Below are 56,676 nucleotides of genomic sequence, written 5' to 3'. Positions count from 1 at the left end.
ACTCGCCCGCCGCTGCGTCCCAGCGGAAATCCGCCCAGTACGCCTCGTTCATGCGGGCGTCGAGCGCCGCGAGCACCCGCGTTGCCGATGGCTCGTGCAAACGCGCGAACTCCGCGCACGCGAGCAAGGTACCGACGGGCACGACCGGCACGCTCAATCCGAACGCCAGTCCTTGCGCAACGCCGGTCGCCGTGCGCAAACCGGTAAACGATCCCGGCCCCGCGCCGAACGCGATTCCCGAGCAATCGGCGAGTTTCAACCCGACCAGATCGAACAATTCGCGAATGGCGGGCAGCAGACGCGTGCTGGATACCGGCCCCGTCAATTCATGGCTGAACCAGACATTAACTTCGCCGGCGGAGTAATGAGGAGCGCTTCCATGAGCCGTGGCGGGCGCGGGATCGGCGATCAGCAGCGCGACTGAACAGAATTCGGTCGAGGTATCGAGGGCGAGCAGAACGGTGCGTGTCATGGCCGCTATTGTAATGCGTGACGTAATGCATGAGCCGTGCGGCGGCGAGCTCGACCGCAAGCCACGTCACGTACGCCGTACGGGAAGTCTGGAAGAAACCCTCGAAAATCACGCACAGCTGGCTTGCTATGATCGCCCGTCCCTAACCAGCATGTCCGGAGAACCGAATGAGTGGAATCAACGAACTCGACGCGCAATTCGCGCAAGCACAGGCGGACGTCAAGGAATTGCCTGAACGTCCGGGCAACCTTACGCTGCTGCGCCTCTACGCGCTCTACAAGCAAGCGAGCCTCGGCGATGTGCAGGGCGACAAGCCAGGTTTCACCGATATCGCCGGCAAATACAAGTACGACGCATGGACCGCGCTCGCCGGCACGCCGCAGGACACCGCAAAGCAGCAATACGTCGAGCTGGTGGAATCGTTGAAAAGCGGCGCATCGGCGTGAAATCCGGGCCGACCAGTCCCGTGGCGCTTTACGACCAGTCCCGTGGCGCTTTATTGAGACGCGCGCTTGAGACATATGCGGCAACCGCGCGCCCCTGCAAACCGCCAATCGAATCAAACTGTCTCAAAATCTGGCGCAGCGCAACAATTGCCGCTATACTGTTGCCTGCGCTTCACTGTGACCGGGTGAATTGACGTTTGAAAGTCGGTTCATCGCACGCAGCGCGGCGCCTCGTAGCGTTTTGCTCCAATCCAGTTTAGAAACTGTCCCCTCCCTGCTAGGCCTTTCTCGGCCGATCATGCATCAGGCTGACGACAAAGCCGCCTCGGCCTGTCGAATCCGATACAGCTTCTAACGAAAAGCTCGCCTTTATTGTTGCGAGCTGCCCCCGTTTTTCGATTTGCTCGCTGCTTCTTTGCTCGCTGAATCTGACGACTTGGGTATGCCGATTGGCGCCACACGCCTTATTCCCCGTTTCAAGGATCGACATGACTTCGAGCAACACCCACAGCCCGCTGGACTCCATCGCTGCTCTGGCACTTGGCGCTGACGCACCCGCCGCGCCGGCAGCATCTGCTTCGCCGGCTGTACCCACCCCTATTTCTTCAGTCGCGCCGGTAGCTGCCGCGATCGCCGTCCAGACCGGCCCGAGCTTCGAGTCGCTCGGCCTGTCGCCGGAAATCGTTGTTGCGCTGACGGCCTCCGGCTATCAAGTGCCGACGCCGGTTCAGCAGCGCGCGATTCCCGCAGCGCTCGCCGGCCGCGACTTGCTGGTTTCCAGCCCGACCGGTTCGGGCAAGACGGCAGCGTTCATGTTGCCGGCTATCGAACGTTTCTCGCAGCTTGAAAAGGCCAAGGCCGCAGCACCGCGTGAGCCGCATGACCCGAATGCCCGCCCGGCACGCCGTCAGCAACCGGTCGCTCGTCCGACCATGCTGGTTTTGACGCCGACCCGCGAACTCGCCATGCAGGTGACCGCAGCTGCTACGACCTACGGCAAGCATCTGCGCCGGTTGCGCACGGTCAGCATTCTTGGCGGTGTCGCGTATGGTCAGCAATTGATGCTGCTCGCGAAGAACCCGGAAATCCTGGTCGCTACGCCGGGCCGTTTGCTCGACCACCTGGAACGCGGCCGTATTGACCTGTCGCAACTGCAAATCCTCGTGCTCGACGAAGCCGACCGCATGCTGGACATGGGTTTTATCGACGACATCGAAACCATTGTTGCCGCTACGCCCGCTTCGCGTCAGACGCTGCTGTTCTCGGCAACCATCGACGGCAAGATCAGCTCGCTGACCGGTCGCCTGTTGAAGAACCCGGAACGCATCGAGATCATTCAAAAGCTCGAAGCACAGAACAACATCGCGCAAACCGTGCATTACGTCGATGACCGCGATCACAAGGATCGTCTGCTCGACCATCTGTTGCGCGACGCCGGCCTGGATCAGGCTATCGTTTTCACGGCGACCAAGAACGACGCTGACCAACTGGCTATCCGCTTGTCGGACGCTGGTTTTGAATCGGCTGCGCTGCACGGCGATTTGCCGCAAGGCGCACGCAACCGCACGATCCGTGCGCTGCGTGAGCGCAAAGTGCGCGTGCTGGTGGCAACCGATGTCGCGGCTCGCGGTATCGATATTCCCGGCATCACGCACGTGTTCAACTACGATCTGCCGAAGTTCGCGGAAGACTACGTTCACCGTATCGGCCGTACGGGCCGTGCTGGTCGTACGGGTACGGCAATCAGCCTCGTGCATCACGCTGAGCAAGGCGCGCTGAAGCGCATCGAGCGTTTCGTGCGTGTGCCGCTCGCAGTGAGCGTTATCGCTGGTTTCGAACCGCGTCGTTCGGCTCCGGCCGGCGGTGGCGGCGGTCGTCCGGGCTTTGGCGGCCGTGGCCGTCCGGGCGGTGGCGCTGGTGCAGGTGGCGCCGGTCGTCGTTTTGGTAGCGGTGGTGGCGCCGGCAACGGCGGCTCGGCCAAGCCGGGCGGCTGGGGCAACAAACCGGCAAGCGCCGGCGGTGCTCGCGACTCGCGCGACGGTGGCTCGCGTGACGGCTATCGCAGCGGTGGTGGATCGCGTGATGGCGGTTCGGGCTTCGGCGGCGGTTCGCGCGACGGTTATGCAGCACGTCGCAACGACGGCCCGCGCGCTCCGCGTCGTGGCAGCTAAGCTTCATTGATGAAACGGCGCCGCGTCTCGCGCGCGCCGCAAAAAGAAAACCGATGCTTCGCGCATCGGTTTTTTTTCGCTCTCTTTTTATTTTTCACAATGTGGAATGATTTTCTGTGCGGCGAAATTGTTGTTGCGCGGCACAAATCGGGACGTCCCAGCATGGAAAAGAGCATTTCTTAATGTGAAATATTATTATCAAGTAATTGATTTTTAAAGATTATTTTTATGTTCGAAACAGCACAAAAGCGCTTTCTCCAAAGCCTCCGCATCCCTAGACTCTTATATAAGAGTTGAGCAACCGGAGACGTCATCGACGCTTCAGCTACTCGACCGGACGATCATCCATTAGTCATTAGTCTGGTAATCAAAGGAGAAACGCCATGTCGCGCCAACAACAAGCTCAGGAACTTCAAAAGCAATGGGATACGGATCCGCGCTGGAAGGGCATCAAGCGCAGCTATTCCGCCGACGACGTCGTGCGGCTGCGCGGTTCGGTGCCGGTCGAGCACACGCTGGCCAAACGCGGCGCGGAGAAGCTGTGGGCGTCGATTCATGATGAGCCGTTCGTCAATGCGCTCGGCGCGCTGACCGGCAATCAGGCGATGCAGCAGGTCAAGGCCGGTTTGAAGGCCATCTATTTGTCGGGTTGGCAGGTGGCCGGCGACGCCAACGTCGCGGGCGAGATGTATCCCGATCAATCGCTGTATCCGGCGAATTCGGTGCCGCTGGTGGTCAAGCGCATCAACAACACGCTGACGCGCGCCGATCAGATCCAGTGGTCCGAGGGCAAGAATCCGGGCGATGAAGGTTATCTCGACTTCTTCCAGCCGATCGTGGCCGACGCCGAAGCGGGTTTCGGCGGCGTGCTGAATGCGTTCGAACTGATGAAAGCGATGATCGAAGCAGGCGCGGCAGGCGTGCACTTCGAGGATCAACTGGCATCGGTGAAAAAATGCGGGCACATGGGCGGCAAGGTGCTGGTGCCGACGCGCGAAAACATCGCGAAGCTCACCGCGGCACGTCTCGCGGCTGACGTGTCCGGTACGCGGACCATCCTGCTCGCCCGCACGGATGCGGAAGCGGCTGATCTGGTGACATCGGATGTCGATGAAAACGACAGGCCGTTCCTGACCGGCGAGCGTACCGTGGAAGGTTTCTTTCGCACGAAGCCGGGCCTGGAACAAGCGGTGTCGCGTGGTCTCGCTTATGCGCCGTACGCCGACATGATCTGGTGCGAAACCGGCAAGCCGGATCTGGAATACGCGAAGAAGTTCGCCGAGGCAATTCATCGCGAATTCCCGGGCAAATTGCTGTCGTATAACTGCTCGCCGTCGTTTAACTGGAAGAAGAACCTGGACGACGCGACTATCGCCAAGTTCCAGAAAGAACTCGGTGCAATGGGCTACAAGTTCCAGTTCATTACGCTGGCCGGTTTCCATGCGCTGAATTACTCGATGTTCAATCTGGCGCACGGTTATGCGCGCAACCAGATGAGCGCGTTCGTCGAGATGCAGGAAGCGGAATTCGCTGCAGCCGAGAAGGGTTTCACCGCGGTGAAGCATCAGCGGGAAGTCGGAACCGGTTACTTCGATGCGGTGACGCAGGCAGTTGAAAAAGACGCATCGACGACGGCATTGCACGGCTCTACCGAAGATGAACAGTTCTTCGAGAAGAAAGTCGCTTAATAAATCGCGACTGCTTTGAGTGGATCGAGGGCGCACGAACGCTGGTTGTGTGCCCTCTTTGCGTTTATACGCAACCCCAAAACCCTAGCGATAAACAATCACCGGAATCTTGGTGTGAGTGAGCACCCGCTGGGTCTCACTGCCGATCAGCAAACTTCCCAACCCTCTCCTGCCGTGCGAGGCCATGAAAATCACATCGCAGCCTTCGCGCTCGGCAATATCGATAATCCCGATATAAGGCGCGGACTCGACGCTAGTCACGGAAGCACACGACACCCCAACGGCGGCGGCAGCTTTTTCAACCGCCCCAAGATGCTCCCGGGCTTCCCTCTCCGCGCGTTCATGAAAATCCCCGGGCGGCTCGACGGCGACATCGGCGAAAGGCGAATACGGATACAGCGGCAGACAAGCGTAAGCCGTAATCCGCGCGCCGACCGACTGGGCAAGATCGATCGCGCCATCAATCGCTTTCTGCGAAAGAACCGATCCATCCGTCGGAACCAGAATGTGCTTGAACATGGTCGACTCCCCTGGCAGTGGCCATCGTGCACTTTCATTGTAGTAACTGAATCAGGGCAAGCGGCCGGCAATTCAACCCCAATATCCTGGAGCGCCGAAGGTATGTTTGAGCAGGTCGAGAAACAAGCGCACTCTCAACGGCAGGTGCCGGCGTTGCGGAAACACCGCATGAATCCCGATGGGCGGCGCCGCGAACGCATCGAGCACGCTCATCAGGCGGCCCTTGGCGATGTCATCGCCGACTTCCCACCACGAGCGCCACGCGAGGCCATATCCGGCGAGACACCACTCGTGCAGCACGGCGCCGTCCGAGCACTCCATCGTGCCCGATACGCGCAGTTGCACGACCTTGCCGTCCTTCTGAAACACCCAGCCGCGCTGCTGATTCGAGCTCGCCCCGAGCGGCAGGCAGTTGTGCTGCGCGAGTTCCTCGAGATCGGCGGGTGCGCCACGGCTGCGCAAATACTCCGGCGATGCCACGCAAACCCGCCGGTTCTCGCCAAGCTTCAGCGACACCAGCGACGAATCCGGCAACTCGCCGAGCCGCACGGCGCAATCGAAACCTTCGTTGACAAGATCGACCATGCGGTCCGTGAGATCGAGTGTGATCGATACATCCGGGTGCATCGAGGTGAAAACGGGGACGAGCGCGGCGACGTGGCGTCGTCCGAAACCCGCTGGCGCCGATACCCGCAGATGCCCGCTCGCCTTCACGCCACCCGCCGAAACGCTCGCCTCGGCGCTTTGCATGTCATGGATGACACGCTGACAATCCTCCAGAAACGCCGAACCTTCGAACGTGAGCGTCAGACGGCGCGTGGTGCGCACGAGCAGCTTCACGCCGAGCCGCTCTTCCAGCGCGTCGAGCCGCCGCCCGATCACCGCGGGCGCGACGCCCTCGACCTGCGCCGCTGCGGACAGGCTCCCCTTCGCGACCACCGCCACAAAAGTTTCGATTTGCTTGAAGCGGTCCATAAGCGTGCGTTTGTCCGAATGACAGGACGCTCAGATTAGGCGTGAAAAAGTCAAAGATCAAGTGATCCAGAAGCATCTTCCGATCGTTCTGACGCACTAATAGAATGATCAACGGTCTACTTATGGAGCACCGGCCATGTCGTCAGTATCGATTTCGTCGCCCCGCGCAGTCATCTTCGATGCCTACGGCACGCTGTTTGACGTCCATTCCGTTGTGGCGGCCGCGGAGCAGTTATTCCCCGGCCAAGGCGATGCGCTTTCGCAGTTGTGGCGCCAGAAGCAGATCGAATACACGCAGTTGCGTACGCTCTCCGACCCTGCCGGTGCCCGATACGAACCGTTCTGGGCGATCACACTCGACGCGCTGCGCTTCGCGGCCGTGCGCTTGAAGCTCGAGCAGGCGCTGACCCCGGCTGCGGAAAAGCGCCTGATGGACGAATACGCGTGCCTCGCGGCGTTCCCGGACACCGTCGCTGCATTGAAGCGGCTACGCAAACGGGAGGATCTGAAACTCGCGATCCTGTCGAATGGCAATCCGCGGATGCTGGACATCGCGGTGAAAAGCGCGGGCATGACGGGGCTCTTCGATCACGTCCTCTCAGCGGACACCGTGCGCGCGTACAAACCGGCCCACGCCGCCTATGCGCTCGGGACGCAGGCGATCGGCGCCGCGGCCCACGAGATGGTGTTCGTATCGTCGAATGGCTGGGACGTGACGGGCGCCACGTGGTTCGGCTACACCACCTTCTGGCTCAATCGCATGGCAATGCCCGCCGAACAACTCGGCGTTCTGCCGCGCGGCACCGGCCGCGATATGACCGACCTGCTCGCTTTCATCGATGCCGGCTGCCCGCAACATCAGCACGCCACGCCATTCGATCTTTCCAACCGCATGCGCCGCAACCCGGGCAGCTAACCAGACTCACCCGATTCACTCGATTCACCAAGCAAAACCGTCTGACCGACCAAGGAGATGTAGAACATGGCGAACACGCTGCCCCACATGCCACAGGGCATGACCATCACGGCCGAGATTAAACCCGGCTACGAGACCATTCTGACGCCCGAGGCGCTTGAGCTTGTGGCAACCCTGCATCGCGCGTTCGAGCCGCGTCGTCAGGCGTTGCTCAAGGCGCGCGCTGAACGCACGAAGCGCCTGGATGCAGGCGAACGCCCGGATTTCCTGAGCCAAACGCAATCCATCCGCGCTGCCGACTGGACTATCGCGCCGTTGCCGAAGGCGCTCGAATGCCGCCGTGTGGAGATCACCGGGCCGGTTGAACGCAAGATGATCATCAACGCGCTGAATTCGGGCGCGGATTCCTACATGACGGACTTCGAGGATTCGAATACGCCAAATTGGGACAACCTGCTGACCGGTCATATCAACCTGAAGGAAGCCGTACGCGGCACGATTTCGCTGGAACAGAACGGCAAGTCGTACAAGCTCAACGACAAAACCGCGACGCTGATCGTGCGTCCGCGCGGCTGGCATCTCGATGAAAAACACGTGACCGTGGACGGTCAGCGCGTGTCGGGCGGCATCTTCGATTTCGCGCTGTTCCTGTTCCACAACGCAAAGGAGCAACTGGCTCGCGGCGCGGGTCCGTACTTCTATCTGCCGAAACTGGAAAGCCATCTCGAAGCACGCCTGTGGAACGAGATTTTCGTGATGGCGCAGGAGATTGCCGGTGTGCCGCGCGGCTCGATTCGCGCGACGGTGCTGATCGAAACCATTCTCGCCGCGTTCGAAATGGACGAGATCCTGTATGAGTTGCGCGAGCATTCGTCGGGCCTGAACGCCGGCCGCTGGGACTACATCTTTTCCGCGATCAAGAAGTTCAAGAACGACGTCAATTTCTGCCTCGCCGATCGCGCGAAGATCACGATGACCGTGCCGTTCATGCGCGCGTATGCGCTGCAATTGCTGAAGACGTGTCACCGGCGCCAAGCCCCGGCTATCGGCGGCATGAGCGCCTTGATTCCGATCAAGAACGACCCCGAAGCCAACGATAAAGCAATGGGCGGCGTGCGCTCGGACAAAGCGCGCGATGCCGGCGACGGTTATGACGGCGGCTGGGTCGCGCATCCGGGCCTCGTGCCAATCGCGATGGAAGAGTTCGTCAAAGTGCTCGGCGACAAACCGAACCAGATCGCGAAGCAACGCGCGGACGTTCAGGTCACGGCGACCGACTTGCTCGATTTCCGTCCCGAAGATCCGATCACCGAAGCCGGCGTGCGCGGCAATATCAACGTGGGCATTCACTATCTCGGGTCGTGGCTCGCGGGCAATGGCTGCGTGCCGATCCACAACCTGATGGAAGACGCGGCGACGGCGGAGATCTCGCGCTCGCAAGTGTGGCAGTGGATTCGCTCGCCGAAGGGCAAGCTCGACGACGGCCGCAAGGTCAGCGCCGAAATGGTCCGCGCCTTCACGCAGGAAGAATTGGTGAAGGTGAAGGAGGTCGTTGCCGGCGACACCGCACCGTACGATCGGGCGGCGACGATCTTCGAAGCGATGTCGACATCGGATACGTTCGCGGAGTTTCTGACGTTGCCGCTGTACGAAGAGATCTGAGACGTTCTGCAGGTCTTCGATGAAATGAAAGCCGCGCTGGAATCAGGGCGGTTTTTTTATCTTATCGCCGTTGAACCAACAGTTGCCTTGCGCGCCGGTAACCAACCCAATCGCCGCCATCGATACGCGGCAAACCTTCTACCGCATCGTCGCTCACCGGGTAGACCAGACAATCGATCGCGTGCGTGCGTCCATCTATCTGGATTGACACCGGCAATCGAACGCTGCGAAACAGGCCGTCGACGCCCGGCACGATCTCTTCGATTTCATCGAGTACGGGCACGAGCCTTTCGTCGATCCGGTAGATATCGCCCTGAACCGGCCCCGCGGCAGGATCGAGCACCAGTCCGGGATAAGCGTCGAAGTCGTACAGCCGGCCATTAACCTGACCCGAGCCAATCAGCACCGGCGCGGCAATGCCGTGGCGCTCTGCCGCGTGGCGAATGTCGTTGCTCTCGCCCACTCGCAGCGTGCCGTAGACGAATACGTGTTGCATGCGTATCAACCTGTCCGTGAAGATTCAGCGCGCATTATGCCAAGTGCAAAAACAACCGTTACATCACGACGTGGCCGTTAGCAAAATCGTCCGCAGCGCGACTTCGAAGCCGAGCCCGCACGATGCCTTTAAGATCACGGTGGAGGAGCGCCAAAATCCATGTTCTCGCCAACCGATCACCTGCTGCAACCGGAAGAAGTCGAGCATCTCGACATCCCGGCCGAGTCGTCGCCCACGCCCGCGCATCCCATTCGCGTGCGCTCGCGGCCGGTGCCAGCAGGTACCCGGATTGCCCGGCATACGCACGCCTGGGCGCAGGTCGCCTGCACGACACGAGGCGTATTGCGAATTGCTGCGGAAGGGTCGACCTGGATGGTGCCGCCATCGCGCGCAATCTGGGTTCCGCCGAACGTGACGCATGAAGTGGTGATCGTTGAAGACGCGTTTCTGCGGACACTGTATATAGACGAGAGCGTGGTGCCGCCGGGACTGGATGCGTGTCGCGTGGTGGAAGTGTCGCCGCTGCTGCGCGAGGTGGCCGTTGCGCTGGACGATCTCACGATTTCACGCGAGCGTGAACGGCTGCTCGGCACGCTCGCACTCGATGAAATCACGCGCTCACGGCCGCTGCCCCTCTCCATCCCGATGCCCACCGATAAACGCCTGCTGGCATTATGCGAAGCCGTACTCGCCGACCCGGCTTCCGCCGATTCGCTCGAGCATTGGGCAGCGCTTGCCGGCGCAAGCACGCGCACGATCGCGCGCTTATTCCGGCGTGAGCTTGGCGTAAGTTTTTCGCAATGGCGTCAGCAAGCCGTGCTGGCGCGTGCGATTCCATTGTTAAGCCAGGGCAGACCACTCGCGCAAGTCGCGTTGCTGCTCGGCTATCAAAGCCAGAGCGCGTTTTCCGCGATGTTCAGACGTGCGTTCGGCGAAAGTCCGCGAGCATTTTTTGTCCGCGATGGCGAGCCACGGGACGATGGCCAAAACCGCACTCCGGGCGAGCGCCAGGAAATTAAAACGCCAAGACGCTAAACGCAGCGAACCATATGCCGGATCGCGCCGAATTGCGCGAGGCGCGATCCCGCGGTTCTATAACCCATACGGATATAAAGCCGGGCAGCGGGGTTATCGACGAATACACGCAATTGCGTCTCCGTCAGCCCGCGGGCACGCGCCCAACGGTGAGCGGTATCGAGGAGAAATGTTCCTGCACCTGTCCGGCGCCATCCTTCCACCACTTGTACGTCGCGGATGTGAAGCGACTGGTCCTCTTCCGTCACGCGCATCACGCCAATTGCCTGGCCGTCGCACTCGAGCACGAAGTTCTCCGATTCGCGCCAGCTACCCAGAAAAAGATCGCTGCGCCACACGAGATTGTGGCGACGGTAGTAGCCGTTCATGTTGTTGCGCGTGAGCGCCTCGGCGAACGAAAAATCGTCCATCGACGCCAGGCGCAACTGAAACGGCGAGAGAGCTTCGGTGGGATCGAGCATTGCGCGATGAAAGCACTGAATCAAGTCATCAACACTAAGTCAGGCGGCGCGCGCTGGCAATGGAGAGTTTTACGAGCGCACACATCCGATGATACTCACACTACACGTTCAAAAAGATAAAACGGAGACGGCGGGAACATGAATGATCGGAAGAACCGAATGGGAAGCAAATAGGAGACGAACCGGAGCGAATGGAGATGAGGAAACGCGGGAGATAAAACGCTGGACGAAAAAAATCCAGCTTAAGCTGGATTTTTCTTTTACAACTTGTTGGCGGAGCGGACGGGACTCGAACCCGCGACCCCCGGCGTGACAGGCCGGTATTCTAACCAACTGAACTACCGCTCCACTTCTTTTCATCAGCTTGTGAGGTTGGTCGGCTCATCAAACTTGCAGCGCTTCTAGCAGCCGCCGATGTTTTGGCGTCCCCTAGGGGATTCGAACCCCTGTACTCACCGTGAAAGGGTGATGTCCTAGGCCTCTAGACGAAGGGGACATAAACTTTTCAGTTAATGTCTTTTAATCTATTTCGCTTAACTTCTGACCTATTTCTGATTAACTTCGATTAAACCTTTCTTAATCGTTTTGTTCGTTAATCCGTTTCGTTTCAGTCACTAGCGAAGAACGACATTATAAACAACTTTCTGATTCTTGTGAAGCTTTTTTTCCGATGCGCTGGCGTTTCAAAGTCTTCGTTTCCGTTCTGTGGTGGAGGTAAGCGGGATCGAACCGCTGACCTCTTGCATGCCATGCAAGCGCTCTCCCAGCTGAGCTATACCCCCCTGCAGAACAGAAACGAGATTCTAAAGGGCACTTTTGAAGTTGTAAATACCTTTTAGCCCAGCATCCGAAAATAGTTCGTCCTTGGGGTGCGAACTTGGGGCACAAACCGGACACCGTTCCTGCCGATGTTGCACGCCACGTTCCTGCCGTCCGCTCGCACCCGTTCAGGCGATGCCCTTCTCGAGCCGCGCCAGCACCGTTTCGCGTCCGAACAACATCAGCACGGCGTCGATGGAAGGCGTGTGCGTGGTACCCGCCACCAAGAGGCGCACCGGCATGGCGAGGTGCGGCATCTTGAGCTTGTGAGCCGTCAGCGTGGCCTTGAACGCAGCCGAGATCGCTTCCTTGCTCCATTCCACTTCGCTCAGTGCCAGCCGCAAGTCGGTGAGCGCGGGACGCACGGCTTCGGTGACATGTTGCGCGAGCGCAGCGGGATCGATCACGGGTTCCTGATAGAACATGGCGGCGTTGTCGGCGATCTCTTTTACCGTCGATGCACGGTCCTTCAGCAATCCAATCACGAGCTCGAGCGGCGGCCCCTGCTCGATCATGGCGGCGTCGATACCCAGTTCGGCCAGAAAGGGCTTGGTGAGCGTCTCGAGCCGTGCGTTGTCAGCTTCCTTGATGTAATGCGCGTTCAACCAGTTCAGGCGATCCGGATCGTATTGCGCCGGCGACTTGCCCAGATGGTCCAGGTCAAACCATTCGACGAATTGTTCGCGCGAGAAAATCTCCGCATCGCCATGCGACCAGCCAAGCCGCGCCAGATAGTTCAGGACCGCTTCTGGCAGATAACCGCTGTCGCGATAACCCATCACACTCATGGCGCCGTGGCGCTTGCTCATCTTCTCGCCCTGCTCGTTGAGCACGGTCGGCAAGTGGGCGTACACCGGCACTTCGCCGCCCAGCGCGCGCAGGATGTTGATCTGTCGCGGCGTGTTGTTCACGTGGTCGTCGCCGCGAATCACGTGAGTGATCTTCATGTCGAGATCGTCGACGACCACGCAGAAGTTATACGTCGGCGTGCCGTCCGGACGCGCGATCACGAGGTCGTCGAGTTCGTCGTTCGAGATTTCGATCGTGCCCTTCACCGCGTCGTCCCAGCTCACCACGCCGCCGATGGGATTGCGAAAGCGAATCACCGGCGAGACGCCTTCGGGAATGGGCGGCAGCACCTTGCCCTCTTCCGGGCGCCACGTGCCGTCGTAGCGCGGTTTTTCGTTGGCCGCGCGCTGGCGTTCACGCAATGCGTCGAGCTCTTCCGTCGACATATAGCAGTGGTAGGCCAGGCCCTGGTCGAGCATCTGTTTCAGCACTTCACGATAGCGGTCCATGCGCTGCATTTGATAGATCGGGCCCTCGTCGTACTCTAGGCCGAGCCATTCCATGCCTTCGAGGATGGCGTCGACAGACGCGTCGGTCGAGCGCTCCAGGTCGGTGTCCTCGATGCGCAACACGAAAACGCCCTTCATCTTGCGCGCGAACGCCCACGGATAAAGCGCGGAGCGAATGTTGCCGAGGTGGATGAAGCCTGTCGGGCTGGGAGCGAAACGGGTACGGACTTGGGTCATGTGCGGTGTGCTCGATAGCTCAAATGCGCATGCCGGCACGGGAGGAGCCAGGCAGGCGATACATCGGCGACCGGCTTGCGCGCGTCTTTTCGACAAACACTGCAAGCGGTCAAAACGAATGGGAATTATACCCGCCAGGCGCTTTTGGCCTGCTTTCGGGGGTCATCATGTTTTATCATGTGCGCCGTTACTGGATGGCTTAACCGAGTGGCTTGAACAACTCTCCACGCCGGTCCCCGCCGCATCGCAGGAGAACTTCTTGAAATCATCGTCGCCCTCGCCTTCATCGCTGCCTCGCGTGCCCGGCGCTCCTCACGCTCCTTACATTTCGCGGCGCGCTTTTTCTCTTGGCTGCGCATCGGCCCTGCTCACCGCCTGTACCACGACAACCAGCTCCACGACCGCCGTCGCGCCACCCGCACCGTCGACACCCACGGTCAGCACGCTGCAACGCCCCGTTCGCATCGGCCTGGCGTTGGGCGGCGGCGCGGCGCGGGGGTTTGCGCACGTCGGCGTGATCAAGGCGCTCGAAGCGCGCAACCTGAAGGTGGACCTGCTGAGCGGCACGAGTGCGGGATCGGTGATCGCGGCGTTATCGGCGTCGGGGATGAGCGGCATCGCCATCAACAAGCTTGCGCTGACCATGGACGAAGCGTCGATCAGCGACTGGGCGATGCCATTCCGCACGCGCGGTTTCCTGCAAGGCGTCGCGCTGCAGAATTACCTGAACAAGACACTCGATAACCGGCCGATCGAGAAGATGGCGAAGCCGCTTGGTATTGTCGCGACGGATCTGAAAACCGGCCAGCCGATTCTGTTTCAGCGCGGCAATACCGGCGTTGCCGTGCGCGCGTCATGCAGCGTGCCGTCCATCTTCGAGCCGGTGAAGATCGGCGGCCATGAATACGTGGATGGCGGTCTGGTGAGCCCGGTGCCCGCGGCCTTCGCACGCAAGATGGGCGCGGATTTTGTGATCGCGGTGGATATTTCGGCGCGCCCGGAGACGGGATTGACGCAAAGCTCGTTCGACGTCCTGATGCAAACCTTCACGATCATGGGCCAGACCATCAAGGCTTACGAACTCGATAAATACGCCGACTTCGTCATCCGCCCGAACCTTGCCGCAATGAGCGGCAGCGACTTCGGCCAGCGCAACGCGGCGATTCTCGCCGGCGAGGAAGCGGTCGCAAAAATCTGGCCGGAGTTGCAGCGGCAAATGGCGGCGAAAGGCGCTACCGTTTGAAAACACGGTGACGCCCCGTCTGTGCAGACTGCGCGGCCTAGCGCAACGCCTTGACGTTGGCCGCCGTTACATCACCCGGCTGACCGCCCCAGCCCGCGCGCAGGTAATTGGCGAGGTGTGCGAGCTCGTCGTCGCTAAGCGTGGCGGCGAATCCCGGCATCGCCTGCATGCTCTCCGTTCCTGCAAAGTCCGCGGCGTCGACACCATCGAGCATCGCGACGATCAGGTTGTGCGGATTGGCCTGACGCAGCGTCGAGTTCCCTTGCATCGATACCGCAACGTGCGGCTTGCCTTCCCCCTCACGTCCATGACACCCCGCGCACACAGCAACATAACTTGTCCTGCCTGCAGCCAGTTGCGCGGCATCGGCGGAACCGGGTTGCACGGGCGTGGGTAGCAAAGGCGCATCGCCCAGCAGATAGGTCGACATCGCGCGTAGATCGCTCCGCGTCAGGTACTGGCTGCTCAGCACCACCACCGGATGCATCTCGCCAAACGCAGAACCCTGGCGGCTGATTCCCGTTGCAAAGAATGTCTGCAGGTCGGTGCCATTGCAGCCGCGGGCGGCAAGCCCGGCAGGCGTAATATCCGGCGGCACGACACGGCCAAGGGTCGAGCCTCGCAATGCCTTCGCGCCGTTCATCTGCCCGAACACACCGCGCGGCGTGTGGCATTCGGCGCAGTGACCCAGCGCGTTTGCCAGATATCGTCCGCGCGTGCGGTCAGCCGAATTTCCCGTCGATGCATCCGGCAACGCGTCCTTGAGAAACAGCATGTTCCAGAACTTCACGGCGAAACGCATGTTGAACGGAAACGTCAGATCGGGCTCGCGATTCGGTACCGCGGCCGGTTTTTGCGCCATCAAGTAGTCATAGATGGCGTCGCTGTCGGCGCGCGACATCGTCCGGTAAGACGTGTAGGGCATCGCCGGGTAGAGTTGCTTGTCCGGCGCGACGCCATCATGCAAAGCCTTGTAGAACTGCTCAGCACTCCATCTGCCGATGCAATGCACCGGGTCCGGCGTGATATTCATGCCGTAGAAGGTGCCAAACGGCGACGCAAGCTTCACGCCGCCTGCAAACGGCGCGCCGCCAGCGATCGTGTGACAGGCTGCGCAGACGGCTGCCTTCGCGAGATAACGGCCACGAGCGATCTGCCCGGCCGCCAAATCATGCGTGCGCGTGACCGGCTCGTCAGTACTTTCGCCGCATGTGGAGAGCGCTGCCGCGCATAACGCAAGTGCGCCAAGACGAAGTGAAATTGCCCAGTTCATACGGATTCCTTAACGAGTCCTGGCGTGTTCAGCACGATATCCCTGACCGCCTCGTAGTAGCGCACGTAGCCGGTGCAGCGGCAGATGTGATTGTCGAGTGCTTTCGTGATCTCGCGCTCCACCGACTCTTTGGCGATCGGCTCGCGCTTCAGCCGCTCGATCAGCACCGTCGCCGCGTTGACGAATCCCGGCGTGCAGTACCCGCACTGAAAGCTGAAATGTTCGAGGAACTTCCGCTGCACCGCCGACAGTTCCACCACCTCGCCTTGCTCGTTGCGCTTGGCGTGGCCTTCGATGGTCCGCACCTTTTTGCCATCGAAGAAATGTGCGCCTGTGGTGCACGAGCGCACTTCTTCGCTCGATCCGTCGGCCTTGTCGAGAATGAGCACGCACGCGTGGCAGACGCGCTGCCCGCAGCCAAGCCGCGAGCCGGTCAGACCCACGTACTCATGCAGGAAATCGATCATCATGAGCCCGTCGGGCGTCTGGATCGGGCCCACAGCAGCACCGTTGAGAACCTTTTCTTCGAATAACGCAGCAAAAGCGCGACTGCCGAGTGGCGCAACAATGACAGTCAGTCGCGCAATCACGCTCGCCTTCAGAAAACCACGACGCGATCGCGTCGATATCTCTCATCGCCCTCTCCTTGAATGATCGGTTGAGAGTCTCAAGCCACGCTGATTCGAGCTGCGATTTTTATTTTGCATTCCGAAATGATTAACTCATTCATATAACCACTTGATCCAATGCGAGAGGACGATGAGATATCTGGGTATCCCGATCGTAAGCGCACTTCACCATTTTCAACGTGCAAGGATTTGCACCAGCCTGTTTCAACGTGTAGCTGGTTTTTTCAGGCTTTGCTTTGACTGGATTCCTGTCGCGGCGGGGCGCTTGGTGCTATCTGGGAAAGGTTGGCGATTGTACGTGGCAAGGGTGCCTGCATGCAGCCATTTGAGTGTCAAAGTTTGTACTTAGCGGGCATCGGCGCTGCGGCGCGGAAACGCGGCGATGGCAGACCATTACTCCAGGCTCATCTACAGCGCGTACACCATCTTTTCCACCAACGACAAAAGCCCGTCTTCTTTTGGAAGGCAGGCTTTTGTACTGCAGACCTGTCAGCAGCAACCGGTCAGATCGATACCAACAACTTAGTTGCTGTTGTTACCAATCGTGGCGCTGACACGCTGGCGCAGATCGACACCGTCAATTGGGAAGGTCGCTTCAACACGCCGAGCGCCCGTATACCGCTTTTCCCAATAACTGTTGTCCATGTCGTCTACACGGATCGTGCTGCCCGTGGACGGCGAATGAACAAACTTGTTGTCGCCGATATAAATCCCGACATGCGAGAACGAACGACGCATCGTGTTGAAAAACACGAGATCACCCGGTTTCAGCTCGCTCACGCGAACTTTCTCGCCCATCCGGCTCATTTCTTCCGCGCGCCGCGGCAGCGTCATGCCCAACGTGTCCTGGAACACGTAGCGCACAAAACCACTGCAATCGAGACCGGAATCAGGTGTATTGCCACCCCAGCGATAACGCACGCCGATCATATTGAGCGCGCCAACGACAACGTCGCCCGCCTTGCTCGCCATGCCGGAAAGAAATGAACGCGTGCCGCTGGATGAGTTGCTTGTCACATTGCCCGAGTCGGCAACGGGATAAATGTCGTTAGCTGCTTTCGACGACGAAAACAGGCCATTGCTGGCATTTTGGCTTGAACTGTTGACTTCGTCGGCGAACGCACCGGAAGTTGCTGTCATCATCAGGCCGATCAACATGCTGGCTGCTGCTCGCGCGCATGTCTGAGTCAAAGTTAATTGCTGCATCGGTCGGTAGTTTTTGGTGAAAAAGACTGAAAAATCAGGATCATGCGGAAAAGTTGGCTTGATACTAGCCAGATATTATTTACATGTCAAAAGGCATAGAAAAATTCAATTGAGATACGCACCTAATTGGTGAAAATTAGGCCGCGATCGCGGCTTTCAGCAGCTTTCTTGTGTATTCGTGGGACGGCATGGCAAAAATATTCTCCACATCACCGGTTTCCACGACAGTTCCGTTCTGCATCACCACAACCCGATGCGCCATTGCGCCGATGACCTCCAGGTCATGGCTGATGAACACGTAACCCAGGTTGTACTTCCGTTGTATATCGGCAAGAAGCTGTAAAACTTGATGCTGAATTGACACATCGAGCGCACTTGTGGGTTCGTCGAGGATCAGAATGCGCGGTTCGAGCACCAGCGCACGGGCAATTGCGATGCGCTGGCGCTGTCCGCCGGAGAACTCGTGCGGGTATCGGTTCAACGCCGTCCTGTCCATCCCGACTTCGCGCAGAACCGCCACCACCTTGGCGTGGCGCGCTGTGGCATCGAGTTCCGGACGATGCAGCGCCAGTCCCTCGCCCACTATTCGCTCAATCGTCTGACGTGGCGAGAGCGAGCTGTACGGGTCCTGAAACACCACCTGCATATTCGATCGCAGAACGGTCTTTTCGCGGCCCCGATAATCGCCAAGCAGGCGCCCCTGGAACTCCACCTTGCCGTGCGACGTACGCTGCAGTCCGAGCAACGCCATCGCGAGCGTGGATTTTCCCGACCCCGACTCGCCGACAATGCCGAGCGTTTCACCCTGCCGAACGGTCACCGATACGCGATCCACTGCCTTGAACGCGCCGCGCCGGAACCAGCCGCCCACACCCGGCGTTTTCGTCGCGAATTCCACAGATACTTCCTGCGCGTCGAGCAACACGGGCGACAGCGGCAGCACCGGCAACACCGTGCGCTCCGGCTTGCTCTCCAGCAAACGCACCGTATAAGGATGTTGCGGCGACGCGAATATGTTCTGCACCGGTCCGCTCTCAACCAGCACGCCCTGTTCCATCACCGCGACACGCTGCGCGAATTTACGCACGAGGTTGAGATCGTGCGTGATCAGCAGGACGGCCATGCCGCGCGACGCGGCTTCGTCGCGTTGCAGTTCCAGCAGCAATTCCACGATCTGCGCGCGGATCGTCACGTCGAGCGCAGTCGTGGGTTCATCGGCGAGAAGCAGGCGCGGCCGGCACGCCAGCGCCATCGCGATCATCGCGCGCTGGCGTTGTCCGCCCGACAGTTGATGCGCGTATCGGTCGATGCGCTTTTCCGGCTCCGTAATGCCCGTGCGCGCGAGCAAGTCGATCGCCCGGCGGCGGGCGTCGCGAGCGGACACGCCGTCGTGCAGCACGATCGTCTCCACAATCTGGTCGCCGATGGTGTACAGCGGGTTCAGCGCGGTCATCGGCTCCTGGAAGATCATCGCGATATCGGAGCCACGGAGTTTGCGCATTTCCGATTCGTTCTTCGGGAGCAGTTCCTGGCCGTCGAAGCGGATCGAGCCGGTCAGGTCGGCATCGCGTAAAAGCCGCAGGATCGATAGCGCCGTCACGCTCTTGCCCGATCCCGATTCGCCGACCAGCGCTACGCGCTCGCCGGCTTCGATCGTGAGATTCACGCCATCGACGGCCATGGTGTCGCCAAAGCGCACCCGCAGATCTGCGATTTCAAGCAACGGCGCGCTCATTTTCCACCTCCGGCTTTGATGGCATCGGAGATGCGAGTGTCGAGCGCGTTACGCAGCGCGTCGCCCATGAATGTGAGTAGCAACAAGGTCGCGACCAGCACGCCGAAGGTGGACAGCGAGATCCACCAGGCGTCGAGATTCGCCTTGCCTTGCGCGAGCAATTCGCCTAACGAAGGCGTAGGCGGCGGCACGCCGAGGCCGAGAAAATCGAGGCTCGTCAGCGCAAGGATCGCCCCGCTCATACGAAATGGAAGGAAGGTAATGACAGGCGTAAGACTGTTCGGCAGGATGTGACGCCAGATAATCTGGGCATTCGATAAACCCATCGCCCGCGCCGCGCGCACGTAGTCTTGCGTGCGGTTGCGCAGGAACTCGGCGCGCACGTAATCCGATAAACCGATCCAGCCGAACAACGAAAGCAAGATGACGAGCAGCAGCAAGCTCGGCTCGAAAATGGACGCGAAGATGATCAGCAAATACAACTCGGGCAACGCACTCCATATCTCGATCAGACGCTGCCCGGTCAGGTCCGTACGCCCGCCGAAGTAACCCTGCACCGCGCCGGCCAACAAACCGAGCACCGTGCCTATCGCCGTCAAAACCAGCGCGAAGATGACTGATACGCGAAAGCCATAGAGCAGCCGCGCGAACACATCGCGGCCGCGGTCGTCGGTGCCGAGCCAGTTTTCACGCGATGGCGGCGCCGGATTCGAAGCCTTCGAAAAGTAGTTGAGCGTGTCGTAGTAATAGTGGTTCGGCGGATAAACGGCGAAGTTACCGCCCTGACTGAAACGGTCGCGAATATACGGATCGAGGTAATCCGCCGGCGTCGGAAAATCGCCGCCGAACGTGTTCTCCGCGTACGTCTTTACCAGCGGGAAATAAAGATGCCCTTCATAGCGCACGACCAGCGGTTTGTCATTCGACCAGAGCGGTCCCGCGAGGCTGATCGCGAACGCAATCACGAAAATCACGAGGCTCCAGTAACCCAGCCGGTTGCGTTTAAAACGTTGCCAGACGCGTTGACCTGGCGTGACGGACACAGGAACGCTGAGCGGCTGGGCGTCGCTGTCTTGAGGCGTACGGAGCAGGGAACGGTTCAACTCAGCGCTCCAGTTGTTCGAATTGAATGCGCGGATCGACCCAAACGTAGCAAAGGTCGGAGATCAGCTTGGTGGCAAGGCCGATCAGCGTGAAAAGATACAGCGTGCCGAGCACGACCGGATAATCGCGCCGCACGACGGACTCGTAGGAAAGCAGGCCGAGGCCATCGAGTGAAAAAAGCGTTTCTATCAGCAAACTGCCTGTAAAGAACGCCCCGATGAACGCGCCCGGAAAACCGACGATCAGCGGCAACAACGCGTTGCGGAAGATGTGCTTCCAAAGCACGCTCCTCTCCGATAACCCCTTCGCCCTCGCCGTCAGCACATATTGCTTGCGGATTTCATCGAGGAACGCGTTCTTGGTCAGCATGGTGATGACCGCGAAACTGCCCACCACCGACGCCACGATGGGCAACGTGATGTGCCACAAGTAGTCGGCAATCTTCCCGCCGATGCTCAAGGCCGCCCAGTTATCGGAGGTGAGATTGCGCAGCGGAAACAGTTGCCAGAAGGACCCTCCGCCGAACAGCACCAGCAGCAAAACACCGAGCACAAAGCCAGGGATAGCGAAGCCGACGAGTACAAGCAGACTTGTCGTGACATCGAAGGTGGAACCGTTGCGCACCGCCTTCGCAATCCCGAGCGGCACCGAAATCAGATACGTAATAAAGAACGTCCACACGCCGATGCTGATCGACACCGGCAGCTTCGACACAATCAGCGACCACACGCTTTGATGACGGAAATAGCTATCGCCGAGATCGAAACGGGCGAAGCGGCCGAGCATCAGCCAGTAGCGCTCGAGCGGCGGTTTATCGAAACCATACAGCGCGCGAAGTTGCGCGACTTGCTGCGCATCCACGCCGGTATGCATGCGCATGCCAAAGCTCGTGCTTTGCTCACCGCGCCGCAATTCATGGACGGCTTGTTCAACCGGTCCGCCGGGCACGAACTGGATCACGGCGAACGTAAGCGTGAGGACGCCGAGCAAGGTCGGGATCATCAGCAAGATTCGTTTGAGGATATAGCTCCACATGGGCGCGGTCCGCTTGAGTGAGTGCTTGAGTGAGTGAATGCGTGGATTTACTTCTCGGCTGCAGCAGATGACGTCGACGCGGCCGGCTTGAACCACCACGTCGATGTGATCCAGTCTTCGGCGGTGTAGTACAGCGGCAAGGTCGCCGGATACGCAAGCGTGTTGCGATACGCCACCCGGTGCGAAGCTGTGTACCAATGTGGAATCACATAATAACCGTGCATCAGGACCCGATCGAGCGCGTGGGTTGCATCGAGTAGTTGTTCGCGCGTCTGGGCACCGATCAACGTATGCACGATCGAGTCCACCGCCGGCGACTTCAGGCCCACGATGTTGTCCGAGCCCTGCTGATCCGCCGATTTGCTGCCAAAACGCGTCTCCTGTTCCGTGCCGGGAATCTGCACGTCGGGCATGCGCAAGCTGGTTACGTCGAAGTCGAAGGCGTCCAGCCGCTTCTGGATCAGCGCAAAGTCGACCGTCCGGAAGTTCGCGACAATCCCGAGCTTCTGCAAGTTGCGCTGGAACGTGGCGACGACAGGTTCCATCGACGCCCCGCCGCCCGAGTCGTCGAGAATCTCGAACACGAACGGCTCGCCCTTCGCGTTACGCAAAGCATTGTCCCGATACGTCCAGCCCGCATCGGCCAGCAGCTTGCGCGCCTTGATCAGGTTCGCGCGCAATGAACCGGGCGGATCGGTGTCCGGCTGCTTCACCATGTCGCCGAACACCGAGGGGTCGAGTTGTGCGCGAAATGGCGAGAGGATCGCGAGTTCGCCCACGCTCGGCTTGCCTGTGGCTTGCAGATCCGTGTTCGCGAAGAAGCTGTCGATGCGCGTGTACTGGCCGAAAAACAATTGCCGGTTCAGCCACTGGAAGTCGAACGCAAGATCGAGCGCCTGGCGCACGCGCACGTCCTGGAAAATCGGCCGTCGCAGGTTGACGAAAAAACCCTGCATGCCCGTGCCGTTGTGATTGCGGAATTCGCGCTTGATCAGCTCGCCGTTGTCGAAGCGTTTGCCGATGTCGCGACGCACCCAGTTACGCGCAATATATTCGACCAGCGCGTCGTACTCGCCGGCCTTGAACGCCTCGAGCCGCGCAACGCCGTCCGAATAAAGCTTGTACGTAATGCGCTCGAAGTTGTACGTGCCTGCACGCACCGGCAGCGCGTTGCCCCAATACGCCGGGGCGCGCTTGTAGGTAATCGTGCGGCCGTTGTCATACTGTTCGATGAGATACGGCCCGCTGCCTACGGGCTTTTGGAACGCGAGTTGATCGAAGGGAACGTGACTGCCGTCGGGCTTCATGCCCCACTTGTGCGAAAACACAGGAATCCCGCCCGCGATGAACGGCATCTCCCGCGTGCGCTCTTTGAAGTCGAAGCGAATGGTCAGCGGATCGAGAATGACTGCGCGCGCGATCTGGCCAAAATACACCGAGTATTGTGGCGCGGCCTGCGGGCTTTTCAGCGTCTCGAACGAGTATTTGACGTCCTCGGCCAGGACCGGATCACCGTTCGAAAAACGCGCTTTCGGGTTGATGTGGAACGTCGCGGAAAGACCGTCGGGCGCGACGTTGATGTCGTCGGCGAGAAGACCGTAAGCCGTCGATACCTCGTCGAGGCTGCCCGTTGTCAAACTCTCGAACATGTACCCGAGCCCGGGCGCTGGGTTGCCGCGCAGGGTGAACGGGTTGAATTTATCGAAGCTCGTGAGGCGGTTCGGGTTCGCCAGAACAAGCGTGCCGCCGCGTGGCGCGTCGGGATTCACGTAATCGAAGTGCTTGAAACCGGCTGGATATTTCGGCTCGCCGTACTGCGCGATGGCGTACACGGCCAGCGCCGCTTTCGGTACTGCGAGCCCGCCGAAGCCGATCAGCAAGCTGCCAAACAGAAGACCGAGGACCCGTCGGGAGCCAGTCGCCATGAGTGCCTTTATGTGTACCAGTGAAGCGATGATTGGAAAAACAGCTTGCCGCCTTAGGGCCGTTACAAGGCCGTTAAAGGACAGCCGAAGGGCCGCCAGGCATGGCCCGCCTTGAGCGATGTGAGAGAATTCTACTAAAACCACTGTCCCGGGCATTGTAACGACGTGCGCACGGCTTGCGCGCGCTCAGTCCGGGCATGTGCGATATCGACTTCTTAAGGAGCATTCATGGGATTTCTCGCTGGAAAACGGATTCTGCTGACGGGCTTGCTGTCGAACCGCTCGATCGCCTACGGTATCGCGGCAGCTTGCAAGCGCGAAGGCGCCGAACTCGCATTCACCTACGTGGGTGAGCGCTTCAAGGACCGCATCACCGAGTTCGCGACCGAATTCGGCAGCGACCTCGTGTTCCCGTGCGACGTGGGCGACGACGCCCAGATCGACGCCCTGTTCGTCTCGCTGAAAGAACGCTGGGACACGCTCGACGGTCTCGTGCATTCCATCGGCTTTGCGCCGCGCGAAGCGATCGCGGGAAATTTCCTCGATGGCATGACGCGCGAGAACTTCCGCATCGCCCACGATATTTCCGCGTACAGCTTCCCGGCGCTCGCCAAGGCCGCGCAATCGATGCTGTCCGCCGATGCCTCGCTGCTCACGCTCAGCTATCTGGGCGCCGAGCGCGCGATTCCGAACTACAACACGATGGGTCTGGCGAAGGCGTCGCTCGAAGCCAGCGTGCGTTATCTGGCGGCATCGCTGGGGGAAAAGGGGGTGCGCGTGAACGGCATCTCGGCAGGTCCGATCAAGACGCTGGCGGCCAGCGGCATCAAGGGTTTCGGCAAGATTCTGGAGTTCGTCGAGAACAACGCGCCGTTGCGGCGCAATGTGACCATCGACCAGGTCGGCAATGTGGCGGCATTCCTATTGTCGGATCTGGCAGGCGGCGTGAGCGCCGAGATTATCCACGTCGATAGCGGCTTTAATGCGGTCGTCGGCGGAATGGCCGCTCAGGCGGCGGAATAGCATCCGGACGAAGGCCATCCTTTAGCCGTCGATGAAGTCAAAAAGGCCGTCCCGCTTGCGCGGGACGGCCTTTTTTTGATGCCCGGGCGTTTAATTGCGGTAGTCGTTATGGCCGCGATTTCCGCCGTGATTGCCGTGATCACCATGGTTGCCGCGATCACCGCCGCCACCGTGTCCGTGTCCCGGACCGCCATGACCATACGACGGTCCGTAGTTCGGACGCCCGCCATTTCGCCGATACCAATCGTCACGACTCCAATAGCGGCGGCCATCGTAGTAGCGGTTGCCATACCAGCCGATCACCACCGGCGGCGGCGCGTAGTAAGGCTGCGGCTGATAGATGACTGGCGGCGGTGGCGCGTAGTAAGGCTGCGGCGCCACATAGATCGGCGCAGGAATACCGATGTTGATGCCCACGCTCACGCCGCCGGCGTGGGCAAGACCGGACATCGTGGCGAGGCACAGACCAGCGATGCCAGTCAGAATCCGGATGCTTTTGATCTTGTTCATGTAAGGCGCGCCTCTGGCCATCATTGTTCAGGTGGAAGCGAATATAGCGGATCGCATTCGATCCGGTACTTCAACTTTGTAAGCTGTTCTTCTGCGTAAAGGTATTGTCTGCTGAAAGCTTACTTTTTGTTACATCGCGGGAAATGGCGGACGGGACGGCATCAGGCTGAGCGGTTATTGCGGGCGCGGGAAAAACGAAGGCCATCCGGTTTGAGCCGGATGGCCTTTGCGCTGAATGCCTGACAATGTGGTTTATAGCGTCTAGTCTTTAATTCCAGCCGCGATGGTCGCCATATCGCGGGCCACCGTGATAGCGGTACCAGTCGTGACGATTCCAATAACGGCGGCCGTCCCAATAACGATCGCCGTGCCAGCCAATCACCACAACCGGCGCTGCATACACCGGCGGCGGTGCGTAGACGACGGGCGGAGGCGGCGGTGCATAGACCGGTTGCGGAGCCACGTAGACGGGTGCAGGCACGCCGATATTGATACCAAGACGCACTTGAGCCATTGCCGCACCGGACACTCCGAGCGCCCCGATGGCGATCGCGCCGGCAAAAATGGAAGTCTTCAGTTTGTTGTTCATTTGAAGTGCACCTCAACTAAATAGGTTTTGTTGAGGTAAATCTTAGCGGAATGACTCCGCCGAAATGTTTCAAGTCGGTAACTCCGAATTACGGCTACCAACACCATGTGACACAAGATTTCTTTCGCTGAGCGCCCTCTCGCGTCGAGAGGCACCGGGCCGCTCGGCGTATAGGCGCGAATAGATTCGATGCGCGCTGATAGAATTCATCCCTACAGCACTTATCGTTCATCACCTGCCGCGGCCCGATCAAGGTTCGCGATCTTTGCCCCGCGTGCAATCGAGTTTGCCTTCTGATTTGTCCATGAACATCCGCCATCGCCTCGCCGTGGTCTGCGGCACCACTTTCGTATTCCTGCTCACGCTGGTCGCGAACGAATGGATCTTCCGGCATTCGGAATTCGTGCGCGGCGTCAACTGGATTTACCTGCCCGCCGGCATACGCCTTTTATGCACGCTGTTATTCGGCGCGCTTGGCGCAATCGGCATACTAATAGCGTCGTTGACCAGTTGTTTTTTCTACTACTTCCCGAACGACCCGGTTCGCGCGACTTTCGGCGGCATTATCTCTGCGCTCGCACCGTATCTCGTGTATCTCTTCGCCACACGCAAACTTGGACTCAGCACATCACTCTCGAATCTCACGGCCGGACGTCTGCTAGTTCTGATCCTGCTCTATTCGCTTGCCGGCCCTGCCATGCAACAGGCCTGGATTGCATTGAGCGGAGACACTGAAAACATCGGTGAACGTTTTCTCGTGATGTTCATTGGCGATCTGAGCGGGACCCTCATGATCATCTATACGCTGAAGCTGGGCTTATGGTTTGTCACGCGAATGCATGCGTCGATGCATCGGGCCTCGCGCTGACGCTGAATTGCCGTGTCATAACGTTAGCGGTTACGTCGCTGGCGGCGATCAGGCAACGTCAAAGGATTCATGAAGCTGCGCGATTTCGCCGTCGGCATATTGCGCGCTAAAACGCCCCGCCGTCGCCGCTTCGCGATGCTTGTCTGAAGCCATCATGATCGTTCAATTGGCTACGTTGCCCAGCGTCCATCGCAGGGCAACGTGCTCTTTTTTTTGTGGCTCTCAGGTCTAGTTGCGCGTTACTTCATTACGTCGGTAAGCGCCCTCTTTCGTAAATCGTAACATTTAATTATCAAAATGATAAGGTGTTTTGAAGGCGGTATTAAGGAAGGGCGGTTTAGTGGCCGATGCTATGATTCACGGATGCATCTCAAGTCCGCCGCCATGGCAAAAAAACACCTTGTCGATACCTATTTTCGCTTCCTGAACCTCGCTCAGGCTGTACAGGCATTGCCGTCCGTTCCGAAACTCGATGCCGCCGAAGAACGTCTGCTCGAAGCGCTGACAGCGGCCTGGCACGCCGGGCGTACGCTGACTGTGACCGAGACAATGGCGTTATCGATTGCGGGTGCGCCGGCGACGGTGCATCGCAAGCTCGCGCGCTTGAGACGGGAAGGACTCGTCTCAGTGGACGAATCGAGTACGGATCTGAGGACCAAGACCGTCGTACCCACGCGCAAGGCACTCGAGTATTTCGAGAAGCTGGCAGCGTGTCTCGAAGAGGCGAAGCGGAAGTAGACGGGACGTCGAGCGCGCAATGCTCATCGAGGCCGATCAAGTTCCAAACCGGTTGAACACTCGATTCAGCCCGAACCCGCAGTCAGGCGCTTTTTAAAACACCATCCAATGCATTCGGCAGCGAAACGCCTGCTTGCAATGAGACAATCGGTGAATTTTGAAGGGGCACACCATGATCGATGGCCTGGTTTCCGGACGTCTCTATGGCACGGCGCAAGTGCGCACCGGTCAGCACGGCACGCACTTCGTGACATGCCGGGTTCGTGCCGCGGCCGGCGATGGCGAGAGCCTGTTCGTGAACGTGATCGCCTTCGACGACACCGTCAAGGAAGCGCTCCAGGCGCTCGATGACGGCGACAGCGTCTCGCTTGCCGGCGCACTTACGCCGAAGACCTGGACGGACAAGCAAGGCAACGCGAAACCGGCGCTGGACATGGTCGTGCACGCGGTGCTGACTGCCTACCATGTGCAGCGAAAGCGGCGGGCGGTGCGCGGCGAAACGGGGCAAACGGACTCGCACGGAGCCGACGAACTGGACGACGACGAACTCTGAGTTCGATGGTTCGCTTGTGATGCAATGACAAGACATCGCGTTTTCGGAGCGGGACACCCTCGCCGGCGGGAGAGAAATCGGCAGCCCGTCGAGCTGCCAATTCTGCTACCGGTTCAACGCCTGAATCAGCGGATGATCGCAGTAGATCCGGTTCTCATAAACCTGGCCACTCCTGTGACGAACGCAGTCCACCCCTTCGAAGCGAAGCGGCATGTCGCCGTGGGTACCCGTTGCAATCCAGCGTATGAAGACCGTATCGCCGCGACTCGCGTAGTCGGCCACTTCCAGCCTGAAATCCGGAACGTGGCGCAGCAGTTCATGTAGCGGGCGAACGTAGGCTTCCACGCCCTTCAAAGGCTCCTGCAGTCCCGGCCAATATCCCTCGATATCCGCCGCGAGTTCATCGCTCGGCTTGCCGAAATCCGGCGCGCTCCAGAAAGCGGCGTACTTCTCGACGGACCATTGCTGGCCCATCAGCGTGCTGTCGAGAAAACCGGTAATGCCGGCGAACCGTCCATCGATGGAAAATTCGCCGATGTCCGTACCACTCGCAAACTGCCGCCCGCTGGCGTCGATCAAACGCCAACTGAAGCGCACCATCGCGCCCGTCGCATCGATCCCGCCGACACGCTCGAACGTCAACCCCGGCATCTGCGCCTGAAACGCGCCAATCATCGCGGCAAATTCCTTTGGGCCTGTGCTGCTCATCATCGGGTCGGCGTAGCGGGCGCCCTCGAGCAAAACCTGCCCGGCCAGAGCGTTGCGGCGAGACGGATTCGTCTCGCTCCATGTATCGATATAACGGCTCACCAGAACGTCATACTCAGTCATGATTCCCTCCTTCCTCGGAAAGTCTTCCAGGCGATGGCCGGACTGGGTTAGCGCGGCCTGGAATCAATCATCGGGACAAGCATGACGTCGGTCGATTACCCGGGAGGTAATGGAGCGGCGTGCGCCGGTTTGATAAGGTAGAACCATGAACACATTGACTGCGACGGCTGTTCCTATCGGCCCACTGATCAAGCACTGGCGCGAACGACGGCGTATGAGCCAGCTTTATCTGGCCAACGAGGCGGAGATTTCGAGCCGGCATCTGAGTTTTATCGAAACGGGTCGCGCCACGCCGAGCCGCGCGATGGTGCTCAGGCTCGCCGAGTATCTGGATGTGCCGCTGCGCGAGCGCAACCAGTTGTTGACGGCGGCCGGGTTTGCGCCGGTGTTCCAGGAACGCTCACTCACTGATCAATCGATGCAGCCCGCGCGTGCTGCAGTCGAGCAGGTTTTGAAGGGGCAAGAGCCTTATCCGGCACTGGCTATCGACCGGCATTGGAATCTGGTGTCGGCAAATGGTGCTGTGGCTGCGCTGATTGCCGATGCTGATCCGTCGTTGCTCGAACCGCCGGTGAATGTGTTGCGCTTGAGTTTGCATCCGCGAGGATTAGCACCGAAGATTGTGAATCTGGGGCAATGGCGTGGGCATTTGCTGGAGCGACTGGAGCGTCAAATCAGTCTCACGGCCGATCCGCAATTGATCGCGTTGCGCGATGAGTTGAAGCGTTATCCGGGCGGATCGGGTCGGGATGACGCGGTGGAATCTTCTATCGCCATTCCGTTCGTGTTGAGCACGGCTGCAGGGCAGTTGTCGTTCATCAGCACGACACTGATGTTCGGTACGCCGGTCGATGTCACGTTGTCCGAGTTGGCGATCGAGTTGTTTTTTCCAGCGGATGAAACGACTGCGGCGGCGTTGAGGCGATGAGGCGGGCTGCAGTCGATGCAATCGGCCATTCAACGTTTAGCGGCACACTCCCGCTTCGTTACTTAGCCTAACGAAGCATCCTGAGCCGGTGGACTGACTACTCACCGGTTGAGTCAATAGATCGTGCGTGCGGCGTTTCCTGTGTGCAACTGATATTTAAGCAGCTTGGGCATGCACGCCAGGACGAGCCGGAGCAACCTTCGGAATGCCCTTCGCGCGAAGTTGCCACATGTCGTATTTGACTTGCATTTGCAACCAGCCGAGCGCGGATGGTCCGGTTGTCCACTGTTCGAGCCTGGCAGCCATCTCCGGGCTGATAGCAGCATGCTCATTGATAACCCGTGAGAGGGTCGCACGGGACACGCCGAGTTGCTCGGCCGCCTCGCTTACCGTCAAGCCCAGGGCCGGCAAAACATCCTCGCGCAGCAGCGAGCCGGGATGGGGAGGATTGCGTTGAATCATCGTCTTTGTTCCTCGAAAAAACAAAACCCCCGTAAGTCCTAAGACTTACGGGGGTCTGCATCCTTCTGGCGGAGACGGAGGGATTCGAACCCTCGATCCAGGTTTTAGCCCAGATGCTCCCTTAGCAGGGGAGTACCTTCAACCTCTCGGCCACGTCTCCTGCACTTTTTGTCGCGCGGGAGGCAGCGCGACGAAGCCAAGATGATAGCGGGTTAGCCGCCGCTGGTCAATTTCATGAGACAAAATTTTTCATCTCGTGAAGTGCATTGCACAGTCATCGAACAGCGTCCCGCAGCTTATTTCGAATCCAGCAAAAACCCGCACTCCAAGCTCTCACGCACCCACGCTGCTACACGCTTCTTTACCCGCGATCCAGTTCGAACACCTTATGCAGCGCGCGCACGGCGAGCTCGGTGTACTTTTCGTCGATAAGCACCGAGATCTTGATTTCGGACGTCGAAATCATCTGGATGTTGATGCCCTCTTCCGCCAGCGTACGGAACATCGTGCTCGCGATCCCCACATGCGAACGCATACCCACGCCGACCACCGAAACCTTCGACACCTTCGGATCGCCGCGCACCTGCTCGGCCTTGACGTGATCCTTCACCTGGTTCGTCAGGATCTCCATGGCGTGCGCGTAATCGCCGCGGCCGACCGTGAACGTGAAGTCGGTCTTGCCGTCCACGCTCGTGTTCTGGATGATCATGTCGATGTCGATATTCGCATCGGCCACCGGCCCGAGGATCTGGTACGCGATGCCCGGCTTGTCGGGAACGCCCATCACGGCAATACGCGCTTCGTCGCGCTGAAATGCGATGCCCGAGATAACAGCTTTTTCCATGGTCTCGTCTTCTTCAAAAGTAATCAGGGTGCCCGAGCGCATTTCGGTTTCGAGCGGAATCAACGGGTCCGTCAGGCTCGACAACACGCGCGTCTTGACCTGATATTTGCCGGCGAATTCCACCGAACGGATCTGCAGCACCTTCGATCCGAGGCTCGCCATTTCCAGCATTTCCTCAAACGTCACGCGATCCAGCCGGCGCGCTTCTTCCACCACGCGTGGATCGGTGGTGTAGACGCCATCCACGTCCGTATAGATCAGGCATTCGTCGGCTTTCAACGCCGCCGCGATCGCAACCGCCGACGTGTCCGAACCGCCGCGTCCCAGCGTGGCGATATGCCCGTCCGGGTCAACACCCTGGAAGCCCGTGACCACCACGACTTTGCCCGCGTCGAGATCGGCCAGCACGCGCGTGCCGTCGATGTCGTTGATGCGTGCTTTCGTGAACGCGCTGTCCGTCTTGATCGGTACTTGCCAGCCGGCGTAGCTGACCGCTTCAAGCCCTTCGGCTTGCAACGCAATCGCGAGCAGGCCGACGCTCACTTGTTCGCCCGTGGAGGCGATCATGTCGAGTTCGCGCGGGTCGGGGTGTGCGGTGATTTCGCGCGCGAGGCCGAGCAGGCGGTTCGTTTCGCCGGACATGGCCGACGGGACGACGACCATCTTGTGGCCGGCCTTGTGCCATTTCGCGACGCGCTTGGCGACGTTCTTGATGCGCTCGACCGAGCCCATCGAAGTGCCGCCGTATTTATGTACGATGAGTGCCATTGTCGTTTTGAACAGGAGGAAATGCCGCGCTGGCGCGCCGTGTGATGCGCCGCGTACTGCACGTGGTTCACGTAATGCATCAGAAGCCGGCTTGACGAAAACACAAGCAAACTCTGGATCGGTGCGATCGACGACTTAAGCGTGACGACGAAGCGCGGTGGCCGCGCGCGCAAGGTTGGCTCGCACGCAAAATGCAATTCTGGCGGCTAAAAACGCGTCTTCTGGACGGAAAAGCTGCTTGAAAAGCGTTGCGGGAAACCGGTAAACGTACCCGATCGAGGGTTAAAACACAAGCCGGAACGGGCGATTCGACCCGTTTTGCGGCCCGCGGATGGGCGTCGCGAAAGAAAGCTGACCGGAATTCATGCTCGTCCGCGCAGCGGTGAAAAATCGGGGACAGAGTACTTTGCGCGTGTTGGATACGGTCCTGGAACAGCCAGACGCGCTCTCAGGCAATCACCAGGTCCGGTTGCCACACAATCCGCCGATATCCACCCTCGCCGCTCGCTTGCGGACACCCTCGATTGACACCAATCGCCGGTACGAACAGCAAGGTCTCGCCGAGAAACACCAGCGGCACGTCGCGTTTCCAGCCCGGCACGCCGCGCTCCTGAAACAGGTTTTTCAGGGTCCGGCCCGGCCCGTCCGCCGATAAACGCAAACGCTCGCCGCCCGCGCGCGAACGCGCGCAAAGCGGCGCGGCGCGCAGCGTGGCCTCGGGAATCGCGTCCGCATCGTCTTGCGCAACCGGCTCGAATACAAACGTCCCCCGCCAATGCGGCAGGCGCCAGACGCTTTCGCCATTCCAGTTCAGCACGCTCGCCATGCGCGCGGGGTTCGCGCCTTCGTCAAGATCGGCGGGGTCCGCGCTATCGCCCTTTTCCCAGAAGATCGCATCGCGATACGCCCGCAGGCAAAATCCCGCGTGATCGATGCGCAGCGCGTGGCCATCGCGGGAAACCGCGGCATCGCGCAATTGCCGCAACACTTCGCCAATCCGCGCCGCCGATGCCGCCTGAAGCCCGAGCGAACGCATCCAGTAACGCAACAGGTTGATCGCGCGCTCATCGTCGAAAGCGAGTACCGCCGATAAACTCAGCGCACCCTCATCGTCGCCCTCGGCCGAGGCCATATCGATACGCGCGAGTTCATCGAGCAACCTTTGCGCCGACGCCGCATGCGACGCGGTCCGCGCGAGCGCATCGCGGAAACCGGGGAAATGGACGGCCAGCGCCGGCAGTACGTCGTGACGCAGCGCGTTGCGGGCATAACGGGTATCGGCGTTGGATTCGTCGTCGATCCAGCGCAGGTCACGCTCGTGCGCGTAATGCTCGAGTTGGGCGCGCAACAAGTGCAGGAACGGCCGCACGCGTTGAACCGATGCACCATCGGCACGCTGCGGCGCCATCGCGGCGAGCCCGGCCACACCCGCCCCGCGCAGCAATTGCAACAACACAGTTTCCGCCTGATCGTCAGCGTGATGTGCAAGCCAGAGCGCGCTTGCGCCCTGCTCTTCACACAGCGCATCGAGCGCGCGATAACGCGCGTCTCGTGCTGCAGCTTCCAGACTCTCGCCACCTTCGCGCACCACATCGACCTGTCGCGATGCAAACCTCACACTCAGCGATTGCGCGAACGCATGGCAATGCGCGGCCCATGCGTCCGCGTTCGGACTCAAGCCATGATGAATGTGCAACGCAATCACACGCGATGGCCCCGCGCATCGGACCGCGGCGTCGAGCAGCGTGGTCGAGTCGAGACCGCCGCTGAACGCGACGGCGACGGGGTTATCGATGGAAGCCGGGACATCGGCAAACGCCGCGCGCACCGCATCGATCACGAGGCGACTGGCGGGAGTGTCAGTGTCGGATGTCACGGGAATCGGCTGGTTAGCTTGTCATCAAGACAGTTGCCGCCAAGGCAGTTGCCATCAAGGCCGGCCGTCAGGACAAACTGCGGGAAGGGAATCGTGAGCGCCGGGCTCAAGCTTCACGCACCCGGCAGGTTTTCCTTGAACTTGCCGTACGCCATCAGCTTGTCGAAGCGGCGCGCGCGGACGTCGAGCGCGTTCATGCCGTGGAACTGGCGCAAGGTATCGGCTAATGCACGGCGCAACAACGCAGCCATGCCCTTCGGATCGCGATGCGCACCGCCGAGCGGCTCGTTGACGATCTTGTCGATCAGTCCCAATGCCTTCAGCCGATGAGCCGTCAATCCCAGCGCTTCGGCCGCTTCCGGCGCCTTCGCCGCACTTTTCCACAAGATGGACGCACAGCCCTCGGGCGAAATCACCGAGTACGTTGCGAATTGCAGCATCAGCACGCTGTCGGCAACGGCAATAGCCAGCGCGCCACCCGAACCGCCCTCGCCAATGATCGTTGCCACAATCGGCGTCTTCAGTTCGGCCATCACATACAGATTACGACCGATTGCTTCCGACTGCCCACGCTCTTCCGCACCAATCCCGGGATACGCACCGGGGGTATCGATGAACGTGAAAATCGGCAAGCCGAATTTTTCAGCGAGACGCATCAGCCGCTCAGCCTTCCGATACCCCTCCGGACGCGGCATGCCGAAATTGCGCGCCGCGCGCTCCTTCGTGTCGCGGCCCTTCTGCTGGCCGATCACCATGCAAGGCTGGCCGTTAAAACGGGCCAGACCGCCGACAATAGCTAGGTCGTCCGCATAAGAGCGGTCGCCGTGGAGTTCGTGGAAGTCGGTGAAAAGCTCGTTCACGTAGTCGAGCGTGTACGGGCGCTGCGGATGGCGCGCGATCTGCGAAACCTGCCAAGGGGTCAGGTTTGCATAGAGGTCTTTGGTAAGTTGCTGGCTCTTCTTCGACAGCCGCTCGATTTCTTCCGAAATATCGACAGCGGAATCGTCCTGAACGAAGCGCAATTCTTCGATCTTCGCTTCGAGTTCAGCGATCGGCTGTTCGAAATCCAGAAACGTGGTCTTCATATGTTCGAATCCTAGAGCATCGGGCAGCGCGTATTCTAACCGCGCCAGCCTCACTAAATTTCGGGTCGCAACTATCGATTATAAGATATCAATAGTGCAATAACTGCGACCGCGCATTTTAGTGATCGGCGGGGACAGGGTAGAGGCTGCGCCACATGTACCAGGTCGCGACGGTGCGCCACGGTTCCCAGTTGGCCGCGACTTCGCGCGCTTCGCTGCGCGTCACGGGTTCACCGCTGAAATAGTTGACGCTGATCGCCTGGATCAGGCCGAGGTCATCGAGTGGCAGGACGTCCGGGCGCGACAGGTTGAAGATCAGGAACATCTCCGCCGTCCATCGGCCGATGCCGCGAATCTGCGTCAACTCCGCGATCACGGCTTCATCTTCCATCGATGTCCAGCTATCGACGTGCAGCGCACCCGATACGAAATGCTGCGCGACATCGAGAATGTATTCCGACTTCCGTTTCGACAACCCGCATGACTGCAACTTCGCCGGGCCCACCTTGATGAACTGCTGTGGCGCGAGTGTCGGGCACGCGCCTTCCACGCGCTTCCATATAGCCTGCGCAGCCGAAACGGAAATCTGCTGACCAACCACCGAACGTGCGAGCGTGGTGAACGGATCATCACGATTGATCAGGTGCACTGGGCCGAACTTCGGGATCAGTTTCTTAAGGATACGGTCACGCTTGACGAGGTCGGCGCAGGCCTTGTCCCAATACTCGGGACGCGCAGCTTCCGCCGACAGTCCGGGCGTCTGCACCGGCACGGTCTTCTCGGCGGTGATCGCACGCGACTTGCGAACGATCTCGCCGTCATTCTGCGGATCGCGCACGAGCGCCTGCGCAGCGTCGGCGCCGGCAGCCGTCGCGACGGCTTTGGCATCGAGCGCATTGTTGGCGTCGCCGCTCACCTTCTTCTGCGACACTTTCGGCGCCGCCGCCCGCACCGGCTTGCGTACACGAGCGGCGCCGTTCGATTTAACAACGCCGTCATGCGCCACGCCATTGACGGCACGTTTCTTCGATGCAGTCTTGCGTTCTCCGTCGTGGCCAGCGCCGTTGGCGAGCTTCGCCTCGGGCGTCGATACCTTCGACGTTTTTACTTGCGCGCGCCGAGCGACCTTGCTCGCTGGCACTGCGATACTTCCGGACGCGGCTCGTTTAGCCGGCGCCTTCCTGGCCGTTGCCATCATGCCTCCTACCTGGCGAGTCGATCAAAGGGAACGAGAGGCGCTTAGCTGCGACGCCATTCGGTCAACCCACCCGGTTTGTCTTCAAGTGCAATCCCGGCGTCGAGCAATTCGGCGCGAATCCGGTCTGCTTCGGCATAGTTCTTTGCCTGCTTCGCAGCAACGCGAGCGGCGATCCTCGTTTCTATATCGGCAGGCGTGAGGGTTTCTGTACCTTCTTTGCCACCACTATCGCGACTGCCGCGCGGTGTGTCCTGAAGAAACGCACGCGGCTCGCGTTGTAATAATCCGAGCACGGCGGCCAGTTCCTTCAATTGACGCGCGAGCACTGTATCCTGCGAGCGATTCACTTCGCTTGCCAACTCGAACAACACGGCGATCGCGACCGGCGTGTTGAAGTCGTCGTTCATGGCCGCGCGAAAACGTTGCGCATGCGCTTCGTTCCAGTCGAGCGGCCCGGCATCCGGCGTCACATCTTTCAACGCTGTATACAAACGCGTGAGCGCCCCACGCGCGTCATCTATATGAACGTCGCTGTAATTGAGCGGCGAACGATAGTGTGCCCTTGCAATAAAAAAGCGCACGACTTCCGCATCGAATTTTTCGAGGACCTCGCGGATGGTGAAGAAGTTGCCCAGCGACTTCGACATCTTTTCGCTGTCGATCTGCACAAAGCCGTTATGCATCCAGTAGTTCACGAACTGAACGCCCGTTGCTGCCTCGCTCTGCGCAATTTCATTCTCATGGTGCGGAAACTGCAGGTCCTGACCGCCGCCGTGAATGTCGAATCGATCGCCTAGCAAGGTGCAGCCCATGGCCGAACACTCGATATGCCAACCCGGCCGGCCGCGTCCCCAAGCCGAGTCCCAACCTGTGTCCGGCGGCTCGCCTTCCTTCGCCCGTTTCCACAATACGAAGTCGAGCGGATCTTGCTTGGCATCGTTTGCGGCCACGCGTTCGCCCGCGCGCAAGTCTTCGATCGACTTGCCCGACAGCTTGCCGTAGCCCGCGAACTTGCGTACCGCATAGTTAACGTCGCCGTCTGTCGCCTGATACGCGTAACCATTTTGCTCGAGCGTCTGGATCATGCCGAGCATCTGGGGAACGAAGTCGGTCGCGCGCGGTTCGAGATCGGGACGGGCTACGCCGAGCGCATCCGAATCCTCGTGCAGCGCATCGATAAACCGTTGCGTCAGCGCCTTGATCGGCTCACCGTTTTCGACCGCACGGCGAATGATTTTGTCGTCGATGTCTGTGATGTTGCGCACATAAGTCACGCGATAGCCGAGTGTCCTGAGCCAGCGCTGGACGACGTCGAATACGACCAGCACGCGGGCATGGCCCACATGACAATAGTCGTACACCGTCATTCCACAGACATACATGCGCACTTCTCCGGCACGGAGCGGCACAAAAGCTTGCTTGTCACGCGCGAGCGTGTTGTAGATGCGCAATGAGTTCATAAACGATGGTGCGTGGGCCGGGACATCCGTGTGTTTCGATCGCTGGCCGATGTTGTGACGGCGTGCTTCATGTTCGCATTCATTCCTGGCTGCCGATGAAAACGGTGCTTTGTGCACTGCTGTGACTCATGCTACAGCTAGCCATGAGACGACAGCAACAGCGAGAACGGCAATGAGAAACAGCGACGAGAAGCAGTGATGAAAAGCAGCGACGAAAACGACGTCGACGCGAACATCTGCGGGTGGCATGTTTCAGCACGTTCAACATGTTTGATCCGGCCCGGCTTCGAACTCGAAGCGCTCGGAGCCGTGCGCGCCGTCGCGAGAAACATGACGGTCACATTGCGATCAAAACGGAGGCGGCCGCGAGTGGCGTAAAGACTGTCTGGACGTTCAGCGGAACGTTGCAGACGTTTTGTTAGAATGGGTCGGAGTATAACATCCAGACTAGAGCCTATGAAACCTTCCAGCGGCCGCGCGTCAAGCGTTGCCAAGCTCGCGGCGACCGCCCTTGCAACCGTCACATTCGGACTCGCCGCAACGTTTTTGGCGGTTACGCCGGCAGCGGCGCAAGTGTCCACCGCCACCGCGGACGGCACACCCGCCATCGACCAGGCCATCGCGCAGAAGGAGTGGCCGAATGCGCTGGCACAACTCGATGCACGCCTCAAGACGAACCCGCGCGACGTTCAGGCCAAGTTCAAGCGTGCGACCGTACTCGCGCGTTTGAACCGGGACGACGAAGCTATTGCCGCGTTCACCGAGCTCACCCAGGCTTACCCTGAACTGCCCGAACCATATAACAATCTCGCGGCGCTCTACGCCAAGAAAGGCCGCTACGACGAAGCACGCGTAGCGCTCGAAACGGCGACGAAGGCGAATCCAAGCTACGCGCTGGCGTTCGAAAATCTCGGCGATTTGTATCTGCGGCTTGCAAGCGAATCATATAAGCGGGCTCAGTCGCTCGGATCGAAGAGTCCGTTGACGGCGCAACGCGTGGGCGATATCCAGAAGATCGTGTCGCCGCCGCCGCGACGTCGTCCGGAAGCAGCAGCGGCTGCGGCTGCGTCGGGTGCTTCGCATGTATCGGCCGCTTCGGCGGCTGTGGCCGCGTCTTCGTCGAGTGCAACCTCTAGTGACTGGTCAACGCAGGGTTCCGGCACGAGCTCGGGGACCACATCGGGAACCACATCGGACACGACGGACATGTCGTCGCCGCTCTACTCGCCGTACTCCGGACCGAGCGTCCCGCTCTCAACCACACCTTACTTCGCGCCGACGAATCCGTGACCCGGCAGGATCGTACGTTCAAACAGTTTGATGTTTGAACGTACGGCCAAGTCTTCACACGTAGCTGCTCCAACCAGAGGATCGATTGCTCATGAAAAGTTTGTTGTTGGCGCTCGGCAGCGCTGCACTCATCGCCCAGGCGCCCGCCTTTGCCCAGTCGTCGCAGACCACGGCTCACCCGAGCGTGCTGCTCAAGACTTCGCAAGGCGACATCAAGGTCGAGTTGTATCCTGAGAAGGCGCCGAAAAGTGTCGCCAACTTTCTCAACTACGTGAAGTCCGGCCAATACAACGGCACGATTTTTCATCGCGTGATTCCGGGCTTCATGATTCAGGGCGGCGGCTATACGACCAGCTTCGTCGAAAAACCCACGCTCGCGCCCATTCCGCTTGAAAGCAAGAACGGGCTGAAGAACACGACCGGCACGCTCGCGATGGCGCGCACGAGCGATCCGAATTCGGCCACCTCGCAGTTCTTCATCAACACCGTCGATAACACCGGCCTCGATTATCCCAACGGCGACGGCAACGGTTATGCCGTGTTCGGCAAGGTGGTCTCGGGCATGGACGTCGTGAAGAAGATCGAAGGCACCCCGACTACCACGCGCGGCCCGATGGCCGATGTGCCGCAAACGAATGTCGTGATCCAGTCGGCCAGCGTGGTCGCGAAGTAAGCTGGGGAATAGGTCGGAAAGCAAGTCGGGGAACAAAAGTCGTAGCCGCTCGCCTTTGCAGCGAGCAGGCATGAAGCAGGCATACGCCGTGCGCGTCGCGTATTGCCCCATCTACTCTTGAAAAGGAAAGGAACTCATCATGGTCGAACTGCATACGAATCACGGCATCATCAAGATCGAACTGAACGCCGAGAAGGCGCCGAAGTCGGTCGAAAACTTCCTGAACTACGTGAAGAAAGGTCATTACGACAACACGGTGTTCCATCGCGTGATCGACGGCTTCATGATCCAGGGCGGCGGTTTCGAACCGGGCATGAAGCAAAAGCCGACGGACGCGCCTATCGATAACGAAGCGAACAACGGCCTGAAGAACGAACACGGTTCCGTCGCCATGGCGCGTACCAACGACCCGCATTCGGCCACCGCGCAGTTCTTCATCAACGTCGGTGACAACGAGTTCCTGAACCACTCGTCGCCGTCGCCGCAAGGCTGGGGTTACGCAGTATTCGGCAAGGTGGTGGAAGGCCTCGATATCGTCGACAAGATCCGCAAGGTCAAGACGGGCTCGAAGGGCTTTCATCAGGACGTGCCGGTGGACGACGTCGTGATCGAAAAGGCTGTCGTCGTCGGGGAATGATCGACTCGACGCACAGCGTGATCGAAGCAGCAGAAACAGCGGGCGTGACCACTACAGCGCGCCCGCTGTTTTTCATTTCCGATCTCCATTTGAGCGACGCCATTCCGCATACGGTGGCGGCGTTCGAGCATTTCATCGAAGTGACGGCGAACGACGCCGACTCGGTGTTCATCCTCGGCGACCTTTTCGAATTCTGGGTCGGCGACGATGTGCTGGAGGCATCGGTGCCCGGGCCGCGCGCTGCGTTCGCGAGGCGCATGACGGCGCTGATGCATACGTTGTCCGAACGCGGCATCGCGTTGTATGTGATGCACGGCAACCGCGATTTTCTGCTCGGCAAGCGCTTCATGCGAGCCGCCGGCGCATTGCCGTTACCCGATCCATTTGTTATCACGGCGTTCGGTACGCGCATCGTAATCGCGCATGGCGATTCACTCTGCACCGCCGATCCTGCCTATCAGCGCTTTCGCCGGTTCGCGCGCAATGGCCTGGCGCAACAGATGTTCTTGAGCTTGCCGCTGAAGGTAAGGTTATCGGTTGCAGAACGCATGCGATCGACCAGCGAAGACGGAAGAATGCGTCCGGCGCAGGCGAAATACGATGTGACGCGCGAAGCGGTAGCCAAGTTGTTTACGAGCACCGGCACGCACACGATGATCCACGGGCATACGCATCTACCCGCGCGTCATCGGGAAACAGATGGCGTCCGCTGGGTCATGCCGGATTGGGAACTGGATCATGGCGAGCCACGCGGCGGATATCTGCGCGTGGACGCCGAAGGCATTCGGGCGTTGCCGCTGGAGTGAACTCAGGCGGGCGGTTTTGAAAACCCGCCCTCTAGCCCTCTACGTTCAGCGACGCGCGGTTTCGCCTTTCATCGCGTCGGAGAGACGCTTCAGATCGATGAACGCGGCATTGTCGACGCCGCTGATCGCATCAATACGCGTTCCCAGCTTTTCAAGCGCCGCGACAATCTCATCCACGCGATGGGTTTGCGTCGATGCATGATCGATCAGGCCGTGGATCGCGAGCGACACCGGATCGTCGGCGTTCGGCGTGATGCCGTACGCGCAGAACGCCGAACGCTCAGGCACGCCACGCTCTTTTTGCGCCGGCTTGACGGTTGCCGGCATCACCACGCGCGCCGGATTGCCCACCGCCGTTCCACCCGCTGGAACGGGCTTTACCACCACCGCGTTTGAACCAATCTTCGCTTCCGCGCCGACGGTAAACCCGCCGAGCACTTTCGCACCCGCGCCGACGATCACACCGCGCTCGAGCGTCGGATGCCGCTTGGCGCCTCGCGTAAGCGACGTGCCGCCAAGCGTCACGCCCTGATAGATCGTGCAGTCATCGCCGATTTCCGCCGTTTCACCGACCACCACGCCCATGCCGTGATCGATGAATACACGCCGCCCGAGCGTCGCGCCCGGATGGATCTCGATGCCCGTCATGAAACGCGCGAACTGGGAGACAAACCGTCCGAGCCAGCGCCAGCCCGATCCCCAGCACGCATGCGCGACCCGGTGCAGGACAACGGCGTGAAAGCCCGGATAACACGTCATGACTTCCCAAGCGCTGCGGGCGGCTGGATCGCGCTCGCGGATGGCGGCGATGTCTTCGCGGAGTCGGTTGAACATGGCGGTGGCTCAGTGGGGGACTCGGGGTGCGATTCTCGAATCGCGCGGTTCAGCACGAATTCGGGAATCGATAGTTCGATTTCCGCAGATTGTAGGACGAGCCGAAAAAATTCGCTGCGATGCCCCCGATGGCAACGCGGTCAGCGTGTTGGTGCGGGGAGGGGCTGAGAACGCCTCGTCATCGTGGCTGCCGGGAGAGAAAAACCGCTAACCTCTCCCGTTCTGAGGCGGCCGCGACCTACCTAGCGCTTAATCTTTAGAAGAATATGCTTGGCAATGCCACGCAGGATATTCACCTCCTCGTGCTCCAGCCCCGAGCGCGAAAAAAGCCGCCGCAGCCGCGACATCAGTTTCTTCGGATTGGCGGGATCGAGGAAATCGAGCGCGACCAGCGCCTGTTCCAGATGCGTGTACATGCCTTCTATCTCGTCGCTGGACGCGCTTGCCGGGCCTGCCGGTGCTGTTGCCACAGGAGTCGCGTCCGCCCGGCCAAGCAGCGCGAGCCGCAGTTCGTAGGCCAGAACCTGAACCGCCTGCGCCAGATTCAGCGAGCTATAGGCGGGATTGGCGGGAATGTGCGCGAGCGCGCTGCAGCGCTCCACGTCCGCATTCGATAACCCCACGCGCTCGTTGCCGAACACCAGCGCAATGGCGCCCGAAGTCTCGTTTTGTCCCTGCCCCAGGAACTCGCAGGCCTTTTCCGCCGCGGCGCGCGGCGCCATCTGCGGCGGGCCGTATTCCCGCGAACGCGCCGTCAGCGCAATCGACCAATGCACGCCGTTCAAGGCATCGGCGAGTGTTTCCACGACTTGCGCCGACGCGAGCACGTCGTCGGCGCCGCTCGCCATTGCAATCGCTTCAGGCTCGCGCGTGACAAACGCGATTTTCGGCGCGACCACGATCAGCCGGGAGAATCCCATCGTCTTGAGCGCGCGCGCGGCCGCTCCAACGTTGCCGGGATGGCTCGGCTCGACCAGCACGAAGCGGGTCGAGGCGAAAGCATCGTCTGAGGAGTTTGAGGAGGGGTTCAGGTCCAAGGGGAAACGCTTGCAGAAGGTTGAAAGAGACGTCATGGTATCGCCGCGCGGCCTGTCCGGCGACATAACCTGCTCACGCATGACGCGCCACCGGCCGACTCGGGTAAAATACGCCGTTCGCGTGTGCCAACTGTTGCAAGTCGCTGTATTTAGCCCCTATTTTTAGCCGCTATTGCAAGTTCAAAGAAAGCACGCGCCCCGCTCTTCTTCAATTCGTTGCCGTCGACACACGTCGTTTTTGCCCGCCGGTTTGGGCCGTTTTCCGTTCGGGGCTGAGACTTCACGCGCATGCGCGGAGCACAGCCACCGGCCAAAAGGACTATTTTCATGCATCCGATGCTCAATATCGCTGTCAAGGCCGCTCGCCGCGCCGGACAGATCATCAACCGCGCGTCGCTGGATCTGGACCGTATCCAGGTCAGCAAGAAACAGCACAACGACTTCGTGACGGAAGTCGACAAGGCCTCCGAGGCAGCGATTATCGAAACGCTGACCACGGCCTATCCGAAGCACTCCATCCTCGCTGAGGAATCGGGCGTGCAGGACAAGGACTCGGAGTTCCAGTGGATCATCGATCCGCTCGACGGCACGACCAACTTCATCCACGGCTTCCAGTATTACTGCGTCTCCATCGCGCTGTCCCACAAGGGCATCATCACGCAAGCCGTTGTCTACGACCCCACCCGCAACGACCTGTTTACCGCCTCGCGCGGCAGCGGCGCGTACTTGAACGAGCGGCGCATTCGCGTGGCGAAGCTGGACCGGCTCAACGATGCGCTCATCGGCACGGGTTTCCCGTTCCGCGACGGCCAGGGTATCGACGCGTATTGCAAGCTCTTCGCGCAAATGACTGAAGCTTGCGCCGGCTTGCGCCGCCCGGGCGCGGCCGCGCTGGATCTGGCGAACGTGGCGGCAGGCCGGCTCGACGGGTTCTTCGAGCAAGGCATCAGCGCGTGGGACGTGGCCGCGGGCAGCTTGCTAATCACGGAAGCAGGCGGGCTGGTCGGTAACTACACGGGCGAATCGGACTTCCTGCACAAGAGCGAGATCGTCGCGGGTAATCCGAAGGTCTACGCTCAGATGATCAAGATACTCGATCCCTTCACGACCACGCGCCAAAGCGCGTAACGCGTAACGGTTGCGAAGTAAGAAAGGCGGCTTCGGCCGCCTTTTTTTGTTTGAGCAACAGTACATGCGCCTCAACGCAGCGGCTGAGGGCCGCTTTGCGCGTTGTTGCCCGCAGGTTGAAAAGCGTCCGAAAGGCTAACGTTCGGCCTGCATTTGTGCGCGCAGCCGCTGGCTCCGCTAAAGTGTCCCGTTCGCCGTCCGCGGCATTCCTCATTCTCTTCTGCCGCCCTTCCCCTCCGTCTGATGAAAAAAGGCTTTTATACGATCATCGCCGCGCAGTTCGTTTCGTCGCTCGCCGACAACGCGCTGCTGATCGCCGCCATCGCCATGCTTTCGGTGATGCATTCCGCATCGTGGGTCACACCGCTGTTGCAGATCTTCTTCACGGTGTCGTACGTGCTGCTCGCGCCCTTTGTCGGTGCATTCGCGGATTCCATCCAGAAACGCCACGTGATGTTCGTCTCGAATGCCCTGAAAGCCGGCGGCTGTGCGCTGATGATCCTCGGGGTGCATCCGATGATCGCGTACGGCGTGGTCGGCCTCGGCGCCGCTGCGTATTCGCCGGCCAAATACGGCATCCTCACCGAGCTATTGCCGGCCGACAAGCTCATCCCGGCCAACGCGTGGCTCGAATCGGCCACGGTCGGCTCGACGATTCTCGGCACTGTGATCGGCGGCGCGTTGGTCAGCCAGTATGTCCAGCACTTCGTCAGCAGCGCGCATCTGGTGCTGATCCGCTCGGCTGCGGACGCCGCCCTGTTCGCTGTGATGGTCGTTTATGCGGCAGCCGCGGTGATCAACATCGGTATCCCGGACACGGGCGCGCGGTACCCGAACCGGCTCAAGGAGCCGTCGAAGCTGGTAGGCGATTTCATCCATGCCTTCAAGGTGTTATGGGGCGACAAGCTCGCGCAGATTGCGTTGTGGGTCACTACGTTGTTGTGGGGCGCGGCGGTCACGCTGCAACTGCTGGTGCTCAAATGGGCCGATGCGAACCTGGGTTTGTCACTGTCGAAGGCGGCGGTGTTACAGGGCGTGACGGGGCTGGGGATTGCGATCGGCGCGGGTGCGGCCGCTGCGTGGGTGCCGTTGCGCAGCTCGCTCAAAGTGCTGCCGGTTGGCCTGGTGACAGGCGCAGTGGCTGTCTGCATGGCGTTCTACAACAAGGACCTGTTTCCTGCGGGTTCCGGTGTGCAGATCGGCCCGCTGTTCGCGCCGCTGTACATCCTGGGCGCGTATCCGCTGATGATTTTGCTGGGTGCGCTGTCGGGATTTTTCATCGTGCCGATGAACGCGATCCTGCAGCATCGCGGCGCGACGCTGCTGTCCGCCGGGGCCTCGGTCGCGGTACAGAATTTCAACCAGAACCTCGCTGTTTTGTCGATGCTCGGCGCTTACGCGCTTTTGCTGACGACGAGGCTGCCGGTGGAATGGATTATTGTGGTGTTCGGCGTGTTTATCTGCCTGCTGATGGGGCTCGCCATGCGGCGCCACGCCCGCAATGAGCAGACGGTGGACCTGCGCGGACTGGTCGAAGAGTGATCGGGATCAGATTGCGGGAATGAAATCTGCTTCAATTCTTGTTCCGCCGGCAAGCAAGTCGCGCTCTTCGCGGAGCGCGTGGGTTGAGACAAACAAACGACACGTCAAAGGAGCTGCAAATGGGCCTATTCACACGTTCCACACTCGATAGCAACATCAATGGCGCTGCCAAAATAGGCCACCGCGCGGTACAGGGCGCAAGCGACGCGGTCGATACCGCCAGCACGCAGTTGCGCAGCCTGCTCGACGACCTCGACAGTTCGATCCGCGATGCGAAAGACATCGACGTCGATAAGCTGCGCAAGGACTTGCAAACCAAGCTGAAAACGGCACGTGCGCAGTTCGACGGTTCGTCCTCGGCAATCGCCGGACGGCTGAACGACGCGGCCGGTTACGCCGACGAATTCGTACACGACAAGCCGTGGCACACGCTCGGCGCGGTAGCGGGACTTGCGCTGCTGGTGGGGTTTTTGGCGGGACGATCCTGATTGGTCTTGCGACATGTTCAAGGTCAAGCAAAACGCCGGCATGTCCGGCGTTTTGCTTTCTTGAGCTTTTGGTGAGCCTTTGCTGATGCGTCCGGCCCCGCGTTAGCCGTTCGACCAGCGTTCCCGCGACGAGCCGACGCGGTACACTCGTGCCCTTAGGACTTTCCCAAATTCACGCACGCAAGATGGGTACGCATATCTCCGTTTCGTCTACCGCTCAAGACTTGAGCCCCGCCGCGCAGGAACCTGGCGCCGTCGTCGATCTGTCGCATCACACGCCCATGATGCAGCAGTACCTGCGCATCAAACAGGAGCACCCTGGCACGCTCGTGTTTTATCGAATGGGCGACTTCTACGAGCTGTTCTTCGACGACGCCGTCAAAGCCTCGCGCCTGCTCGACCTGACGCTCACGCAACGCGGGGCGTCGGGCGGCAATCCGATCAAGATGGCCGGCATCCCCCATCATTCGTGCGAGCAATACCTGGCGAAGCTGGTGAAGCTCGGGGAATCGGTCGCTATTTGCGAGCAAATCGGCGATCCCGCGACATCGAAGGGACCGGTCGAGCGCAAGGTCGTGCGCGTAGTCACACCCGGTACGCTGACCGACGCGGCACTTCTCTCCGACAAAAACGACGTCTACCTGCTCGCTCTCTGCCCGGCGCACAATCGTCGCGGTGTGGTCACGAGCGTCGGTCTGGCGTGGTTGAATCTGGCGAGCGGCGCGTTGCGTCTTGCCGAAGTAGCGCCCGATCAGTTGAGCGCGGCGCTCGAGCGCATTCGTCCGGCTGAAACGCTGATTGCCGACTCGTTTTCCGCGACTAATGCGCCGTTCGAAGTGCAGAACATCGGGGCGACAACCCGCGCGCCTGCCTGGCATTTCGATATCGATTCGGGTACGCAACGGCTGTGCGAGCAACTCGACGTTGCAGGCCTCGACGGCTTCGGCGCGCATTCGCTGACCTGCGCGTGCGGCGCCGCGGGCGCGCTGCTGCTGTATGCGGCCGCGACCCAGGGCCAGCAACTGCGGCACGTGCGCAGCCTGAAGGTGGAGTACGAGTCCGAGTACATCGGCCTCGACCCGGCCACGCGGCGCAATCTCGAACTGACCGAGACCTTGCGCGGCACGGAATCACCCACGCTGTGCTCGCTGCTGGACACATGCTGCACGACCATGGGCAGCCGCTTGCTGCGTCACTGGCTGCATCATCCGCCACGCGACTTCACTATCGCGCAAAGCCGGCAGCGTGCTATCGGCGCGTTGCTCGACGCCCCCGCAAGCGCGAGTCTCGACGGCTTGCGCGCCGCGTTGCGGCAGATTTCGGATATCGAACGGATTACGGGGCGGCTTGCGCTGCTGTCGGCACGGCCACGCGATCTCTCCAGCTTGCGCGACACCTTCGCTGCATTACCCCAGCTGCGTGAACGGCTCGCCGCCGTGAAGATGAACTCGGCATCGCTTGAACGTATCGATATTTCGCTCGAGCCGCCGCCCGAATGCCTCACGTTGCTGAGCCGCGCAATCGCGCCCGAGCCCGCGGCGCTGATTCGCGATGGCGGTGTGATCGCGCGTGGTTATGACGCCGATCTCGACGAGCTTCGCGACATCTCCGAGAACTGCGACCAGTTCCTGATCGATCTGGAAACGCGTGAGCGCACGCGAACGGGCATCGCGAATCTGCGGGTCGAGTACAACAAGGTGCATGGTTTTTATATCGAGGTTACGCGCGGCCAGACGGACAAGGTTCCCGACGATTACCGCCGTCGCCAGACGCTGAAAAACGCCGAGCGTTACATCACGCCGGAGTTGAAAACCTTCGAGGACAAGGCGCTGTCGGCGCAGGACCGGGCGCTTGCCCGCGAGCGCATGCTCTATGACGCGTTGCTGCAAACGCTGCTGCCGCACATCGGCGATTGCCAGCGCGTGGCGGCGGCTCTCGCTGAACTCGACCTGCTCGGCGCGTTCGCAGAACGGGCGCTCGCGCTCGACTGGATCGCACCGGAATTCGCGAGCGACGCGGGCATCGATATCGAGCAGGGGCGGCATCCGGTAGTCGAAGCGCAGGTCGAGCAGTTCATCGCCAACGACTGTTGCCTGAATACCGAGCGCAAGTTGTTGCTGATCACCGGACCGAACATGGGCGGTAAGTCGACGTTCATGCGGCAGACCGCGTTGATCGCGTTGCTGGCTTATGTGGGTAGTTACGTGCCCGCGAAACGCGCGCGTTTTGGTCCGATCGACCGGATCTTTACGCGCATCGGCGCGGCCGACGACCTCGCCGGCGGCCGCTCCACGTTCATGGTCGAGATGACCGAAGCGGCGGCCATTCTCAACGATGCAACCCCGTCGAGTCTCGTGCTGATGGACGAGATCGGCCGCGGTACGTCCACCTTCGACGGCCTCGCGCTCGCGTGGGCAATTGCACGGCATCTGCTGTCGCATAACGGCTGCCACACGTTGTTCGCGACGCATTATTTCGAGCTGACGCAGTTGCCGGCTGAGTTCGCCCAGGCCGCGAACGTGCATTTGTCGGCGGTCGAGCACGATCACGGCATCGTGTTCCTGCACGCGGTGAACGAAGGTCCTGCGAACCAGAGCTACGGCTTGCAGGTGGCACAACTGGCAGGCGTTCCGCCGGCCGTCATCAAGGCCGCAAGGAAACATCTGGCGCATCTGGAGCAGCAGTCGATCGGCCAGCCGTCGCCGCAATTCGACCTGTTCGCGGCACCGGCCGTTGAGATTGCTGACGCTGACGAGCGCGATGAACCGGCCGAAACGCAACCGCATCCCGCACTCGACCGGCTGCGTGCAATCGATCCGAACGAATTGCGCCCACGCGACGCACTCGATCTGCTCTACGAACTACATGAGCTGGCGTCGAACGCTCCGGATGCATCGCGTTAAGGCGAATTCTGCCGCTCACTGGCCGCGTGTGCGCCGCATGGTGCGCGGCCGTTTCGCTTTTGTCTGCGCTTTTGTCTGTTTAAGCGCCCTCTTGCTGCTCGGCGGAGGGCGGCATGCGCAAGCCGAAGCGCCGTCACTGACATTCGCAATCGCTTCAAACGTGCTCGATAACCCCGCAGGCGAAACATCGCTTCAGCAGATGCTCGACGCCATCGGACGTGAACGGAACACGTCGTTCATCGTCTACGATGGCAACCTCAAGGGCGAAACGGAGCCGTGCCGGGATTCGCTCTACAACACACGCGAACAGATCTTCGATACCTCGCGCAAACCCGTCGCCCTGCTGCCCGGCGGCAACGACTGGGCGTCTTGCGGTCTGGCCCAAGCGGGCAATTACGATCCGGTCGAGCGGTTGGACTTCATCCGCCAGTTGTTCTTCGGCGACTCGAATTCGCTCGGCCAGACACCCATGAGCGTCATCCGCGAAAGCGATGTCGCGCGTTTTCGCCCGTTCCGCGAAAACGTCCGATGGCAATCAAACGGCGTTGCGTTCATTGGCTTGAACGCGCCCGCGCCGAACAATCACTATCTGAGCGCGGGCGGACGCAACGGCGAGTTCGAGGACCGCTCCATCGCCAATGCATTCTGGCTGGAACATGCAGTCGAAACCGCACGACGCTCGGACATGCGCGCGGTTGTGGTGATCCTTCAGGGCGACCCCGACTTCGCGCGCTACGAGCGTCGCGATCGTTTCGCATGGCTGCGCTTTTCTCGCGGCGAAACGTCGCGCGATGGTTTTCTCGAACTCAAGCGCAGTCTCGTCAAAGCCGCCGAACTGTTTCGCGGACCCGTGATCGTGATTCACCAGTCGGATACGCCGATACCCCGGGGATTTCGCATCGATCAGCCGCTGCGCAACGACAAGGGCGCGGTCGTGGCCAATCTGACGCGCATCGCGATAGGCTTGAAGAAACCGCAATCGCAATGGCTGGAAGTAGAGTCCGACTTTGCATGGCGGCCGCCCTTTCGGGTTCACGTGCGTGACGTGGTCGTGCGGCCGGCTACACCTGGACCGGCGTCGGCACCGGCCGTGCCCGCGCCCACGTCGTCGCCTTCTTCGTCGATCCCCGGCATTGAAGACGACACTTCAGGGCCTTCATCTTTTTTCCAGCAGATGCAGCCGGTCAAGCCAGCACAACCGACGCAACACCCCCCGGTGTCTCAACCAGGCAGTGGTACACCCGCGTCGAATAGCGCGTCTTCAGCGCCGCCCATACTGAACTCGAACTCGCCTGCGAATCTGCCGCCGATCCTGCCTTTGCCATCGAGTCCGGGGAGCAGCGCGTCGGGCACAGGCGCGGGTCAATAAACCCGTTTACGCGTGATCGTCACGCAAAATAAAACAAGGCGCAGCAACCTCCCTGCGCCTTGTTTCATCAGGGTCTCCGTGAAACCCCGGACTTCAGGCCGGGGAGGTAAGGAGACGGTTTTAACTCCGTCTCGTTAAATAGGTGACGGGCTTTCCACCCATCAGGGTCTTGCGACTCGCTCCCCTCGACAATGTTGTGCACCGGCATTTCGTCCCGATCCGTTTCGTACTTACCCTGTCGCTTGTCTGCAACCGGGACTTCCAGAGCCGGGGACTGAGAAAGCATCCCAGGGTGGGTCTTGAACCTATGCACAACGTAGCGCCCGCTCTACTCGGCAATGAAGTCCGGATTAAGGCATCCGGAGCGCTTAGTCTGGTCAACCCGAACTTGCGATGTTCTGCAAGCTCCGCCCTTCAGGGCGGGGTAGTTGACAGTGCTTGCCTCGTCTCAGGCACAAACCTCTCCTGCACCCACCTCAATGCAAGGTCGGACCCGCGTCCTTGCCGGGCTCTTCGTCGTCCTCGTCGAGGACTTCCAGGCCGTCGAGGCCATGCGCGTGCTGATGTTCCTTCTCGTCCTCGGTGGCTTCGCGGACTTCCTGCACGTTCAGCGCGAAGCGCAGCGCCATGCCCGCGAGCGGGTGATTGCCGTCGAGCACGACTTTGTCTTCCGCTACGTCGGTGACCGTGTAGATCAGCGAATCGAGTTCGTCCTCGCCGTCCTCGGGCGTGCCTTCGAACTGCATGCCGACTTCGAGCGGTTCCGGAAAGCGGCCGCGTGCCTCGACTTTCACGAGATCAGGATCGTACTCGCCGAACGCATCTTGTGGTTCAAGCTGCAACTGGGTCTGATAGCCCGCTTCCTGACCGTCGAGTGCTTCCTCGATCTTGGGGAACGTGCCATCATAGCCGCCGTGCAGATAGACCATCGGCTCGTCGCTTTCCTCGATCAGATTGCCATGAGCGTCAGACAGCTTATAGGCGACTGATACGACGGTGTCTTTTGCGATTTTCATTGGATTCTCCAAGATACAAGCCTCAATTATACGATGCCAGCGCGGTCCCCTAACGTTCCCTCAAGTCCTTTCGCGGTGCCGCTTCCCGACGAACCTGCAACCCTGCTTGGCAACCTCGCGCCTGCGCAATTCATGCGCCGGTACTGGCAGAAAAAGCCGCTGCTGATCCGTCAGGCGATTCCTGACATTCAGGCGCCGTTATCGCGCGACGAGCTGTTCGAACTCGCCGATAGCGAAGACGTCGAATCGCGCCTGATTACGCATTTTCGCAAGTCCTGGGCAATGGAGCATGGCCCTTTTGCGCCCGATGAATTGCCATCCGTAAAAAAGCGTGACTGGACATTACTCGTGCAAGGGGCAAACCTGCACGACGACCGCGCCCGGGCGCTGCTGGACCGCTTCCGTTTCATCCCCGATGCCCGCCTCGACGACCTCATGATTTCGTACGCCACCGACGGCGGCGGTGTGGGCGCGCACTTCGATTCCTACGATGTCTTCCTGCTGCAGGTCCACGGCAAGCGGCGCTGGCGCTTTGGCGCACAACGCGATCTCTCGCTAAAAGAGGGGTTGCCGTTGAAAGTTTTACAGCACTTCGAAGCAGACGAGGAATGGCTGCTGGAACCGGGCGACATGCTTTATTTGCCGCCTCACATCGCTCACGAAGGCGTGGCCGAAGGCGAATGCATGACCGCCTCGATCGGCTTCCGGGCGCCCTCTGCAAGCGAACTGTCAGGCCAGTTTCTATACCACCTTGCGGAGCGCCTGGACGACGCCCGTGACGCCAGCGCGAAGGGTGTCCGACGCTACAGGGACCCGGACCAGCCGGCGGTCAGCCACCCGGCGTTGTTGCCGCCGCTGCTGGTCGAACGGGTTGGCTCGATCCTTGCAAACATTGCATGGAATGAGAGGGACGTCGCATCGTTTCTCGGCACGTACCTAAGCGAACCGAAGCCGAATGTCGTATTCGATCCGCCGCGGCGCCCTTTGAATGAGAGCAGGTTTATCGAACGCGCGAAACAATCAGGTTTGAAGCTCGATAAAAAGACTGTGCTGCTTTATGACAAGCACGCTTATTTTCTGAATGGCGAACAGGATTTATTGTCGGGAAAGGCCAAAAAATGGCTGCCTGAACTTGCCGACAAACGGTATTTGGAGGGGAAACGCTTTGTAACACTCTCAGGCGATTCGTCAATGACAGTGCTACTGCACGAGTGGTATTGTGCGGGCTGGATACAAGTCGACGCAAACGCCTAATGTTTAGCCAGTCTTGCTGTTCCGCGGGTTGAAATGTATGAGAAAGACAACGTATTGGCCCCGCATTTATCGACGGTCGATACGAAAGTGCATATAATTTCCGCCCAAGCCGTAGGAAGTCTCACAACCATACATAATGTGAGTCCACAACGGCCCGGGTCGGTGTTGGAGCACACATTACCGGTACTTTGCGCTGTTGCTTACCTTTAACCATAAAAGGACGTGATCATGAAGAAATCTCTCCTCGTAGCATCCCTGTTGGCTGCTGTTGCTCTTGCTGCATGCAACAAGTCTAGCGATACGGCTGCTCCGGGCGCTGCTAGCGATACCTCGGCTGCTTCGGCACCGGCTGCTGCTGCTTCGGACGCTGCGGCTGCAGCTTCGAGTGCTACGGCCGCTGCAAGCGACGCAACGACTGCTGCTGCATCGGCAGTGGACGCAGCAGCTTCTGCAGCTGCTCCTGCTTCGGGCGCAAGCCAGTAAGCACATAGTCAGGGGCCCCCGTTTCCAGCTCTTTTAAGTAAATCATCTAGCTGAAAACGAGGCCTCCGCAAGTAAGCCTCGCAGAGACGTCATTCTGGGAGGCTTATGAAAAAACCGGCTCTAGGGCCGGTTTTTTTTACGTCTGTTCATTGTGTGTCAATACACGCTGGATACGCTTTATGCGGGGCTTAAAGCGAAACGCTGCCCGATTTCATAAGGACAACCAGTCGAAACCATCGGCTTGGGTCGCGACCATGACATCGGCCGCGGTACCGCCCAGGACCGCGGCGAGCGCCGCTTGGGCAAGCTCAGGCAAGTTGTTCTGCTGACTCAGATGCGCGGCCACCAGATGGCGCAGCTTCGATCGGTCGAGCGCGGCAAGAATCCCTGCTGCAGCGTCGTTGTTAAGATGTCCATGCATGCCACCAATGCGCGCCTTGAGCGAAGCCGGATAGCGGCTCGACGCGAGCATCCCGACATCGTGATTTGATTCGAGCACCAAAGCATCGCAACCGCTCAGCACACTCGTGATGTGAGTTGTCGCAACACCTACATCCGTCAGGATGCCCAAACGGCTTACGCCGTCAGAGAACACATATTGGAGCGGTTCGCGCGCGTCGTGGGGCACGGTATAAGGGAGCACCTCCAGATCCCCCACTACCACGCTCTCGTCGCCCCAGAGCACATGCAGATCGACCGGGGCTTCGTCGGCACCCACTGCACGTGCGGTACCCCAGCTCATGTGCAACGGAATCGACCATTTGCGCGCCAATGTCAGCGCGCCGCCTATGTGATCCGTGTGCTCGTGGGTGATAAGAATGGCGTCGATCTCGTCTGCGCGAACGTCGAGCCGCGCCAGGCGCCGCTCGACTTCCTTCGCGGAGAAACCGCAATCCAGCAGCACGCGGGTGGTCGTCGTGCCGCTTACCGACTCGACGAGCAACGCATTGCCTTCGCTGCCGCTGCCGAGACTGGCAAAACGCATACGTGAAAACCTAGTTCAACTGCGCGTGCAGCAACGCGACGATTCGTTGCGCGTCGCTCGATGTATCGACCTGACCATTGGCGTCGACCACGGCGATCTGCGTCACCGTGTCAGCCTTCGGACGCACGTTCACCATGAACTCGCGCGTAGGCTTCGGCGTGCCGCCCGCAAAGAGCTTGCCGAGCAGACCCTCCTTCTTCAACTCTTGCATCGAGTCGGAGAAACGCACGTAATACAAACCCTTCGCGCGATCCTGGTTGTCGACGGTGAAGTTGGTCCGGTCGAGTGCAAGTCCCACGCGCAACCAGGCGCTGTCGAACGGCTCGGAAAGATCGAGCGTGGACGAGCCACCCGACTGGTCGATCGTGGCCGTCGCGGTCGCCGGATGGGCATCGGTCAACAATTGCTTGGCTTGCGCGTCGGTCAGGCCGAACTTCTCCATCAGCTTCGCGAGGAACGCGGCTTCAAGTGCCGGGTTACGCGGCCGCTCGACCCATTTCGACGAGGTCTTGTCCTGACCCGTCAGCACTTCTTCCATCGCGCTGTGCGTGATGGAGATGTCGGTGGAGGCGTTCGAACCGCGCTCGACCAGCGTACGGAACTGATCGCGCGTACCCGATGAATACGCAAAGTCGACCAGCTTGCCAATGCTCTTCCTGAACCAGTCGTCCGGAATGTTCGCGCGATTTTCAGCCCAGTCAGTCGTCATGATCCCGGTAGCTGCAGCATCGGTCTTGAGCGTGAAACCATTCTCTTGCCAGAACTCTTGCAACTGTGGCCAGAGCTGGTCGGGCGACCGGCCATCGACCACCAGCCAGCGGCGATCGCCGTCTCGCTCCACGTGCATGCCGAACGGGTCTTGCGGCGTCGGCAAACCGACGGTTGCATTACCCGCGGGCGTAAGCGAACGGGGTGCAGCGCCGCCAAGAGAATTCAGCTTGGGCGGTGCGGCGTAGCGCTGGCTGATGTCGGCGGTGCTCAGATCCGATGGCACGGTCAGTGTAGGCGCCGTTTCAGCACCCTTGTAATTCACCCGATCCGGCGCGAGCCAGTCGTTCAACGTATCACAGCCGGCAAGCGAGATCAGCGTGCCGATTCCAAGCGACAGCACGCTCAGGGTGCGAGCGTGATTGAATAAGGCGGAACGTTTCATGAGGTCCTTCGTGATGCTGAATGCGCGTTGCCTGGAAGCTAAGCCGGGAACGGGTCGATGAACGACGGGTTGATGACACTCGCTGGCTGGCCGAATGGTATTACGGCCGAAACCACTGCACTACGGCGGCACGCACGTTTTCAGATGCGCCCCGCCGCCGGCCGTCAGGCCAGAAGTCCTGTTTCGCGTAACGCGTCGCGCACGACGCCGTGATAGCGCTCGTCGAGCGGCGTCAGCGGCAGGCGAATCCCGCTTTCCATGCGCCCGAGCGCAGCAAGCGCCCATTTCGCGGGGATCGGATTCGACTCGCAGAACATCTGCTTGTGCAGCGACAGCAAGCCCAGGTGAATCTTGCGCGCAGTGATCGCGTCGCCGGCGAGCGCCGCGCGGCAGAGTTCGCTCATCGCGCGCGGCGCGACGTTCGCGGTCACCGAAATATTGCCGTGGCCGCCGAGCAGCATCAACGCGATGGCGGTCGGATCGTCGCCGCTGTAGATCGCGAAATGCGCCGGCGCGTACTTGATCAGGTTGGCCGCACGGTCGATGTTACCCGTCGCTTCCTTCACGCCCACGATGCCCGGCACCTCAGCGAGGCGCAGCACGGTGTCATGGTTCATGTCGGCGACGGTCCGGCCCGGAACGTTATACAGGATGACGGGCAGGTCGACGGATTCCGCAATCTTGCGGAAGTGCTGGTACATGCCTTCTTGCGTCGGCTTGTTGTAATAAGGAACCACTTGCAGCGTGGCGTCCGCGCCGACCTCTTTGGCCGCCTTGGCCAGCTCGACCGCTTCGGACGTGGAGTTGCCGCCCGCGCCGGCGATGATCGGAAAGCGCTTGGCCGTGTGCTCGACGGCGGTTTTCACCATCAGGATGTGTTCATCTACTGAAAGCGTGGCCGATTCGCCGCTGGTGCCCACCACGACGAGGCCGTTCGAGCCCTCTGCCACATGCCAGTCGATCAGTTTTCGAAACGCCGGCAGATCGAGACTACCGTCCTCGTGCATCGGGGTGACGATGGCAGGAATGCTGCCGCGGATCTGGACGCCGCCGTGTGTTCCGTTTGTCATGAAACGCTATGAAATTGATCGGTAAACCGCGATTGTAGCGGATTAGCCCTGCAGTACGTAACGATCGGGATCTGACCCATTGTTACGTTCCGTAAGACCCGTTGGGGTGGGCCGCGCCGGGGCGGCGGCGCAGATGCGCTGCACGCAGGATGCACGCGGCGCGTTGATAAAACCATCCTGATAAGCGATGACCCGCAAGCGGCCGTGCACGGCCTCTAGCAACTCACCGGGGTTGAGCAGGAAGGCCGGATTCGACGGCTTGCCGAACCGCTCGTTGCCCGCAGCGAAGGTCTCGTAGAGCAGCACGCCACCGGGCGCGAGGGCATCGAATAAATAAGCAAACAAGGGCCGGTGAAGGTAGTTCGTCACCACTACGGCGGCGAATTTTTCATCTTCGCGCAGCGGCCAGCCTGCGTTTTCCAGATCGGCGCAACGCGTGCTGACATGCTGCACAGCAGCGAGACTCGCCAAGGCGGTTTCATCGCGATCCAGCGCCAGCACGGGATGCCCGCGCAACGCGAAATAACGCGCGTGGCGGCCGTTGCCCGACGCAACATCAAGTACCGCGCCACCCTGCTCCACCAGATGCGACCATTGCTCGATCCAGGCACTGGCGGTGGTGGGTGGCGTGGGTAGCGTGGGTGCAGCGGACATCGCCATCATCAGTTGTAGGAAAGGCCCATCGCGTCGCGAACGTCGCGCATGGTCTCCACCGCGAACTTGCGCGCCTTGTCGCAGCCGTCGGCGACGATCGCTCGCAACAGCGACGGATCGTCCATGTATTTCTGCGCACGTTCCAGCATGGGTTGCTGCTCGCGCAAGATGCCTTCGATCACCGGTTGCTTGCATTCAAGGCAGCCGATTCCCGCGCTGCGGCAGTTCGTCTGCACCCACTTGTGCGTGGTTTCGTCGGTGTAGACCTGGTGCAGC

At 60.3% G+C, this 56,676-nt stretch carries 53 protein-coding genes and 4 tRNA genes (2 of these 57 running past the window's edge); 23 read left to right on the top strand and 34 right to left on the bottom strand.

What is annotated here, in order from left to right; translation table 11 throughout:
• On the bottom strand, positions 1 to 472 hold the 5' portion of the coding sequence (gene tsaB, locus M0D69_RS12850; RefSeq protein WP_301782372.1) for a tRNA (adenosine(37)-N6)-threonylcarbamoyltransferase complex dimerization subunit type 1 TsaB. 353 nt of this gene lie to the left of the window's left edge; only the first 472 of its 825 coding nucleotides appear in the window; the start codon lies at positions 470 to 472; its stop codon lies beyond the left edge, outside the window.
• A 176-nt stretch (positions 473 to 648) separates the two neighbouring features.
• Between tsaB and M0D69_RS12845 the strand changes: the two genes are divergently transcribed.
• The 3 genes from M0D69_RS12845 to aceA all read left to right on the top strand — a co-directional run bounded on the left by M0D69_RS12845 (position 649) and on the right by aceA (position 4,777).
• Entirely contained in the window at positions 649 to 918 is a 270-nt protein-coding gene (locus tag M0D69_RS12845; RefSeq protein WP_047896679.1) for an acyl-CoA-binding protein, read from the top strand.
• Between the two features lie 488 nt (positions 919 to 1,406).
• Positions 1,407 to 3,089, top strand: coding sequence for a DEAD/DEAH box helicase (locus M0D69_RS12840; RefSeq protein ID WP_301782371.1), 1,683 nt, complete (start codon positions 1,407 to 1,409; stop codon positions 3,087 to 3,089).
• A gap of 383 nt (positions 3,090 to 3,472) precedes the next feature.
• Entirely contained in the window at positions 3,473 to 4,777 is a 1,305-nt protein-coding gene (gene aceA, locus M0D69_RS12835) for an isocitrate lyase (protein ID WP_301782370.1), read from the top strand.
• Positions 4,778 to 4,861: 84 nt separating this feature from the next.
• On the opposite strand, the gene M0D69_RS12830 is transcribed toward aceA, so the two are convergent.
• Both M0D69_RS12830 and M0D69_RS12825 read right to left on the bottom strand, forming a co-directional pair.
• Positions 4,862 to 5,296, bottom strand: coding sequence for a universal stress protein (locus tag M0D69_RS12830; RefSeq protein ID WP_047896647.1), 435 nt, complete (start codon positions 5,294 to 5,296; stop codon positions 4,862 to 4,864).
• Positions 5,297 to 5,368: 72 nt separating this feature from the next.
• Positions 5,369 to 6,271, bottom strand: coding sequence for a LysR family transcriptional regulator (locus tag M0D69_RS12825; protein WP_301782369.1), 903 nt, complete (start codon positions 6,269 to 6,271; stop codon positions 5,369 to 5,371).
• A 136-nt stretch (positions 6,272 to 6,407) separates the two neighbouring features.
• On the opposite strand from M0D69_RS12825, the gene M0D69_RS12820 reads away from it, so the two are divergent.
• Positions 6,408 to 7,187: a haloacid dehalogenase type II gene (locus tag M0D69_RS12820; RefSeq protein ID WP_301782368.1), complete on the top strand. Its 780-nt coding sequence runs from the start codon at positions 6,408 to 6,410 to the stop codon at positions 7,185 to 7,187.
• Between the two features lie 66 nt (positions 7,188 to 7,253).
• Positions 7,254 to 8,849 carry a malate synthase A gene (aceB, locus tag M0D69_RS12815; protein ID WP_301782367.1) on the top strand — a complete coding sequence of 532 codons (1,596 nt, stop codon included), beginning with the start codon at positions 7,254 to 7,256 and terminating at the stop codon, positions 8,847 to 8,849.
• Between the two features lie 61 nt (positions 8,850 to 8,910).
• Here the strand turns inward: aceB and M0D69_RS12810 are convergent, their stop codons facing one another.
• Positions 8,911 to 9,345 carry a gamma-glutamylcyclotransferase gene (locus tag M0D69_RS12810; protein WP_301782366.1) on the bottom strand — a complete coding sequence of 145 codons (435 nt, stop codon included), beginning with the start codon at positions 9,343 to 9,345 and terminating at the stop codon, positions 8,911 to 8,913.
• A gap of 159 nt (positions 9,346 to 9,504) precedes the next feature.
• On the opposite strand from M0D69_RS12810, the gene M0D69_RS12805 reads away from it, so the two are divergent.
• Entirely contained in the window at positions 9,505 to 10,380 is an 876-nt protein-coding gene (locus M0D69_RS12805; protein ID WP_301782365.1) for a helix-turn-helix domain-containing protein, read from the top strand.
• On the opposite strand, the gene M0D69_RS12800 is transcribed toward M0D69_RS12805, so the two are convergent.
• The 5 genes from M0D69_RS12800 to gltX form a co-directional block, all read right to left on the bottom strand.
• A complete protein-coding gene (locus M0D69_RS12800; protein WP_301782364.1) occupies positions 10,377 to 10,841 on the bottom strand; it encodes a GNAT family N-acetyltransferase in 465 nt (154 codons plus the stop codon). The genes M0D69_RS12805 and M0D69_RS12800 overlap by 4 nt on opposite strands.
• Before the next feature lie 271 nt (positions 10,842 to 11,112).
• A tRNA-Asp gene (locus tag M0D69_RS12795) sits at positions 11,113 to 11,189 on the bottom strand.
• Between the two features lie 72 nt (positions 11,190 to 11,261).
• Positions 11,262 to 11,337, bottom strand: a tRNA-Glu gene (locus M0D69_RS12790).
• Between the two features lie 210 nt (positions 11,338 to 11,547).
• Positions 11,548 to 11,623 (bottom strand) — tRNA-Ala (locus M0D69_RS12785).
• Between the two features lie 165 nt (positions 11,624 to 11,788).
• Positions 11,789 to 13,195, bottom strand: a complete 1,407-nt coding sequence (gene gltX, locus M0D69_RS12780) for a glutamate--tRNA ligase (RefSeq protein WP_301782363.1) — start codon at positions 13,193 to 13,195, stop codon at positions 11,789 to 11,791.
• A gap of 259 nt (positions 13,196 to 13,454) precedes the next feature.
• Here gltX and M0D69_RS12775 point away from each other — a divergent pair, with 259 nt between their 5' ends.
• Complete coding sequence (locus M0D69_RS12775) at positions 13,455 to 14,438, top strand: patatin-like phospholipase family protein (RefSeq protein ID WP_367619708.1); 984 nt, start codon at positions 13,455 to 13,457, stop codon at positions 14,436 to 14,438.
• Between the two features lie 37 nt (positions 14,439 to 14,475).
• On the opposite strand, the gene M0D69_RS12770 is transcribed toward M0D69_RS12775, so the two are convergent.
• From M0D69_RS12770 to M0D69_RS12740, 7 genes are all read right to left on the bottom strand, one after another.
• Positions 14,476 to 15,711: a cytochrome c gene (locus tag M0D69_RS12770; RefSeq protein ID WP_301782362.1), complete on the bottom strand. Its 1,236-nt coding sequence runs from the start codon at positions 15,709 to 15,711 to the stop codon at positions 14,476 to 14,478.
• The gene (locus M0D69_RS12765) at positions 15,708 to 16,280 is read right to left on the bottom strand and encodes a (2Fe-2S)-binding protein (protein WP_301782394.1); all 573 of its coding nucleotides are present in this window, start codon (positions 16,278 to 16,280) and stop codon (positions 15,708 to 15,710) included. The genes M0D69_RS12770 and M0D69_RS12765 overlap by 4 nt, the downstream gene beginning before the upstream one ends.
• 582 nt (positions 16,281 to 16,862) lie before the next feature.
• Positions 16,863 to 17,546, bottom strand: a complete 684-nt coding sequence (locus M0D69_RS12760) for a C40 family peptidase (protein WP_301782361.1) — start codon at positions 17,544 to 17,546, stop codon at positions 16,863 to 16,865.
• Positions 17,547 to 17,682: 136 nt separating this feature from the next.
• Entirely contained in the window at positions 17,683 to 19,281 is a 1,599-nt protein-coding gene (locus M0D69_RS12755; protein ID WP_301782360.1) for an ABC transporter ATP-binding protein, read from the bottom strand.
• Positions 19,278 to 20,384 carry an ABC transporter permease gene (locus M0D69_RS12750; RefSeq protein WP_301782359.1) on the bottom strand — a complete coding sequence of 369 codons (1,107 nt, stop codon included), beginning with the start codon at positions 20,382 to 20,384 and terminating at the stop codon, positions 19,278 to 19,280. The genes M0D69_RS12755 and M0D69_RS12750 overlap by 4 nt, the downstream gene beginning before the upstream one ends.
• 1 nt (position 20,385) lies before the next feature.
• Complete coding sequence (locus tag M0D69_RS12745; RefSeq protein WP_301782358.1) at positions 20,386 to 21,420, bottom strand: microcin C ABC transporter permease YejB; 1,035 nt, start codon at positions 21,418 to 21,420, stop codon at positions 20,386 to 20,388.
• A gap of 47 nt (positions 21,421 to 21,467) precedes the next feature.
• Positions 21,468 to 23,345 carry an extracellular solute-binding protein gene (locus M0D69_RS12740; protein ID WP_301782357.1) on the bottom strand — a complete coding sequence of 626 codons (1,878 nt, stop codon included), beginning with the start codon at positions 23,343 to 23,345 and terminating at the stop codon, positions 21,468 to 21,470.
• A gap of 228 nt (positions 23,346 to 23,573) precedes the next feature.
• On the opposite strand from M0D69_RS12740, the gene fabI reads away from it, so the two are divergent.
• Entirely contained in the window at positions 23,574 to 24,368 is a 795-nt protein-coding gene (gene fabI, locus M0D69_RS12735; RefSeq protein WP_301782356.1) for an enoyl-ACP reductase FabI, read from the top strand.
• A 90-nt stretch (positions 24,369 to 24,458) separates the two neighbouring features.
• Here fabI and M0D69_RS12730 read toward each other — a convergent pair whose 3' ends face one another.
• Both M0D69_RS12730 and M0D69_RS12725 read right to left on the bottom strand, forming a co-directional pair.
• Positions 24,459 to 24,869: a hypothetical protein gene (locus M0D69_RS12730; RefSeq protein ID WP_301782393.1), complete on the bottom strand. Its 411-nt coding sequence runs from the start codon at positions 24,867 to 24,869 to the stop codon at positions 24,459 to 24,461.
• Positions 24,870 to 25,146: 277 nt separating this feature from the next.
• A complete protein-coding gene (locus M0D69_RS12725) occupies positions 25,147 to 25,467 on the bottom strand; it encodes a hypothetical protein (protein ID WP_301782355.1) in 321 nt (106 codons plus the stop codon).
• Between the two features lie 304 nt (positions 25,468 to 25,771).
• On the opposite strand from M0D69_RS12725, the gene M0D69_RS12720 reads away from it, so the two are divergent.
• The 3 genes from M0D69_RS12720 (at position 25,772) to M0D69_RS12710 (ending at position 27,626) form a co-directional block, all read left to right on the top strand.
• On the top strand, positions 25,772 to 26,335 hold the full coding sequence (locus M0D69_RS12720) for a hypothetical protein (RefSeq protein ID WP_301782354.1): 564 nt from the start codon (positions 25,772 to 25,774) through the stop codon (positions 26,333 to 26,335).
• Between the two features lie 384 nt (positions 26,336 to 26,719).
• The gene (locus tag M0D69_RS12715) at positions 26,720 to 27,073 is read left to right on the top strand and encodes a winged helix-turn-helix domain-containing protein (RefSeq protein WP_301782353.1); all 354 of its coding nucleotides are present in this window, start codon (positions 26,720 to 26,722) and stop codon (positions 27,071 to 27,073) included.
• Between the two features lie 172 nt (positions 27,074 to 27,245).
• The gene (locus M0D69_RS12710; RefSeq protein ID WP_047896543.1) at positions 27,246 to 27,626 is read left to right on the top strand and encodes a single-stranded DNA-binding protein; all 381 of its coding nucleotides are present in this window, start codon (positions 27,246 to 27,248) and stop codon (positions 27,624 to 27,626) included.
• A gap of 105 nt (positions 27,627 to 27,731) precedes the next feature.
• On the opposite strand, the gene M0D69_RS12705 is transcribed toward M0D69_RS12710, so the two are convergent.
• Positions 27,732 to 28,457: a nuclear transport factor 2 family protein gene (locus tag M0D69_RS12705; RefSeq protein WP_301782352.1), complete on the bottom strand. Its 726-nt coding sequence runs from the start codon at positions 28,455 to 28,457 to the stop codon at positions 27,732 to 27,734.
• A gap of 145 nt (positions 28,458 to 28,602) precedes the next feature.
• On the opposite strand from M0D69_RS12705, the gene M0D69_RS12700 reads away from it, so the two are divergent.
• Complete coding sequence (locus tag M0D69_RS12700; protein ID WP_301782351.1) at positions 28,603 to 29,385, top strand: helix-turn-helix domain-containing protein; 783 nt, start codon at positions 28,603 to 28,605, stop codon at positions 29,383 to 29,385.
• Positions 29,386 to 29,541: 156 nt separating this feature from the next.
• On the opposite strand, the gene M0D69_RS12695 is transcribed toward M0D69_RS12700, so the two are convergent.
• The 7 genes from M0D69_RS12695 to cysS form a co-directional block, all read right to left on the bottom strand.
• Entirely contained in the window at positions 29,542 to 29,847 is a 306-nt protein-coding gene (locus tag M0D69_RS12695; RefSeq protein WP_301782350.1) for a HigA family addiction module antitoxin, read from the bottom strand.
• A 66-nt stretch (positions 29,848 to 29,913) separates the two neighbouring features.
• A tRNA-Ser gene (locus tag M0D69_RS12690) sits at positions 29,914 to 30,007 on the bottom strand.
• 201 nt (positions 30,008 to 30,208) lie between these two features.
• Positions 30,209 to 31,459 (bottom strand): aspartate kinase, encoded by a 1,251-nt coding sequence (locus tag M0D69_RS12685; protein ID WP_047896507.1) that lies wholly within the window; start codon positions 31,457 to 31,459, stop codon positions 30,209 to 30,211.
• A gap of 448 nt (positions 31,460 to 31,907) precedes the next feature.
• Positions 31,908 to 33,335 (bottom strand): tRNA lysidine(34) synthetase TilS, encoded by a 1,428-nt coding sequence (gene tilS, locus M0D69_RS12680; RefSeq protein WP_301782349.1) that lies wholly within the window; start codon positions 33,333 to 33,335, stop codon positions 31,908 to 31,910.
• A 113-nt stretch (positions 33,336 to 33,448) separates the two neighbouring features.
• Positions 33,449 to 34,420 carry an acetyl-CoA carboxylase carboxyltransferase subunit alpha gene (locus tag M0D69_RS12675; RefSeq protein WP_047896505.1) on the bottom strand — a complete coding sequence of 324 codons (972 nt, stop codon included), beginning with the start codon at positions 34,418 to 34,420 and terminating at the stop codon, positions 33,449 to 33,451.
• Between the two features lie 118 nt (positions 34,421 to 34,538).
• The gene (locus M0D69_RS12670; RefSeq protein WP_301782348.1) at positions 34,539 to 35,615 is read right to left on the bottom strand and encodes a DNA-3-methyladenine glycosylase; all 1,077 of its coding nucleotides are present in this window, start codon (positions 35,613 to 35,615) and stop codon (positions 34,539 to 34,541) included.
• A gap of 44 nt (positions 35,616 to 35,659) precedes the next feature.
• Positions 35,660 to 37,078: a cysteine--tRNA ligase gene (cysS, locus tag M0D69_RS12665; RefSeq protein WP_301782347.1), complete on the bottom strand. Its 1,419-nt coding sequence runs from the start codon at positions 37,076 to 37,078 to the stop codon at positions 35,660 to 35,662.
• A gap of 423 nt (positions 37,079 to 37,501) precedes the next feature.
• Here cysS and M0D69_RS12660 point away from each other — a divergent pair, with 423 nt between their 5' ends.
• From M0D69_RS12660 to M0D69_RS12645, 4 genes are all read left to right on the top strand, one after another.
• Positions 37,502 to 38,368 (top strand): M48 family metallopeptidase, encoded by an 867-nt coding sequence (locus M0D69_RS12660; protein ID WP_301782346.1) that lies wholly within the window; start codon positions 37,502 to 37,504, stop codon positions 38,366 to 38,368.
• 91 nt (positions 38,369 to 38,459) lie between these two features.
• Entirely contained in the window at positions 38,460 to 39,041 is a 582-nt protein-coding gene (locus tag M0D69_RS12655; protein ID WP_301782345.1) for a peptidylprolyl isomerase, read from the top strand.
• Between the two features lie 139 nt (positions 39,042 to 39,180).
• Positions 39,181 to 39,678, top strand: a complete 498-nt coding sequence (locus M0D69_RS12650; RefSeq protein WP_165088616.1) for a peptidylprolyl isomerase — start codon at positions 39,181 to 39,183, stop codon at positions 39,676 to 39,678.
• A complete protein-coding gene (locus M0D69_RS12645; protein ID WP_301782344.1) occupies positions 39,675 to 40,484 on the top strand; it encodes a UDP-2,3-diacylglucosamine diphosphatase in 810 nt (269 codons plus the stop codon). The genes M0D69_RS12650 and M0D69_RS12645 overlap by 4 nt, the downstream gene beginning before the upstream one ends.
• Positions 40,485 to 40,529: 45 nt before the next feature.
• Here M0D69_RS12645 and cysE read toward each other — a convergent pair whose 3' ends face one another.
• Together cysE and M0D69_RS12635 are read right to left on the bottom strand one after the other, a co-directional pair.
• On the bottom strand, positions 40,530 to 41,318 hold the full coding sequence (cysE, locus tag M0D69_RS12640) for a serine O-acetyltransferase (RefSeq protein WP_301782343.1): 789 nt from the start codon (positions 41,316 to 41,318) through the stop codon (positions 40,530 to 40,532).
• 242 nt (positions 41,319 to 41,560) lie between these two features.
• Positions 41,561 to 42,391, bottom strand: a complete 831-nt coding sequence (locus M0D69_RS12635) for an RNA methyltransferase (RefSeq protein WP_301782342.1) — start codon at positions 42,389 to 42,391, stop codon at positions 41,561 to 41,563.
• A gap of 291 nt (positions 42,392 to 42,682) precedes the next feature.
• On the opposite strand from M0D69_RS12635, the gene M0D69_RS12630 reads away from it, so the two are divergent.
• From M0D69_RS12630 to M0D69_RS12610, 5 genes are all read left to right on the top strand, one after another.
• A complete protein-coding gene (locus M0D69_RS12630) occupies positions 42,683 to 43,483 on the top strand; it encodes an inositol monophosphatase family protein (protein WP_301782341.1) in 801 nt (266 codons plus the stop codon).
• 243 nt (positions 43,484 to 43,726) lie between these two features.
• Positions 43,727 to 45,025, top strand: a complete 1,299-nt coding sequence (gene lplT, locus M0D69_RS12625; protein WP_301782340.1) for a lysophospholipid transporter LplT — start codon at positions 43,727 to 43,729, stop codon at positions 45,023 to 45,025.
• A 119-nt stretch (positions 45,026 to 45,144) separates the two neighbouring features.
• Positions 45,145 to 45,513, top strand: coding sequence for a YqjD family protein (locus M0D69_RS12620; RefSeq protein ID WP_301782339.1), 369 nt, complete (start codon positions 45,145 to 45,147; stop codon positions 45,511 to 45,513).
• A gap of 281 nt (positions 45,514 to 45,794) precedes the next feature.
• Positions 45,795 to 48,416 (top strand): DNA mismatch repair protein MutS, encoded by a 2,622-nt coding sequence (gene mutS / locus M0D69_RS12615; protein WP_301782392.1) that lies wholly within the window; start codon positions 45,795 to 45,797, stop codon positions 48,414 to 48,416.
• On the top strand, positions 48,403 to 49,785 hold the full coding sequence (locus M0D69_RS12610) for a hypothetical protein (protein WP_301782338.1): 1,383 nt from the start codon (positions 48,403 to 48,405) through the stop codon (positions 49,783 to 49,785). Before mutS ends, M0D69_RS12610 begins: the two co-directional genes overlap by 14 nt.
• A 476-nt stretch (positions 49,786 to 50,261) precedes the next feature.
• Here the strand turns inward: M0D69_RS12610 and M0D69_RS12605 are convergent, their stop codons facing one another.
• A complete protein-coding gene (locus M0D69_RS12605) occupies positions 50,262 to 50,801 on the bottom strand; it encodes a peptidylprolyl isomerase (protein WP_031363930.1) in 540 nt (179 codons plus the stop codon).
• Between the two features lie 132 nt (positions 50,802 to 50,933).
• Here M0D69_RS12605 and M0D69_RS12600 point away from each other — a divergent pair, with 132 nt between their 5' ends.
• Together M0D69_RS12600 and M0D69_RS12595 are read left to right on the top strand one after the other, a co-directional pair.
• Positions 50,934 to 52,055 carry a cupin domain-containing protein gene (locus tag M0D69_RS12600; protein ID WP_301782391.1) on the top strand — a complete coding sequence of 374 codons (1,122 nt, stop codon included), beginning with the start codon at positions 50,934 to 50,936 and terminating at the stop codon, positions 52,053 to 52,055.
• A 228-nt stretch (positions 52,056 to 52,283) separates the two neighbouring features.
• Positions 52,284 to 52,538, top strand: a complete 255-nt coding sequence (locus tag M0D69_RS12595) for a hypothetical protein (protein ID WP_301782337.1) — start codon at positions 52,284 to 52,286, stop codon at positions 52,536 to 52,538.
• Positions 52,539 to 52,749: 211 nt separating this feature from the next.
• On the opposite strand, the gene M0D69_RS12590 is transcribed toward M0D69_RS12595, so the two are convergent.
• The 5 genes from M0D69_RS12590 to M0D69_RS12570 form a co-directional block, all read right to left on the bottom strand.
• Positions 52,750 to 53,523: an MBL fold metallo-hydrolase gene (locus M0D69_RS12590; RefSeq protein ID WP_301782336.1), complete on the bottom strand. Its 774-nt coding sequence runs from the start codon at positions 53,521 to 53,523 to the stop codon at positions 52,750 to 52,752.
• A 10-nt stretch (positions 53,524 to 53,533) separates the two neighbouring features.
• Entirely contained in the window at positions 53,534 to 54,676 is a 1,143-nt protein-coding gene (gene bamC / locus M0D69_RS12585) for an outer membrane protein assembly factor BamC (protein ID WP_301782335.1), read from the bottom strand.
• 164 nt (positions 54,677 to 54,840) lie between these two features.
• On the bottom strand, positions 54,841 to 55,746 hold the full coding sequence (gene dapA, locus M0D69_RS12580; protein ID WP_047896492.1) for a 4-hydroxy-tetrahydrodipicolinate synthase: 906 nt from the start codon (positions 55,744 to 55,746) through the stop codon (positions 54,841 to 54,843).
• A 42-nt stretch (positions 55,747 to 55,788) separates the two neighbouring features.
• The gene (locus M0D69_RS12575) at positions 55,789 to 56,400 is read right to left on the bottom strand and encodes a bifunctional 2-polyprenyl-6-hydroxyphenol methylase/3-demethylubiquinol 3-O-methyltransferase UbiG (RefSeq protein WP_301782334.1); all 612 of its coding nucleotides are present in this window, start codon (positions 56,398 to 56,400) and stop codon (positions 55,789 to 55,791) included.
• 8 nt (positions 56,401 to 56,408) lie between these two features.
• Positions 56,409 to 56,676, bottom strand: the final stretch of a protein-coding gene (locus M0D69_RS12570; RefSeq protein WP_301782333.1) for a tryptophan--tRNA ligase. The gene runs 935 nt beyond the window's last position; only the last 268 of its 1,203 coding nucleotides appear in the window; the start codon falls outside the window, past its right edge; the stop codon is at positions 56,409 to 56,411.

Origin of the sequence: Caballeronia sp. SEWSISQ10-4 2, from assembly GCF_030464885.1 — a bacterium.
Taxonomy (GTDB): Bacteria; Pseudomonadota; Gammaproteobacteria; order Burkholderiales; family Burkholderiaceae; genus Caballeronia.
Note: the sequence above shows the minus strand (reverse complement) of the source record. Positions and strands in the feature narration are given on the sequence as shown.

Coding starts and splice junctions, on each gene's coding strand:
- M0D69_RS12840 (WP_301782371.1), top strand. CDS start 1,407: ATGACTTCGAGCAACACCCACAGCCCGCTGGACTCCATCGCTGCTCTG.
- aceA (WP_301782370.1), top strand. CDS start 3,473: ATGTCGCGCCAACAACAAGCTCAGGAACTTCAAAAGCAATGGGATACG.
- M0D69_RS12830 (WP_047896647.1), bottom strand. CDS start 5,296: ATGTTCAAGCACATTCTGGTTCCGACGGATGGATCGGTTCTTTCGCAG.
- M0D69_RS12825 (WP_301782369.1), bottom strand. CDS start 6,271: ATGGACCGCTTCAAGCAAATCGAAACTTTTGTGGCGGTGGTCGCGAAG.
- M0D69_RS12820 (WP_301782368.1), top strand. CDS start 6,408: ATGTCGTCAGTATCGATTTCGTCGCCCCGCGCAGTCATCTTCGATGCC.
- aceB (WP_301782367.1), top strand. CDS start 7,254: ATGGCGAACACGCTGCCCCACATGCCACAGGGCATGACCATCACGGCC.
- M0D69_RS12810 (WP_301782366.1), bottom strand. CDS start 9,345: ATGCAACACGTATTCGTCTACGGCACGCTGCGAGTGGGCGAGAGCAAC.
- M0D69_RS12805 (WP_301782365.1), top strand. CDS start 9,505: ATGTTCTCGCCAACCGATCACCTGCTGCAACCGGAAGAAGTCGAGCAT.
- M0D69_RS12800 (WP_301782364.1), bottom strand. CDS start 10,841: ATGCTCGATCCCACCGAAGCTCTCTCGCCGTTTCAGTTGCGCCTGGCG.
- gltX (WP_301782363.1), bottom strand. CDS start 13,195: ATGACCCAAGTCCGTACCCGTTTCGCTCCCAGCCCGACAGGCTTCATC.
- M0D69_RS12770 (WP_301782362.1), bottom strand. CDS start 15,711: ATGAACTGGGCAATTTCACTTCGTCTTGGCGCACTTGCGTTATGCGCG.
- M0D69_RS12760 (WP_301782361.1), bottom strand. CDS start 17,546: ATGCAGCAATTAACTTTGACTCAGACATGCGCGCGAGCAGCAGCCAGC.
- M0D69_RS12755 (WP_301782360.1), bottom strand. CDS start 19,281: ATGAGCGCGCCGTTGCTTGAAATCGCAGATCTGCGGGTGCGCTTTGGC.
- M0D69_RS12745 (WP_301782358.1), bottom strand. CDS start 21,420: ATGTGGAGCTATATCCTCAAACGAATCTTGCTGATGATCCCGACCTTG.
- M0D69_RS12740 (WP_301782357.1), bottom strand. CDS start 23,345: ATGGCGACTGGCTCCCGACGGGTCCTCGGTCTTCTGTTTGGCAGCTTG.
- fabI (WP_301782356.1), top strand. CDS start 23,574: ATGGGATTTCTCGCTGGAAAACGGATTCTGCTGACGGGCTTGCTGTCG.
- M0D69_RS12725 (WP_301782355.1), bottom strand. CDS start 25,467: ATGAACAACAAACTGAAGACTTCCATTTTTGCCGGCGCGATCGCCATC.
- M0D69_RS12720 (WP_301782354.1), top strand. CDS start 25,772: ATGAACATCCGCCATCGCCTCGCCGTGGTCTGCGGCACCACTTTCGTA.
- M0D69_RS12715 (WP_301782353.1), top strand. CDS start 26,720: ATGGCAAAAAAACACCTTGTCGATACCTATTTTCGCTTCCTGAACCTC.
- M0D69_RS12710 (WP_047896543.1), top strand. CDS start 27,246: ATGATCGATGGCCTGGTTTCCGGACGTCTCTATGGCACGGCGCAAGTG.
- M0D69_RS12705 (WP_301782352.1), bottom strand. CDS start 28,457: ATGACTGAGTATGACGTTCTGGTGAGCCGTTATATCGATACATGGAGC.
- M0D69_RS12700 (WP_301782351.1), top strand. CDS start 28,603: ATGAACACATTGACTGCGACGGCTGTTCCTATCGGCCCACTGATCAAG.
- M0D69_RS12695 (WP_301782350.1), bottom strand. CDS start 29,847: ATGATTCAACGCAATCCTCCCCATCCCGGCTCGCTGCTGCGCGAGGAT.
- M0D69_RS12685 (WP_047896507.1), bottom strand. CDS start 31,459: ATGGCACTCATCGTACATAAATACGGCGGCACTTCGATGGGCTCGGTC.
- M0D69_RS12675 (WP_047896505.1), bottom strand. CDS start 34,420: ATGAAGACCACGTTTCTGGATTTCGAACAGCCGATCGCTGAACTCGAA.
- M0D69_RS12670 (WP_301782348.1), bottom strand. CDS start 35,615: ATGGCAACGGCCAGGAAGGCGCCGGCTAAACGAGCCGCGTCCGGAAGT.
- cysS (WP_301782347.1), bottom strand. CDS start 37,078: ATGAACTCATTGCGCATCTACAACACGCTCGCGCGTGACAAGCAAGCT.
- M0D69_RS12660 (WP_301782346.1), top strand. CDS start 37,502: ATGGGTCGGAGTATAACATCCAGACTAGAGCCTATGAAACCTTCCAGC.
- M0D69_RS12655 (WP_301782345.1), top strand. CDS start 38,460: ATGAAAAGTTTGTTGTTGGCGCTCGGCAGCGCTGCACTCATCGCCCAG.
- M0D69_RS12650 (WP_165088616.1), top strand. CDS start 39,181: ATGGTCGAACTGCATACGAATCACGGCATCATCAAGATCGAACTGAAC.
- M0D69_RS12645 (WP_301782344.1), top strand. CDS start 39,675: ATGATCGACTCGACGCACAGCGTGATCGAAGCAGCAGAAACAGCGGGC.
- cysE (WP_301782343.1), bottom strand. CDS start 41,318: ATGTTCAACCGACTCCGCGAAGACATCGCCGCCATCCGCGAGCGCGAT.
- M0D69_RS12635 (WP_301782342.1), bottom strand. CDS start 42,391: ATGACGTCTCTTTCAACCTTCTGCAAGCGTTTCCCCTTGGACCTGAAC.
- M0D69_RS12630 (WP_301782341.1), top strand. CDS start 42,683: ATGCATCCGATGCTCAATATCGCTGTCAAGGCCGCTCGCCGCGCCGGA.
- lplT (WP_301782340.1), top strand. CDS start 43,727: ATGAAAAAAGGCTTTTATACGATCATCGCCGCGCAGTTCGTTTCGTCG.
- M0D69_RS12620 (WP_301782339.1), top strand. CDS start 45,145: ATGGGCCTATTCACACGTTCCACACTCGATAGCAACATCAATGGCGCT.
- mutS (WP_301782392.1), top strand. CDS start 45,795: ATGATGCAGCAGTACCTGCGCATCAAACAGGAGCACCCTGGCACGCTC.
- M0D69_RS12610 (WP_301782338.1), top strand. CDS start 48,403: ATGCATCGCGTTAAGGCGAATTCTGCCGCTCACTGGCCGCGTGTGCGC.
- M0D69_RS12605 (WP_031363930.1), bottom strand. CDS start 50,801: ATGAAAATCGCAAAAGACACCGTCGTATCAGTCGCCTATAAGCTGTCT.
- M0D69_RS12600 (WP_301782391.1), top strand. CDS start 50,934: ATGCGCCGGTACTGGCAGAAAAAGCCGCTGCTGATCCGTCAGGCGATT.
- M0D69_RS12595 (WP_301782337.1), top strand. CDS start 52,284: ATGAAGAAATCTCTCCTCGTAGCATCCCTGTTGGCTGCTGTTGCTCTT.
- M0D69_RS12590 (WP_301782336.1), bottom strand. CDS start 53,523: ATGCGTTTTGCCAGTCTCGGCAGCGGCAGCGAAGGCAATGCGTTGCTC.
- bamC (WP_301782335.1), bottom strand. CDS start 54,676: ATGAAACGTTCCGCCTTATTCAATCACGCTCGCACCCTGAGCGTGCTG.
- dapA (WP_047896492.1), bottom strand. CDS start 55,746: ATGACAAACGGAACACACGGCGGCGTCCAGATCCGCGGCAGCATTCCT.
- M0D69_RS12575 (WP_301782334.1), bottom strand. CDS start 56,400: ATGTCCGCTGCACCCACGCTACCCACGCCACCCACCACCGCCAGTGCC.